This is a genomic window from Streptomyces sp. NPDC093018, assembly GCF_040684035.1.
Classification (GTDB): Bacteria; Actinomycetota; Actinomycetes; order Streptomycetales; family Streptomycetaceae; genus Streptomyces; species Streptomyces murinus.
In genome coordinates, this window is the sequence record NZ_JBFBFF010000011.1 from 220539 (window position 1) to 277353 (window position 56815).

The window sequence follows — 56815 nt, forward strand, 5'->3', positions numbered from 1 at the left end:
GTCGGCTTGATCATCCGGGCAGCATAGGCGCTTGCCCGGCGTGCTGCCCTCTCTCCCAAGAAGAGGTAGCACGCCGGGCCTGGTGTCCAGCTGTCGCGGCGCTACTTGTCCGAGCTCGGGTCCCTCCCCCGTGCGGACCTGGCCTCGAACCCCCCGCGCATTCCCCGACCGCTGGTTCCCCTCATCGCCGTTCAGCAGATATGAAGCGAGAGCGAGCCGGCCGAGGCGGTGCGAACGTCTCGGTCGTCATCCTCCAGCTGATCCTCGACGCGATCCAGCAGCGCCTCCCAGCTCACCGGATCAATCTCCTCCGGTGGCTGCCGAGTTGGTGCCCGGCATGCCTCCGCCGCCTGGCGGAGTACTTCGAATGTTGGATACATCCCGCGTGTTCCCTCCCGAGGTGCGTGTGTGGCCCTTGTCGTTTTCCGGGTCGCTAGGACCCAACCTGGGCTCACGGGAGGCGACGTGTGGGCCCCCTCCCGTGAGTCCGAGTAGCGGCACTAGCTCGTCACGTCGCCCAGTACCTCGTCGTAGATCGTTTCCTTGTAGGGCTCCAGGGCCTTGCACACGTCCTTGAACCGGCGGCCCACCGTATGCCGGTCGATCTTGAGGCAACGCGCGATCTCCGACTGGCTGAGGCCCTCGACGATCGCGAGCCTGCCGACCGGGTACAGCCGGTCCGTCAACTTCTCGGCGAGGAACCGGTCGATGGCCTTGAGGCGGACCTCCCGCGCGTGGTCACCCTCGTCCGCCTCGACCGGCACCTCGGGGAACTCGCGCACCGGGGACGAGAGATCACGGTCCCTGCCGCGCACCGCGTCCGCGATGACATCGCGCATGACCTTGCGCGCGAAGGCCCGTCCGCCGTCCCGCCGGTCCAGGGCGAAGTCCGGCCGCGACCAGGCGCGCACCAGCTGGAGCACGCAGCTCTGCACCAGGTCCTCCAGCATGTACTGCATGCGCGCCTGGCGCACCATGCCTTCGAGGAACGGCTTCAACCGCCCCAATTCCTCGATCTGTTCCGCCGTCAGCCGTCGGCGGGGCTTGGACTCCGGGGCGGGACCGGTGCCGGGTACGGAGTCCGGCGGGGTACTCGGTGGGTCGTTCGGCTCCGTCGGCCCTCGAACATCGGGGGCATTGCGCATAGGGACCAGTCCTTCCCGTCAGTCAGCCAACTCGTCACTGGCCTGCGGCAGTTCACCGCTTCATCCATCCATGCCGTGGGGCGGACCCGGTACGGTGCGTTTTCGGACCACGAGTTCGAGCGGCCGGGCGCTCAACTCAGTACCTGGAGAACGAAAGCCGCCACTCCGACGCCCACGAGCAGGGCGACCCCGAGGGCCGGGTCGAGGAAGGCCACGTAGGTGACCAGCCCCGCGATGACCAGGATCAACAGGGCGCGTTGAAGCTTCTGGACGGGGTCCATTCGGGCTGCTCCAAGGGGGAGTTACGACGCCGGTCCTGACCCGGCACGACCGGCCGACCGCCGGTCCACCAGAACAGGCCGCGCGGACGAAACCCCGAGGGAGCGCGGTGCACGGTGACCATCGTCACCTCGCGCGGCGCGCCTGGTGCACCACGCCTTCAGAGAAGGGGTCGTCCCCCACCGCTTCCATGTCTCATGAGGCACGGAAGAAGACCCGTGACCTGTGCTGATGCCCGTGTCCCGGGGCACGGGTCCGCGGCCGTGTCTTTCGTGCACGCCGAGCGCGGAGGAAAGGCGGCAGCATCCGCTGCCGCCGGATCCCCTCGTGCTGAGTCAGCAACTCTCCTCGACCGCAAGGTCGTCGGTGCTCAGGAGACAGTCGTCCGGGTCGATCCCCGTCTCCTCACGTCGCGGGAACGCGCAGTACATCGTCTTGCGCTCCGCGAAGCTCTCAGGCTCCACGCAGGAGCTCAACCGGACGAGCTGACTGTGTTCCCGGTCCGCCTACGCTCCTCTCTCAGTCAAGATCCTTTCCAGGCGGCGTCGCCGACCGTGTGCGGCAGTTCATCCGCCAAGCGTCATGCAGTGCCGGAGCAAGGGTTCCAGGCACAGCTGATGGTCCTCGCGGTCGAAGACCTGCAGGACGTCGAGGCAAGCGACGATCCACCGGGCCTCGTCCTCGTCCTCGATCCGTACCGCCACGGCGGTCACCGCGCTCTCCAGGTCGAACGGCTCCTCCCTGAACTCCTCGGCCAGGGCCCGGTATCCCGTCGCGAGCAGCGAGTGCGCGCGCACCCCCGTCGCCTCGACGAAAGCGCGTGCCTTGGAGCGATCGGTTCGCAGCCCTGCCAGGCGACGCAGCACCTCTTCGGGGTCGCGTAGTTCGCCGTGCAGGCGGTGCGCCTGGCCGACCAGCAGCGGCCAGCCGCTGGTCAGCTCGTGAAGCCGGTCCAGGCGGTCCTCCGTGTGGAACATCTCGACGCGCTGGGCCCAGCCGCGCAGACTGCGGCGGTCATGACGGCGCAGCACCACGGGGGCGGCCGAGGTGGGCTCGTTGCCGGTCAGCAGTGTGCGCCACAGGCCCAGTTGGCTGGGGTCGGTGACGATGACCACCGCACGCGTCACTCCCGGGGTGATGGGTAGCAGCGTCTCGGCCCAGTCGAGCGCCTGCCGGGGGGCCTCGGGGCGGGCATCCGGGTACCGGGCGAAGTCGCTGATGACGACGCGTCGTTCACGGGGCCGACCGCCCGTGAGCTCCTGCTTGTAGACACTGGGCTTGCCGACCGGCGGCAGCTTCCAGTCGGCGATGCGCCCGGTGACCGTCCGCAGCGTGTCGCCGACATCGGTGACACCGGTGGCCTGGGTGCCGAGGACGACCCTCGTCTGATTGCTCCGCTCGCCGAGCAGGTCGTCCAGCTGGGTGATGGTGAGCGGAGCGGGCCGGCCGTCGGGGAGTTCGGGACGGCCCTCCTGCACGATGCTCTCCTGGAGTTCGCAGTCCTGTTCGGCCCGAAGCAGGCGGGCGTCCACCTCGTGCGGGGTGCCGATCATGCGCAGGGCGTTCGGTCCGCGCAGATGCCAGCCCTGGCCGTCGTGGTTGGGGGCGAGGATGCCGAGACCCACCATCTCGGAGAGATAGGCGCGGAAGCCCTCGGTGTCGAGCTGTTCGAAGCCCTTGCGCCAGAACGTCTCGCACTCTTCGCGCAGTTCGGCGTCGCTGAGTCGTACCTCCAGGCCGTAGTGACGGGCGTGGTAGGCGAGGACATTGGCGATCACGTCGTATCGGTGGTCGAGGCTGAGGGTGTCCTTGAAGGCCGCCGAGATACCGTCCCTGAGTCCGGTGTCCGACTCCACGATCTCGATGTCGGCGACCTCCACGCGGTACGGCGGCCCCTCGACCCCGCGCCGGGACCGCTTGCGATGCATCAGCTCGACCAGCCGGTGCCCGAACATCTGGAGCAGGAACGGCTGGTAGGAGCAGTAGCCGAGCACTCGGTTGACGAGGTCCAGGTCCTGGAACGTGAAACCGAGGGCGCCCATCGGTTCGACCAACAGTTCAGCCGCGTACTGGGGGGCGAGCGGACCGATCACCTTCGGTGTCTGCGCCAGATGACCGAACGGGCCGTTGCTCGCCAGCTTGGAGAACCGTTGCACGGAGTGCAGACCGGCGAAGACCACCTTGGCGCGGTCCTTGGTGTCGGAGCCGAGGCCCTTGAGCTTCTTGGTCTGGTTGAAGCGGGGCGCGTCAGCCTCGAAGAACTGGTCACACTCGTCGAGCAGGATCAGCAGCCGGTGGCGGGAGTCCGCGTCGAGCCAGGCCCGAATGCCGGCGCGCACCCGATCCGACATGTCCTGCAACGACTTGCGGCCCTGCGGTCCGCCCAGAACGCGGACCGCGCTCAGCTCCCGGTCGAGGACACTCCACAGCGCCTCCGGTCCGAGCGAGCTGCCCTTGCCGATGTTCTCCTGGTCCAGGTTGATGTACACCGCTCGGTGGTAGCCGGGACGTTGCCGCTCGAATTCCTCCCCGGCATCACTGAGCAGAGCCGATTTGCCGAGACCCCGGCCGCCGAAGATGACCTGAGTGCCGTGCGGGTCGAGGATGCTCCTGCGTTCGGCGTCGCGGCCGTAGAACATCTCGCCGCCGATCCGGCCGCGCTTCTCCCTGATGTAGGGGTTGACGCCGGAGAACGGCAACAGTGTCTGGGTGGCGGTGCTGACCTGGCGGTTGCCCCGGGCCGCGAGGTAGGCGAGAGCGGCGTCGTCCACGACCAGCAGCGGCTGCAAACGGTCGGAGCCGACGGCGAGTTCGTTCCTGGCCTCGCGGTTCAGGGTTCCGAAGTAGACGACGAGGAGGCTGGCACCACTGGTGTCGCGCTGCGCCAGGCTCATGACGATCTTCGCGGACGGGCGGCCCCAGACCATCAGGACCCGGAGGGTGCTGCCCTGCTCCCTGATCTGGGAGCCGAACGCGGGTGCCTTGGCCCGGCCGTTGACCAGAACCTCGGTCGCCTCGACCCAGCGGTACTCCCGCCGGCGCGGCGACCTTTCGTCCACCTTGACGTGGCCGTCGTATCCCAGGAGTTTGAGGATCGGCGGCAGCTGACGTCGCACCGGGATGTTGTGCCGGTCCTTGGGTTCCGTGGCCCCCAACTCCCGCCAGATGTCCAGGACATCGGCGACCAGTGTCGCCTCGTCACTGGAAAGGGTTCCGTAGTCCAGCACGGGGACCACCGGGTGCTTGCCGCCGGACCGGACGATCTCCACCAGTTCACGGTCGATGCCCTGAGGCAGGCCGTCGGGCACGGCGGGGAAGAACTCAGTCAGATGGGACTCGCCGGGCTCGATCTCCGGGACGTCCTCACCGATCTCCAGGAAGTAGACGAGGTCGGCGGCGGTGGCCAGCCGGCCGGCGTCCAGGTGCCGCAGTGCCTGGGCGCGGTCCTTCGCGGTGAGATCCAGGGCATCGAGCCGGGCTCGGACCCGGTCGGCCGCTTGCTGCCGGAAGGCGGGCAGTTCCCTTCGTACGGTGTCCAGGGCACGCCGTACGTCCATCAGGTCATGCGCGTCGGCGCCGTCGAGCCGGTCAAGCGCGTCGGCAAGCAGCTCCTGCAGGCGCAGGTCCTGGTCGTCGGCGACGGCGGCGTCGGCCTGTGCCCGGTGCAGCTCGGCGACGAGTCCGCCATGGTCCGCGCGCAGCTGCGCGCGCCTGCGGGTCTCCCGTTCCGCGATCTCGGCGGCCGTCGGCGGGGCGAACTCCCCAGCGTGTACGGCGGGCAGCGCGCCGCGTCCGGCCAGCTCGACGATGTCGCGGGCCGCGGTGAAGGCGTCATGGGCGAGCCGCTCGGCGAGGGCCTCGGTCCAGCTCCGGTCGACCGCGGTGAGCAGCCGGTCGAGCGGCGGCCGCTCGGCACGGGTGTCGCAGACCTTCAACAGTTCTACGTCCAGCACGAGTTCGGGAGAGAGCGAGCCACCCACCCGGGCGGTCGTGGTGTCACCGGCCAACAAGGCGTACAGCTCCTCCATCGAGGCGCGTGCCGCCCACGCGGTCGCGGCGGCAATGGCTCCCGAGCACCGCGCCAACTGCTCCAGCCTGTCCAGGACCGCCTCCCTGCCGTCCAGCAGGGACTGACGCAGGGACGAGATCTCCTTGACCGCGCGGTTTCCGTCGGAGCGGTCGCCCCGCCGCATGCCGTCGACCGCCAGGCACCACTCCTTGACCAGGGCGACGACCCGTTCCACGGCGTGAACCAGGTCCTGGCGCCCGGAGCCCTGGAGCGGTTTGCCACTGGACGAGCGGTATTTGCGGTCCATGCGGTCGATCTCGTTGTTGATCTCGCCGAGTTTCGAAAGGCGTTCGGCCTGTTCGCGGGTCCTCGGTACGGCGTCGCGGTGGTCGTTAACCACGGTCATGAGCAGCGCTCCGAGCATCCCGTCCTCGGGGGCCAGCCAGCGCTTGGCGATCTCCGTCGCCCGCGCGAAACGCAGCCGCTGCGGCGCGAGCAGAGCAAGCCCCTGATCGCGCAGCTCCCGCAGCCGGGCCTCGGTCCCGGAGACGTCCGCGATGACGACCAAGGGCGAGGCAATCATCAAGGCGCCGCTGAGGGCACGGTCGGCAACGGCGGTCGCCGCCTCGCCGAGCCGGTCCGGCAGCCGGGGCACCAGCGCCTTGAGCTGGGCGCCCGCGAGGTGGTCGCCGGTGATCAAGGCCGTGCGCAACAGGGCGGGCAGAAGCAGGAGTTCGCTGCCCTCCATGTCGCGGCCCGCGTAACCGTCGTACTCCTGGAGCAGGTCAGCGATGAGCCGGGCGCTTCGGCTGTCGCCAGAGGTGAGCAGAGCGGCGGCACCGGCCAGGCGCAGCGCCGCCGCCTGCGGCTCCGGGTGACCGGCGGCGGTCGCGATGTGATGGGCCAGCCCGAAGCGCCGCTCCACGACCAGCCGCGCCAGGGCCTGCTCGGCGGCGGTTCCGTCGCAGTCGTCGTCGGCCAAGGCGTGGGGCACCTCCGGAGCCGAGGTGCGGTCGATGACCCCCGGGTCGCGGTCGGCGGGTGTCCGCTGCGCTTCGTCGGCGGCGGTGTGCGTGGCGGGGGTGACCGGTCGGACCGGGGCCTTTCTCTCCGGCGCCGGGAGAGGCGTGGTCGTTTCGGTGGCGTGGCCGGTGGTCTGCGCCGCCGGGGTCGCGTCGACCGGCACGGCCGGCTCGGTGGAGGCGCCGGGCGGTACTGTCCCCCCTTCGACGGTGGCCGTCTCGTCGGTCGGATCGGCGGTGACCGCCTCGGCGACCGGCCCGGTGGCGGCCGGCGTCGCACCGCCGAAGTCTTCGTCGGCCCCGGCGGAGCCGCCGGATGCGTCCTCGGGTTTCGGCAACGTCAGGTCGTGTGCCATGACCGCCGCCATGGCACAGGAGGGCAGTACCTCCACGACCTGCTCCAGGAGGGCCAGGATCTCGGCGGCGGCGTCCTCCTGCCGCTTCAGATCGATGAGCCGCGCCAAGGCGACGAGAGCAGCGCTCTCCTGCCGTTGGGTCTCCTCCCACACCGGGGTGTCCAGCAGGCGGCGGGCCGTCTCTCGTACGGCCTCGGCAGCGAGGGCCGCGGAGCTTCCGGAGCGGCATGCGACGTCCTGCAGTGCCCGCAGGGTGTCTCGTACCTCGCGGTCGCGTTCCCGTACAGCCCGGTGCTCATGAGCCGCACGGGTCATGTCCGCCAGGCGCTGAGGTACTCCCGCGATTCCCGCCGCCCGGAACACCGCGTCGACACTGTCGAAGAGGGCGCCGAGTGCCGTCAGCCGGGACAGGTCGTCATGCTGCGGAGGACGGCCGTCGGCGATCGCATCGGTCACGTTCGTCACGGCCTGCCGGGCTTGCGCGAGGGCCGGCTCCAACTGCCGACATGCCGTTTCGGGGTCCTTCGCCTCTTCGGTCCGTGCCGCCTCGGGCCGGGCCTCCTCGCGTGCCACCGGGTGTGCCTCGTTCGTGTCCCGCTGTTCTTCCCGTGTTCCGGGTGCGAAGCCGGGGTTCGCCGCCACGACGGACCGCGCCGCCGCTCTGACGGTGGCGAACCGTGCCGCCTCCTTTTCGTCGGCCGCCGCCGCGAACCAGTCCTGGTCGGCGGCCCAGGCAAGGACATGGGCGTCGGCTACGGACGCGTTGCACCAGGCGAACACCGTGGCCCGCACCAGCGTCGCGCCCCAGCGGGAAACGGGGTCGGGTACCGACCCGCCGTCCTTCACGAAGACGTACTTGCCCAACTGGCTCATCACGGAGTGCGTGAGATCCCTGACCCCGCATGTGCAGGTGTGCTGCCGTGCTTCGCGTCGCAGCCTGGTCAGCACATCCCGGCACAGGGCACCGCCTGCCTTTCGAGGCGCCGCCATGCGGATCCCCAGACTGCCCAGCAAATCCTGCCGTTTGGCCGAAGGCAGGGAATTGAAGGCAAGCTCCACCATGCCGACCGTGAGGTCGTTCAGGGAGGAGTTGGCCGGATGCTCCAAGGCGTTGAGTGCGTCGGCCAGGCCTTCGAGGTCTTGGTCCGACACGCTCCGTGGTGACAGAGGCGGCCCCGTGACGACGAGGTAGCGGTCGTGCATGTACGCGTACTTCCTTTCTGCGGCTGTTCGGGGAGATGGCTCGCTCGGCTGAGAAGAGCGTGGGCGAAAGAAGGTGTGAGAAGGCGGAGGGCGGATCAGCGGCCGCGGGTGTGCTCGGTGACGAAGGTGTAGCCCTCGGGCAGTTCCCAACCGTCCGCCTTGCCGAGCCTTCGGCAGTGTTCCCGGAAGGCCGCTCGCTGGGTCTGGCTGGGCGAACGTCCCGGGAGGAGGCGACGCAGATGGCCGGGGACGAACTGGAGCCCGAGCAGAACCGTGCCGCTGTCCGGTTCCGTACTGCCCCATGGCCGTATGACTCGGGGACGAGCCGGCCGGTAGGCGATGAGGTGGATCGTCGGCTCACCGGCACGGGCCGGGAAGCGCGGTTGACCCCAGGCGTCGCGGCTGCCGAGGTCCGGCTCCAACAGCCGTTCCTCGAGAAGTTGCACGACCGCCGACTCCAGGGCGGCGGCCTGCGACCGCCCCGGCCGGCGCCCGTAAGCCGCACTCGGGAGGGCCGCCCGGTCCAGCAAGGCGTGGCCGTCCAGAGTGAGCAGACCACAGCGACGTACGGTGCGCATGACGAGTTGCCGTGGCCCGAGCCCGGCGGCGGTGTCGTCGCGGCGGCCGCTGCCCGGAGCGTCCTCCCTGGTGAGCACACAGGGGTCGAAGCAGTGCCCGATCACCCGATCACCGACCAGATGCGGCTGCTCAAGCCGTGTCGTGGTCATGTGAATCGCCGTGCCGCCCCGAGTCCAGCGTAGTTCGAACATCAGACCGGGAAAGAAGTCGCCGGGCCAGCCGACTCCGGTCAACCGGCCGCTGTCGTCATCGAGTTCCGCGGTGACGTTCTGCACGGTCTCGTACTGCGCCGATCCCGCCTTCTCGTGGCGGAGTTGGAGCTGGACCGCGGTACGGCGGCCATATGATCGACGCAGCTCACACGAGACAGCCGGGTGCAGAGGAAGCAGTCCGCCGATGAGGTGGGCCAACCGCAGGGGCAACCGCCAGACGATCTTCTCCGCATCAGCACGCAGGAGTTCGACGGGGCCGATGACGGCGTCGTCGGCGAGGGGCAGGTCGACCGGAGCCAGTTCCACTTCGGGCTCCGGCTTCCCGCTCATTGTGGCTGCCCACCCCCGCCCGGCCGGAACCAGTGGATCCCCAGGGGCTTCATCGTCGCCGGGATGATGGGACCGCCATACGCCGCCGCCCTCGAAGGCATCGTCGAGCGTGATCCGGGATCCGTTGGCGAACATCCCCTGCTCGCTGTCCCGTTGCACGACGTCGGCGAGCGCCGTGTTCACCCGGCACACGGCCGTGGCGTATCCCACGCCCTTGAGTAGCTCTGTCGTGCCGGGGACGGCGCGGAGTCGGGGGCCGACCGCGGTGTACACGGTGACCGCAGAGGTGAGTCCGTAGCGCCGCCGAACCGGGACGGCCGCCTGTTCGATGGCCGCGGCAAGGGACTTGAGGTCGTCACCACCCAGTGGCCCGGTATCGCGCAGACCGGTCGAGAGAGAGGCGCGAGTCATGGCGTAATGGCGCCAAGTACGGAGCGAAGAACTGGATTTGAGGACACCGCTCACCGTGTCGAGGAGACCGAGCAGGCCTGTGCGCAGGGCATCCTCACGCGTACCGCCGACCAGTTCCGCGAGGGAGACGGGAACGAAGGGGCTGAGCAGCTGCGCCCGCGCCGCCGTCAGCAGATGGTCCGCGTAGACGCTCAGGTCGTCGCGCAGGGCAGTCGCCGCGGACGGGTAGCAGGCGTCGACCACGACGTGCCCGTCCGCGTTGATCCAGCGCTGGCGCATACGTAGGCGGTGGAGTTGGGCCGGCGACAGACTCAGAGCAGGTCCAAAGGCGTGGAAGTCGGGCACCAGGAGTTCCCTGCGTCGGGTTTCGGCACCACCGCCCGGCCTGCCTGGTCCCTCGGCGCCCGCGGGAGCCCCCGAAACCCATCCCGGGACATCACCTGAGGCACCCGTTTCCCGGTGTGCCCCCTCTTTGTAGACAATCTCGGCGTAGAGCGGCTCCGAACCGGTGGCGACACACACCATGGCGCCAACGGGGAGCGCGCGAGCGCGGCTCCCGAAGGCGATCACCGGGAAGTCGTCCAGGCACAGCGGGCTACCCCCATAGCCGTCGCCGCCGAGGTCGTAGCCAAAGTAGACGGCGTTGAAGGCGACAGCGGTATGCAGGGGCGTCGAGCGAGTCTCGGCGACCGCTTCGAGATAGCGCCGCAACCGGCTTCGGTCTCCGTCGGACACGGCTTTGTAGCCCCGCGTCATGGCAGTGGTCAAAAGGGCACGGTCGCCGTATGGATCAGGCGTGCCCGTTCCGTCGTGATCCGTCGATAACGCGTCCGGCCGTCCGCCGACTGCTGTTTGTTCCATACCGGTCCCCACCCATGGCACCCTCCGCCACAACCCAGGCCGTCACTGGCACCCGCGCCCGGCGTGCGGTAGTGCCCGCAGACTATGCCTGCGCATGGCATGCCGTAGGTCCTTTCATCACTTTGCGATGGATCGCTGTTGAGATGGCACCGGTAGCGTGCGGTCTCCGGCTCAGTCCGGCACCCGCGCTCGCGCGAGTACGCGGTCGAGGCAAACTCACCCAGGTCCCATGGGTAGGCTGCGGTCCCGTTCCGTCAGATCTGTCATGCCCATTTGAAAGGCCGCAGTTGAGCACACCACCGTCGTACCCCGACCCTCGGCAGATGCCGGGGCCTTATCAGCAGGCTCCGGGGCCGTATCAGCAGCCGCAGGCGCCGGGGGCGTACGCCCAGGCGCCAGGGGCGTACGCGCCCGCGCCGGGGCCCTATGCGCAGCCGGGGGCCGCGCAGTACGCGCCCGCGGCCGCTCCGGGGCCGTATCAGCAGGCCCCCGTCCCTGGGCCGTACCAGCAGCCGCAGGCTCAGGCGCAGCCGTACGGCGGTGGGATGCCGGTCGGTGGGGCGATGCAGGCATGCCAGCTGTGCGGGACCGGGCCCGCGGCGCAGGTCACGGTGCGGGGGCACCAGGGCATGCTGATCATCATGCGTTCCCTGCGCCGACGGGGGACGATGTGCCGTCCCTGTGCGCTGGCGACCTTCCGGGAGATGCAGGCCAACACCATGGTGCAGGGGTGGTGGGGGCCGATGTCGGTGGTCATCACGCCCATCACGCTGCTGATCAACCTCGGCGCCCTGTCCACGATCCGCCGTATTCCGGAGCCGGTCGTGGCCGGGCACCGGCCGCCGCTGAACCCGGGCAAGTCGGTGTTCAAGCGGCCGCAGGGCATCCTCGGGCTGGTCCCGCTGTGTCTGGTGCTCGGTGTGGTGCTGCTCGCCGTCGTCGGGATGGCGGCCGGGTAGAGCGACGGCAGTGGTGCGGTGCCCGCCGTGAAGGTCGGGCATGGCGACGGGCCGGTGCGTTGTGCACCGGCCCGTCCTCCGTAACGCTTCGGATGTCAGTGGCGCCTGGTACGACGCCTGCGGCCGAGGTAGACGGCTGTCGCGCCCGCGCCGAGCAGCAGGGCGACGAGGGAGAGGATCCTCCCCATGTCGGCCATGCCGGTGCTGGCGAGGGGGCCGCCGCCGCCCTGGTTCGTGCCGCCCGGGGCCGGGCCGGTGGACGGTTCGGCGGACGGCGGGGTCGAGGCCGGGGGTGTGGACGGGGGTGTGGTGGTCGGCGGGGGTGAGGTCGGCGGGGCCGCCTTGGGGATGTACACGCCCGCGTCGATGGTGTGGTCGACGCCGCCCGGCTTCGCGGGTGCGGTGACCGGCGCCCGGCCGCTGCACAGCTGCCCGGTGGTCGGCGGGGTCACATTGGAGTCGTGGGCCCGGTCGGCGCCGGCGCGCGGGAGGGTGAACCTCAGGTCGTCGGCGGCGGGTTGGCCCGGTACCCCGCTGGTGTCCGCCGTGCACACGTCGAACTGCACGGTGTACTTCGCGCCGGGCGTCAGCTGGTAGTCCGCGCCGACCCCGCCGAAGTAGTACTCACCGTCGGCATCGGTCTTGGTCGTGGCGACCTGCTTGCCGTCGGCGTCCAGCAGGTTGACCGTCGCGCCCGGCAGCAGCACCTGCCCGGCGTCCTGGATGCCGTTGTGGTCGCCGTCGTACCAGACCACGTTGCCGATCTGGATCGGCGCGTTCGCCGCGGCGTACGCGATGTCGCCGAGGCCGCCGGCCTTGCCGAAGCCGTTCTGGTTCGGGCCGATGAACTGGTAGGCGTTGGCGGCCGGGTCGTTGCCGGGACCGGCGCCGGTGGTGATGTCGTAGTAGCCGGTGCCGTCGGTGATGACGTTGCCGGTCGGGTCCATCTGGGTGCTGACGACCCACTGCTGCTGCGGGATGTAGGCGACCGAGCCCAGCGAGGACTCCTGGTGCGGGCCGGGCTGGGTCGCGGAGCCGCCGTTCGGGAAGAAGTCGCCCGGGAAGTACTCGACGACGCCCGGTGCCTCGGCGCCGTCGACTGCGGGAGCCGCGTGGTTGGGGCAGGCCCCGGTGCCTTCCCAGTCGTAGCCGCCGGTGGGCTTGGCGCAGGCCATGTTGATATCGCCGCCGGACATGCCGTTCTCGGGGTCGTCGTTCGACGGCCTCGGGTCGAGCCCGCCCCAGCTGACGATGTCCATGAACCGGTCGCGGAAGCCGAGGACCATCGAGCCGTCACGGGCGAAGGCCATGGAGGCCAGTTCCGGCTGCGGGTCGATCATCGTGTTGTTCACCTTGAAGCTGTCCCAGTCCTTCAGGCTGCCGTTCCACGGGTTCCAGAAGTGGGCCTGCGGGAAGGCGGCGTCGCCGCTGAGCACATTGCCGCGCTCGTCGGTCAGCGCGTGGGTCAGCACCGGGGTGAACCGCTTGCCGTCGTACGTATATACGACGGCCTTCAGATCGGCGCGCTTCTGTGTGCTCTCCGCGTCGCACACACCGCCGACGTACAGGGTGTTGTCGTGGGTGGTCAGTCCGAAGGGCCGCCAGTCGCCGGACGCCGCGCAGCCCGGGTCCGGGATCGGCACGGTCGCCCGGGGCGCCGAGGCGGACCCGTCGGTCGTGCCGGTCGCGTCGAAGCTCACCAGTGACCGGGTGCGCAGATTCACCGCGTACAGCGTCGCGCCGTCCTCGGACAGCGCAAGGCCGCCGATGCTCTCCTTGCCGGGCGCGTCGGTGAAGCCCGCGTCCTTGATCAGACGGGCGGTGTCGTGCGGGGTGACCGAGGCGCCCGGCACCTTCGCGAACAGCTTCGGGGCGCCCCCGCCGCCGGCCGGCACGGTGTAGATCGCATCGCCGCCGTCGGGCCCGTACTTGGTGTACCGCCGGGCGAACTCCGCCTGGAAGAGCCGCTGTCGGTCCTTGTCGTAGGCGAGCCCGAACGTGGTGCCCACCTGGTCCTGGGTGTCGAGTACGTCCGGACACGCCGTCTTGTCGGGGCAGTTGCCGCGGGCGCTCGTACCGAAGGCCACCAGGGCCCGGGTGTCCGTCCCGCTGCCGCCGTTCTGTACCGGCACGAAGTACCGGGAGTCCGGCAGGGCGTAGTCGGCCGCGTCCCAGACGCCGGTGATCACCGAGGCGTCCTTGCCGCCCGAGACGTCCACGAACGAGGTGAAGCTGTCGAAGTGGTTCGCCGCCGTGGAGGCCGGCGCCGCCCGCAGATAGCCGCTGTAGGGCGCGGGGACGGTGACGTCGACGCGGTACCGGCCGCCGGACAGCCCCTTGTCGGAGGGCTGGACGACGACCTTTCCGGTGGCATCCGTGACGCCGCTTGCATGGTGTCCGGCGGGGTCGGTGACGTCGACCTTCATGCCCCGTTGCGGGACGTCCATGGTCGTGTTGATGACGCCGGTGCCGAAGAAGTCCCGCAGTGTCTCGACGGTCAGTGTGCCGTCGGAGGTCGAGGCGCCGGCCTGCCCGGCGCTTGTCGCGATCGTACCGGTGGCGCCGCCCATCAATAACAGACTGGACAGCCCCACCCGCAGCAGCCTACGTAATGGCATCGCATTCCTTTGCGTTGTCTACGTCGTCGCCCGACTCGGCAAATTGACGGCAACCCCCGTTCGGAGCGTACAAGTTGACTGGACGTCATATGGTCGAAACGGGAAAAGCGAAGGCACGTCCGCGGCAGCTGTTAGCATCGCGCCGCGTGCGGACCAAGGGAATCGGGCAGGGAATCGGGCAGAGAATCGTGCGAGGTCTCCGGCGGGGTACGGCGGACGGGCGCCGCCGATGGGCGCGATCGGTCTGGGCCGCGGGCGCGCTCGCCCTCGTGGCCGCCGCGGGGACGACGTTCTTCCTCATCGGCGGCGACGTCGGCGACGGTATCGACGGCGGCGGTGACCCGGCCGCTCGGCGCGCACTGACGTCGGACGAGGCGAACCGGCTCGCCGTCACGCGCTTCCTCAACTACCAGGCGGGCGGCCGGGCGGTGACGATCACCGTGCCGAGTGCCGCGGGCGGGCTGGTCGTCACCGGGTCCGTCGACTACCGGGCCGGGATCGGGTACGGGGTGGTGCGCGGGGCCGGGCGCGACACGTCCAGCGACGGGCTGATCCAGTGGACGGCCGCCACCGTGCTCGTCCACCCCATGACCGACGTCCCGGCCACGGCACCGGCCTCGCCGCCCCCGTCCGGCTGGTACCGCCGCGCGCTCCAGAAGTCCGGCAGCTCACTGGACAGTTCGCTGGCCATCACGCTCGGGCTGGGCAGCGATCGGCCGGACAACGCGGAGTTGCTGCCGCAGAATGGCGCGGAGCTGGTCGGGAAGGGCACGGTGCGCGGTCATTCGGTGGAGATCATGACCGGACCGAACGCCCGTACGGCGCCCGGTAATTCATTCGCTCTAGAAACCAATACCGGCAATGCCGTGCGGTATTGGATCGGCGGCGACGGGACCATGTATCGGGTGCGGGCCGGTGTGGCTTCCGAGTCACAGCCGGTGGTCATCGATTTCGACAATCGGAAATACGTTCCCGTGCGGGCCGCGCCCGGGGTTACGCCGGTCAGGTAACAGCAGGTGGATCAGCGCGGTGGGCGAGGCCGACCCGTCACGTTCAGGAGGTCCGCACCCGCGCCCCCGTGGCGAGCAGGGACGTCGGCGGCAGCGGGATGCTCTCGATGTCCGGGAGCGCCGGAACAGCGGGCACCTCGGTGGCGCCGGTGGTCGTGGCGTTCGGGAACTGCGGCTGCGGGGCGGGCGCGGCGACCTCGGTGAACGGGATGCCTCGGGGCCCCGCCGGTGCTGACCAAGTGCCTGCTGGTGAAGGTGAGTTGACGGCAGCAGAACACGTCGCCGTCGCCGCGAGCCGCGCGGGCACGGTCGTACGAAGCGCGTTGCCGTCCAGACAGTTGCCCTTGCCGTGCGTGGCGGTGGGGAACGTCCAGCCGATGTCGATGCCGTTGGCGGCGAAGGTGTTGTCCGTGATCCGGTTGCCGTCGGGCGGTACGTCGGCGGTCGCGGTGATCACGAACCCGGCGTTGGTGTTGCCGGTGATCCGGTTGCGCAGGAACCGGTTGTCGCTGCCGCCGTCGACGCCGATGCCGATCCCCCAGCCCCCGTCGGCCTGTTCGGGGGTCCGGGCCTGCTGGTTGTCCGCGATCAGGTTCCCGGCGACGACCGCCCCGCGCTGCGGGAGGAGCTTCTCCTGGTGGTCGGAGTCGGTGGTCAGGCCGACGCGGTTGCCGACGAGGCGGTTGCCGACGACGTACATGTCGCCGCTCGCGTTGGTGCCCTCGTACCCGACCGCGTTGAGCTCGGCGATGTTGTCTCGCACCACGACACGGCACGGCTTGCACTGTCCGACATAGATCCCCGAGTCGGCGCCGCCCGAGGTGTAGGAGTGCTCGATGACGCCGTTCTGGGCGGAGAACGCGTAGATGCCGTACAGCCCGTTGCGGGTCGCGGTCACGTACGAGACCAGGAACGACTTCAGGAAGGTGACCGGCTCATCTCCCGTGTCGTAGCCGCCGTTTCGCCCCGGCAGCCCGGCGACCGCCGCCGCGGAACCGGTCACCAGCACCCCGTTCTGCGTGTTGTTCGCCACGGTCAGGTTCTCCACGGCCACCCCGGGTGCCGCCACGACGACACCGTTCGGCTGCCGCAGCCGCCCGTCGATGACGACCTTGTCCCGGGAGGCGCCGCGCAGGGTGACGCGGGGCGTCTTGATCCGCACCGACTCGTGGTAGACGCCGGGGGCGACCAGCACCAGGTCGCCGGGCCGGGCGAGGGACACCGCCGCCGAGATCGTCGGGGCGTCGGCGGGCACATGGATCGTCACCTGCGCGCCGTCCGGTCGCCGGCCCTTGCCCGCTCCGCCGTCACCACCGCCGCCCCCGTCGCCGCCACCGCAGCCGGCCACCAGTGCCAGGGCGCCGAGTACCGCCGCCGTCATCACGCGAAGAGCTGATCGAGGCATGATCCCAGTCTGGCACGATGGCGAATTCCGCACCGGAATAGGGAACTTGAGCCACATGGGCGTTTCGGCTGTGGCACCCTGCACCCCATGCACCGAGCCGATCACCGCCCGTCACGCCGCGCCTTCCTCGATGTCACCGGCGCCATGATGGCCGCCGGTCTCACCGGGTGCACGGCGGACTCGGCCGGATCGGGGCGGCACGGTGCTGCCGCGACGGCGGTCCCGGCTTCGAGTCCCGCTCCGGTTCCGGCGCCGGGCCCGCATCAGGCGGGGGTCACACTCCCCCAACCGGCCCAGGGCAACCTGCTGGTGGTGGTCGCCGATCTCGGTACGGCCGTGTCCGCCGGCCCCTTGCTGGCCGAACTCGGCGCGTCCATCGCTGCGTTGACGGCCGGGACCGACCCCCGGCTGCTGGGGTTGTCGCCGGGCGACCTCACCGTGACCGTCGGCGTGGGCCCCCGGCTGGTGCGCGCGGCCGGTGCCTCGCTGCCCGGCGCGGCCGACCTGCCGCGGTTCTCCCGCGAACGGATCGCCCCCGGGGCGCGCGGCGGTGACCTGCTGATCCAGATCTGCGCGAGCGACCCGCTGGTCGTCCCGGTCGCCGCCGCCGCGCTCCTGGACCGGGCCGGCGACCGCGTCCGTGAACGCTGGCGGCAGTCGGGGCGCCGCGGTACGAACGTGCCCGTCGGCGCGGAACTCGCCGCGCCGCGGAACCTGTTGGGCTTCATCGACGGCATCGTGGGCCCGCACACGGCCGCCGAACAGCGCCGCGACCTGTGGCTGACCGGGCCGCCCGCGGTCGCCGGGGGCACCCTGGCCGTCGTACGACGCATGGAGCTGGACCTGCCGCGGTTCGCCGCCCTGTCCGTCACCGAGCAGGAGGCGGTCTTCGGGCGGCGCCGGGCGAGCGGGGTTCCGCTCTCCGGCGGGGCCGTCGCCTCGGGCCCGGATCTCGGCGCCAAGACGCCCGACGGCCGCTATCTGGTCCCGGTGAACGCCCATGTGCGCAGGGCCCACGCCAGTGTGGTCGGCGCCGGACTCATGCTCCGCCGCTCCTACAGCATCGACGAGCCCGCCCCCGGCCTGCTGTTCATCAGCTTCCAGAACGATCTGCGGACGTTCACCGCCACGCTCACGCACATGGACGCCGCCGACGCGCTGCTGGACTTCACGACGACGACGGCCACCGGGACGTTCCTGATCCTGCCCGGCTTCGATCGCCAACGCCCGCTGGGGGCAGGGATGTTCGGCGCGCACGGGTGACGCCGGGGGCTGTGGTGCAGGGACTTCGACGTGAAGCGGTCACACCGGCGCGGGCCCGGAGCATGGCGCCGACGCCGGTGTGACCGTGGGTACGTGACGGGCCCCCATGCCCGCCACGCGGCTCAGAAGTCGTCCGCGCCGTTGCGGAGTTCGGGGGTCCAGTAGCCGGTGAGGGCCTTCGCCGGGTCGACGGCGATGCCCTCGCTGCCGGGCGCGGTGACGGCGATGACCGTCGGGTCGCCCGCGAGCATGACGGAGAACGCGGTCACGGGCTCGTTGTTCTCCTCGCGCCCGCCGTCCGACAGCTTGACCAGGGCGTACGCCGGGTCTCCGGCCGCGAGCACGACCGGCGCCTCCGGCTTGCTCTTGGCGACGGCCGGCACGTCCTGCTTGTGGCTCTCCAGGAACTGGATGTGCGGGAAGCCGGTCAACCGGCAGGAGTGGCGCGAGGTGTTCTTCGCCGTGAGCACGATGTGGGTGTACGGCGGGCCATCCTGCGTGGCGGCGGTGATGTGGACGTCCTTGGCGGCGCAGACCGGGGTGGAGGCGGACGCCTGCTCGCCGGAGGAGCTGGATCCGGACGAGCCGGACGAGCCGGAGGTCTTGGTGGAGCCGCCGCTGCCGCTGGAACCGGTCGAGCCCGAAGAGCTGCCCGTACCGGCCGAGTTGGCGGATCCCGGCGCAGCGGACGCGTCGGTCGCCTTGCCGCTCGGGGACTGCGCGCTCGCCGAAGAACCGGACGCGGGAGCCGAGTTGGCGTCGCCGTCGCCCTGACAGGCGGTGAGGGACAGGACGAGGGCCGTGCCCGCGGCGGCGAGCAGGGCGGTGCGGTGGAGCGTGTTCATGGAGATTCCCCCGATGAGTGGTGAAGGACCGAGGCGCGCCGGCCCCGGCCGAGATCGTGCCGTTCGTGTTCTGTGTTCCGCGGTCCGCGGTCCGTGGTCCGCGGTCCGTGGTCCGTGGTTCGCGGTCCATGGTTCGCGGTCCATGGTTCGCGGTCCATGGTTCGCGGTCCATGGTTCGCGGTCCGTATTCCGTGTTCCGCGGTTCTCCTCGCCCTGGCCCGGCCGCTAGTCAGGCGGCAGGATGCGCGCGAGGTCGTACGGCGGGAGCGCGAAGCGGGGCGACGGGGTGTCCGCGAACTCGCCGGAACCGGCGTGCGCGCGGTCCGTGCGACACGGCGGTCCGTGCCTTGCGTCGAGTTCACCACCCCTGGTCCCCGCGTCCCATGCGGTTCCACCGGCAGAACTGTCGTCCGCCATACTTCTGCCGGGGGCTCGCATCCGGACGGGCCGGACGGTCAGGGGACTTCGACGGTGCGCGACGGCACGCCTCTCACGGGAGACTTCGGGCAGCGGCTGCGCCAGCTGCGGACCCGCGCCGGGCTGAGCCAGGAGGCGCTGTCGCACGCCGCCGGGGTGAGCGTCCGGGCGCTGGCCGACATGGAGCGCGGGCGTACCCGGGGGCCGCAGCGCCGTACGGTCCAGGTTCTCGCCGAGGCCCTGGGCCTGGACGACGCCGAGGCGGCCGACCTGGAGAAGTCCGCCGCCGTGGGCCGTCCGCGCCCGCGCACCGACACCGGACCGGCCGCCACCGGCACCCTGGCGCTGCCTCGCGACATCAAGGACTTCACCGCCCGCGGCCCGGCCCTCGCCGGGCTGCTGGAGCTGGCGCGGGACACCGATCCCGACCGGCCGGGGGTCACCGTGGTCTCGGGCCAACCCGGCCTGGGGAAAACCGCGTTCGCGGTGCACGCCGCGCACCGCCTCGCCCCGCACTTCCCGGACGGGCAGTTCGCGCTTGACCTGCACGGCATGGATCCCGAGCCGACCACACCCCGGGACGCGCTCGCCCGGCTGCTGGGCGCGCTGGGCATCGCCGACGCCGCGATACCGGCCGGCACCGACGACCGCGCGGGCCTGTGGCGATCCATGACCGGCGACCGGCGGATGCTCCTGCTGCTGGACAACGCCGTCGACGAGTCCCAGGTCGCCCCGCTGCTGCCCGGCGCCGGACCGGCGCTGACCATCGTCACCAGCCGGCACTCCCTGGCGGGTCTGGAATCCGTCCACCGCACCGATCTGGCCCTGCTGCGGCGCGAGGAGGCGGTCGAACTCCTGACCCGCATCATCGGCCCTGAGCGGGTGCGGGCGGAGGCCCAGGCCGCGCGCGATCTCGCCGACCTGTGCGGCCAGCTGCCGCTGGCCGTGCGGATCGCCGGGCAGCGGCTCCTCAGCCGCCCGCACGAACGCCTGAGCAAGCTCGTCGCCCGTCTCGCGGCCGAGGGCCGCCGCCTGGACGGCCTCCAGGCCGGAAGCCTGCGGGTGCGTGCCGCGTTCGCCCTCTCGTACCGCCAACTGTCCACGGACGCACGGACGTTCCTGCGCCGTGCCGCGCTGGCCGCCGGGGCGGACTTCAGCCCCGAGACCGGCGCGCTGCTGGCCGGGCTGTCCTACGACGACGCCGTGGCCTGCGCCGAGGAACTGACCGACGCCGGGCTGCTGCAGAGCGATGCCACCGCCGAGCGGTACCGCTTCCACGACCTGCTCCGGCTCTACGCGGCCGAACAGGTCGCGATCGAGGACGGCCCCGAGATCCGCGACGCCGCCCTCGACCGGACCACCCGGTGGATGCTGCGCCGGGCCACCGCCGCCGCGCTGCACTTCGACGTGGAGCACGAGGGGAGCCCTCCGAATGATGCGCACGACGGCGACCCCGACCCGGACGGAGCCCCCGCCGGCCGGGAGGAGGCGCGGGCCTGGCTGGAGGCCGAGCGCGCCCAGTGGCTGGCAGCGCTGCGCCGGGCCCATGAGACCGGCCGTCATCAGCAGGTCCTGGACACGGCGCAGGCGATGCACTGGTTCTCCGACATCAACCAGCACTGGGAGCAGTGGGTGGAGGTGTTCCAGCGCTCCGCCGACTCCGCGCGCCTACTGGGCAGCAGACGGGACGAGGCGATCCACCTCAACTACCTCGCCTGGTCCTACAACATGTGCGTGCACGACCCCCACAACGCGCTGACCTCCGCCGACGCGGCGCTCGTGGCGGCCCGCGACTGCGGGGACGGACTTCAGGAGGGCTGGGCGCTCGGCTACGGCGCGGGCGCGCTGCACCGGCAGGGCCTGGTACCGCAGGCGCAGGCGCGGCTGCGGGCGGGGGCCGACTGCCTGGCCTCGCAGAAGTCCGCGCAGGCCCGGCTGGCCGAGCTGACGATCCTCAACTCCCTGGGCACCCTGCTCCGTCAGGCCGGTCAGCCGGTGGAGGCACTGGAGACCCATCGCCGCAGCGAGCGGATCTGCCGCGCGGGGATCCCGGGCCGTACGGACGAGCTGATCGCGCTGTACCACGCGGTCGCCCGCCAGCAGATCGGCAACGACCTGGCCGCCCTGGAACGCTGGTCCGAGGCCGAACCCCCGCTCCGCCAGGCCCTCACCGCCTTCGAGACCGCCCAGATGCCCGCCTGGGCCGGACCTGCCCGCCTCGATCTGGGCCATGTCCTCAGCGCGCTGGGCCATCCGGAGGCCCGGGCGACCCTCCTCGCCGCGCGCGACGACCTCACCGCTCTCCGCAGCCCGCGCCAGGCCGAGGCCGCCGCCGCGCTGTCGGCTCTGGACGAGGCCACGGCCACGATGTGAGGCACGGCCGGTCGGCGGAACCGCTAAGGGTGCCCAATTCTTGGGCGGCGACCGCTCGTTGTGGCGGGCGGCTTCGTCGCGACGGCCGACCGTGAGGTCATCCAAACGTTTGATCCAATGGTAAGAAGTTCATTAAGGTCATGCTCCAACCCCCGTTTCAGTGCTCACTCGGACGGAGTGACGGCGGAGGGCCCCGCCCACCGCCGTGCTGGCAGGCGGCTGAAGGAGCAAGGAGTGCGCCCCTGTGGCCTCCCATCGACGACCCAGGCAGCCCAGCCGAACGCGTGTCACCGTACTGACCACCGCGGCAGCCGCGGCCGTGGCCCTGAGCGCGCAGGCCGCCAACGCCGCACCGAGCCAGAAGCCCGGCAAGGACGAGGTGAAGGCGAAGGTCGACAAACTCTACGAGCAGGCCGAGCAGGCGACCGAGAAGTACAACGGGGCCAAGGAGAAGCAGCAGAAGCTCCAGAAGGAGATCTCCGCGATCCAGGACGGCGTCGCGCGCGGCCAGCAGGAGCTGAACAAGCTGCGTGACGGCCTGGGCTCGATGGCCAGCGCGCAGTACCGCTCCGGTGGCCTCGATGCCTCGGTCCAGCTCTTCCTGTCCTCCGACCCGGACGACTTCCTGGACAAGGCCTCGACGCTCGACCAGTTGAGCGGTCAGCAGGTCTCCGCCCTGAAGAAGATCCAGGCGAAGCAGCGCACCCTCGCCCAGCAGCGCGCCGAGGCCACCGAGAAGCTCAAGGACCTCGCCAGTACCCGCACCGAGCTGGGCCACAAGAAGCAGGAGATGCAGGGCAAGCTCGCGGAGGCGCAGAAGCTCCTCAACACCCTGACCGCCAAGGAGAAGTCGGCCCTCGCCGACGAACAGCACCGGGCCAGCCGCTCCGCCACCGAACGGGTGCAGCTCGGCAACGAGAACTCCGCCTCGGGCCGGGCCGCCGCCGCTTTCGCCGCCGCCCAGACCCAGCTCGGCAAGCCGTACTTCCGCGGCGCCACCGGCACCGCCTCCTACGACTGCTCGGGCCTGACCTCCTGGGCCTACGCACAGGCGAGCGTCCACATACCGCGCACCTCCGAGGAACAGGCGGGCATCGGCACCCGCCTCACCCGAAGCCAGCTCCAGGTCGGCGACCTGGTCTTCTTCTTCAACGACCTCCACCACGTCGGCCTCTACGCCGGCAACGGCCAGATCCTCCACGCCCCGCGCACGGGCACGGTCGTGCGCTACGAGTCGATGGACACCATCGGCGGGCCGTTCATGTTCGGGGTGCGGGTCTGACCCGCCGTACGTGATCAGCCCGCCCGCAACCGGGATCCCGGGCGGGCGGCCCGGCGGTCGGGGCGGCAGCGCCTCGGCCGCTCCGGTCCGGCCGCCACCCGAGGCCGTAATCTGGAGCGTATGTCAGCCATCCGTCTTCTCGTGCTGGGCGCCGTGCGCCGACATGGGCGAGCCCACGGCTACCAGGTGCGCAACGACCTGGAGTACTGGGGCGCCCACGAGTGGTCCAACGCCAAGCCCGGCTCGATCTACCACGCCCTGAAGCAGATGGAGAAGCAGGGACTGCTGCACGCGCACGAGATCGCCCCCTCTACGGCCGGCGGTCCGCCCCGGACCGAGTACGAGATGACGGCGAGGGGCACGGAGGAGTACTTCCGGCTGTTGCGCGAGTCGTTGACCGCGCACGACCAGAAGCCGGATGTGCTCGCCGCCGCGCTCGGGTTCATCGTCGACCTGGACCGCGCCGAGGCGCTGGAACTGCTGCGGGACCGGGTGCGCGCCATCCGGGACTGGCGCAAGGCCGTGACCGAGTACTACACGCCGCAGGACGGCCCGGACCAGCTCGGGCACATCGGCGAGATCATGAACCTCTGGGTGCACTCGGCGGACGCGGGTGCGGAGTGGACCGACGGGCTGATCCGGCGCGTAGAGGGCGGGGCGTACACCTTCGCGGGTGAGGGCGAGCCGTTCGCCGGGGTGCACGCGGTGCTCGCGGAAGGCGAGCGGAATCCGTACGCGACCGGGGAACGGCACCCGGAGGACGAGCACTGAGCCCCCCATCGGCGGGACGGCGCCGCCCTCCCCCCGCGTAGTCAAGTTTGACTAATCACCGGAACGGGCTTTTACTTGTCCCGGCGAGCAGTAGTCAAGCTTGACTACACGAGCGGAGGGAACGCATGACCGACGCGATTGACGTCGAGGGCGTACGGAAGCGATACCGGGACAAAGCCGCTCTGGACGGACTGGACCTGCGGGTGGGACGCGGCACCGTGCACGCTCTCCTCGGCCCCAACGGCGCGGGCAAGACGACGACGGTCCGCGTACTGACCACGCTGCTGCGGCCGGACTCGGGCCGCGCGATGGTCGCGGGGTACGACGTGTCGACGCAGGCCGACCGGGTGCGGGCCCGCATCGGACTGCTCGGCCAGCACGCCGCGCTGGACGAGGAGCTGGGCGGTCGGCAGAACCTGGAGATGTTCGGCCGGCTCCACCACCTCGGCGCTCGCCGGGCCCGCACCCGCACCGACGAATTGCTGGCGCGGTTCGGCCTGTCGGACACCGGGGACAAGCAGGTCAAGCGGTTCAGCGGCGGCATGCGGCGGCGGCTCGACCTCGCCGCCTCGCTGATCGTCGAGCCGGAGGTGCTCTTCCTCGACGAGCCGACCACCGGGCTCGACCCGCGCAGCCGGGCCGAGGTCTGGGACTCGGTGCGCTCGCTGGTCGGCGGGGGCACCACAGTGCTGCTGACCACCCAGTACCTGGAGGAGGCCGACCAACTCGCCGACCAGATCTCGGTGGTCGACCAGGGCCGGGTCATCGCCGACGGCACCGCCGACGAGCTGAAGGCCCGTACCGGTGGCGACCGCATCGATGTCGTCCTGCGGGACGCGTCCCACCTGGCCGGCGCGGTCGCGCTGATGCCATTCGCCGCCGACGACGTCACGGTGGACGCCGACCGCCGGCGGTTCAGCGCGCCCGTGACCGACCGGATGAGCACGCTCACCCAGGTGGTGCGGGCGCTGGAGTCGGCGGGCATCGAGGCGGAGGACATCGCGGTGCGCAGGCCCACCCTGGACGAGGTGTTCCTGCGCCTGACAGGGCGGTCCGAGGAGGCCCAGGCAGCGGACGGGACCCGGACCAAGGAGGCGGTATGAGCACGGTGAGCACCACGAACACGGTGCGCGAGGGCGGCGGCGGTCTCGCCTTCGCGCTGAGCGACTCCTGGACCATGACCCGGCGGGAACTCGCCCACTGGGGCCGGCAGCCGGTGCAGGTGGCGGTCGGCGTGGTCTTCCCCGTGATGATCCTGCTGATGTTCGGCTTTCTGATCGGCGGTGGCCGTGACGTCGGCGGTGACTACATCGACTATCTGGTGCCCGGCATTCTCGCGCTGACCATGGCCTTCGGCCTGGAGAGCACGGTGATCGCGGTCACCCAGGACCTCAACAAGGGCGTGATCGACCGGTTCCGGTCCATGCCGATGGCGAACGGCGCCGTGCTGGTGGGCCGGTCGGCGGCGGACATGCTGCAGTCTGCGGTGAGCCTGGCCGTGATGATCGGTGTCGGGTACGCGATCGGCTGGCGGGCGCACACGACGGCGGGCGGCTTCCTCGGCGCCGTGGGTCTCCTGCTGCTGTTCCGGTTCGCGATGCTGTGGATCGGCATCTACCTGGCTCTGGTGGCCGGGAAACCGGAGCTGGTGCAGGCCGTGCAGATCCTGGTCTGGCCGGTGGGCTTCCTGTCCAACGCCATCGCGACGCCCACGTCCATGCCGGACTGGCTGGGCACGGTGGTGCAGTGGAACCCCATGTCCCAGACCGCGACGGCGGCGCGGGACCTGTTCGGCAGCGTCGGAGGCGCGTCCGGGCACACCCTGGCCGCCGTGCTCTGGCCGGTGGCGCTGTTCGCCGTCTTCTTCCCGCTGGCCCTGCGCCGGTTCGCCAGGCTCAGCCACTGAGACCCCGTCGTCCCGCTCCACCCCCTGGATCCCGCCGGGCACCGGCCCTTCACCGGCCCTGGCGGTGAACGCCGGTGGCCGCGTCCCTCTCCCCGTCAGCGGACGCGGCCACCGTCGCGTCCGCGGTCGCGCGCCCGGCGCTCCTGCCATCGGCGGACGGGAGTCGAGTGAGGCTCCAGCCTCGTGGGTGAGGCTCGGTGTCCGAGGACGCAACCGAGGCTCAGGACTGTGAGGAATCCGATGACAAGGGTCGTGATTACCGGCATGGGGGTGGTCGCCCCTGGTGGTGTGGGCGCCAAGGCGTTCTGGGAGCTGCTCACGGCAGGCCGTACGGCCACCCGGGACATCTCCCTGTTCGACGCGGCACCGTTCCGCTCCCGTATCGCCGCCGAGGCCGACTTCGACCCGGCCGAGCACGGGTTCGACCCCGCGTTCGAACGGCTCGACCGGGCGGCCCAGTTCGCCCTTGTCGCGGCCCGCGAGGCCCTCGCGGACAGCGGGGTCGAGGAGGCGTTGGATCCCTCGCGCACCGGGGTGAGCCTCGGCAGCGCGGTCGGCTGCACCACCGGACTGGACACCGAGTACGCGGTCGTCAGCGACTGCGGACGGGACTGGACCGTCGACCACACCAGGGCCGTGGGCCATCTCTTCGACTACTTCGTGCCCAGCTCGCTGGCGGCCGAGGTGGCGCGGGCCACCGGCGCCCAGGGTCCGGTGTCACTGGTGTCCAACGGCTGCACCTCCGGTCTGGACGCGATCGGTTACGCCGCCGAGCTGATCCGCGAAGGCAGCGCCGACGTCATGCTGGCAGGCGCCACCGACGCGCCGATCTCCCCCATCACGGTCGCCTGCTTCGACGCCATCAAGGCGACCAGCCCGCGCAACGACGATCCGGCGACCGCTTCCCGGCCCTTCGACCGGACCCGCAACGGCTTCGTACTGGGCGAGGGTTCGGCGGTCCTGATACTGGAGGAGTTCGAACGGGCGCGCCGCCGGGGCGCGCCGATGTACGCCGAGATCTCGGGCTTCGCCAGCCGCAGCAACGCGTACCACATGACCGGCCTGCGTGCCGACGGCCGCGAGATGGCCGAGGCCATCCGGGCGGCGCTCGACGAGGCACGGCTCGACCGGACCGCCGTCGACTACGTCAACGCGCACGGCTCGGGCACCCGGCAGAACGACCGGCACGAGACGGCCGCCTTCAAGCGCAGCCTCGGGAGCCACGCCTACGACGTCCCGGTCAGCTCCATCAAGTCGATGATCGGCCACTCGCTGGGCGCGATCGGCTCGCTGGAGGTTGCCGCAAGTGCCCTGGCCATCACCCACAACACGGTGCCGCCGACGGCCAATCTGTGTGATCCCGACCCGGAGTGCGATCTGGACTACACCCCGAACATCGCCCGCGAGCGCCGCACCGACACCGTGCTCAGCGTCGGCAGTGGCTTCGGCGGCTTCCAGAGCGCCATCGTCCTGACCCGCCCGCGGCTCGCGGAGGCGGCGTGAGGACGGCCCCGCCGGTGTCCGCGCCCCCGCGGCCGCCCGCCGCCCGCACGGGGACCGCCGTCGTGACCGGGATCGGGGTCGCTGCGCCCAACGGCTTCGGCGCGGCGGCCTGGTGGGCGGCCGTGCTGCGCGGAGAGAACGGCATCGGCCCCGTCACCCTGTTCGACGCCTCGGGCTATCCGGTGCGCCTGGCCGGCGAGGTGCCGGGCTTTGTCGCCGCCGACCATGTGTCCAGCCGGCTGTTGCCGCAGACCGACCGGGTGACCCGGCTGTCCCTGGCCGTCGCGCGGGAGGCTCTCGACGACGCGGGGGTGGACCCGGCTCGACTGCCCGACTACAGCGCCGGAGTGGTCACCGCCAGTTCCGCGGGCGGGTTCGAGTTCGGGCAACGCGAGTTGCAGGCGCTGTGGAGCCGGGGCGGCCGTCATGTCAGCGCCTACCAGTCCTTCGCCTGGTTCTACGCCGTCAACACAGGACAGATCTCCATCCGGCACGGTCTGCGGGGCGCGAGCAGTGCCCTCGTATCCGAGCAGGCGGGGGGCCTGGACGCGGTCGCACAAGCCCGACGGCAGATCCGGCGGGGCACCCGGCTGGTGATCACCGGGGGTGTCGACTCGGCCCTGTGCCCCTGGGGGTGGGCCGCCCATTTGGCGGGCGGCGGGCTGAGCACCGCGGACGACCCGGATCTGGCGTTCCTTCCGTTCGACGCCGGAGCCCGCGGTCATGTGGTGGGCGAGGGCGGGGCGCTGTTCGTGCTGGAGGAGGCGCGGGCGGCCCGGGAGCGTGGCGCCGCGGTCTACGGCTCGATCGCGGGCAGCGCGGCGACCTTCGACGCCGGGGGCTCCCCGCGCCTGGCCGAGGCGGCCAGGCTCGCGCTGGCCGACGCCGGGGTGACACCGGGAGATGTCGATGTGGTCTTCGCCGACGCGGCGGGCGACCGCGCCGCGGACCGGGCGGAGGCCTCCGCCATCGCGGGCCTGTTCGGCCGCTTCAGGGTGCCGGTCACCGCACCCAAGTCCATGACGGGCCGACTACTGGCGGGCGGAGCCTCGCTGGACCTGGCTGCGGCGCTGTTCGCGCTGCGTGAGCAGGTCATCCCGCCGACCACAGGCACGGAGCGCCCCGCGGACGACTGCCCCGTCGATCTGGTGACCGGCGCCCCACGCCGTGGGCTCCGCCTGCGCAACGCCCTGGTCCTGGCCCGGGGCCGGGGCGGCTTCAACGCCGCGACCGTGGTCCGCCGCGCGGACTGAACCGACTTACCCGATGAGCGTGCCCGGCACGCGGAGAGACAGTGTGATGAAGCATCTGGAACTGAGCGAACTGACCGCCTTGCTGCGCGAGTGCGCCGGTGAGGAGGAGGGCGTCGACCTGGACGGCGACGTGCTGGACATTCCCTTCGTCGACCTCGGCTACGACTCGCTGGCCATGCTCCAGACCACCGGGCGCATCGAGCGTGACTACGAGGTGGCGCTCGACGAGATCCTCGACGCCGCCGGTACGCCGCGCGCCTATCTGGACGCCGTGAACCGGGCCCTGGCGGCCCGAGAGGCGGTCTGACCGTGGCGAGGAGTCGTACACCGCACGGCGCGGCCCATGGGGAAGGGACACGATGAGCACTCCGAGCCGCCGGCGCTTCGTCGCCGGCACGTTCACCGCCGGGGCCGCAGGGCTCCTCGGCGCGGGGATCAGCACCGCCCCGGCCGCGGCCGCCGGGCCGGACCCGCGCCCCGGACCGGCCGACTCCGCCGACATCACCCCGGGCGACCCCCGCTACGAGGTACTCGCCACGCGCGGCCGCAACAAGCGGTTCACCGCGCGTCCGGCGGCCTTCCGTGTGGCCACGAGCACGCGTGAGGTGGTCCGTGCCGTCGGCGAGGCGGCCCGGTCCGGCCGACGGGTCGCGGTGCGCAGCGGCGGCCACTGCTACGAGAACTTCGTGGGCGACCCGGCCGTACGGCTGGTGATCGACCTCGGCGAGATGAACGCCGTCGCGTACGACCCGCGGATGCGTGCCGTCATGATCGAGTCCGGTGCTCGGCTGATGGACGTGTACCGCAGGCTGTACGACACCTGGGGCGTCACCCTGCCCGGCGGTGCCAGCGCCACCGTCGGCATCGGCGGGCACGTGGCGGGCGGCGGGTACGGGGCGCTGTCCCGGCGCTTCGGTCTCGCCGCGGACCATGTGTACGCCGTCGAGGTCGTCGTCGCCGACGCAGCGGGCCGGGCCCGTGCCGTGATCGCCACCCGCGAGGCCGGGGACCCGCACCGCGACCTGTGGTGGGCCCACACGGGCGGTGGCGGCGGCAACTTCGGCGTGGTCACCCGCTACTGGTTCCGCTCCCCCGGCGCCACCGGCGACGACCCCGCCCGGCTGCTCCCGCGCCCGCCCGCCGACATCCTGACCAGCGCGGTGATCTTCCCGCGCGAGGGCATGGACCGGGCGGCCATGCGGCGGCTGGTCGGTAACTTCGGCCGCTGGCACGAGCGCAACAGCCATGCCGGGTCCCCGTACACCGGGTTGTACGGCGGACTGGTGCTGCTGAGCCGGCTGCGGGAGAACGACCCCGGCCAGAGCGCCATCAGCTTCACCCATCTCGACGCCGCCCTGCCGGACGCCGAGCGGCTGGTGGAGCGGTACGTGGCGGCCGTGACGGAGGGCGTCGGCGTGACGCCGTACACCCAGGGGGTCACCCGGGTCCCCTGGTTCACCGCGACCACGGAACTCGCCGAGTCCCAGGACATGGAGAAGGGGCGGCAGAAGATCAAGTCCGCCTATCTGCGCCGCGCCCTGTCCGACCGGCAGATCGACGCCCTGTTCACCCACCTCGACAGCGCCGACCACAGCAGCCAGGCGGCCAGCGTCTCGTTCCAGTCGTACGGCGGCCGGATCAATGCCGTGCCGTCGGCGGCGACCGCCACCGCGCACCGGGACGCGGTGGTGAACGTCATCTTCATGAACACCTGGCAGGACCCCGAGGCCGACACCGAGAACATCGGCTGGCTGCGGCGCATGTACCGGGACGTGTTCGCCACGACGGGTGGTGTACCGGTGCCGGGGCGGGACGGCGCCGACGGGTGCTACATCAACTACCCGGACCTCGACATGGCCGATCCCGAGTGGAACACCTCGGGCGTGCCCTGGCACCGGTTGTACTACAAGGACAACTACGCGCGGCTCCGGCGGATCAAGGCCGTATGGGACCCGCGGCAGGTGTTCGGGCACGACCTGGGTGTACGACCCGGGTGACCGGGTCGGCGGCTCGGCGGGGAGGGGCGGCGCGATGTGCGCCGCCCCTCCCCGGGCTGTCCGGACGCTCAGGACGGCACGCGTTCCAGGTGCGCGGTGTACAGCTCCGGGTCGCTGTGGCTCAGGGCGCGGAGCACGGCGCGATGTGCGGCGAACTCGGGCTGCCGCAGGGCCTGCTGGAAGGAGCGCGTGTCCTCCCAGTCGGCCACGTTGACGTAGTGGCCGGGGCGGTCCAGGTGGCGCAGAAGGCGGTGGCGGACGAAGCCGGGCTGGGCGGCGAAGAACGCCGAGGTGCCGTCGAAGGCATGCTCGAACTCCTCGACGGATCCGGTGACTTCGAACCGGTTGATTAGTGTGATCACGGAGAGTTCCTTTCTGGAAGAGGCCGGAAGGCACAGCCACCGTCACAGACGGCACTCGAATGGCCGTGGAACACGGCTGGGCCGCGCGGCCAGGAGCGGAAGACGGGACCGCGGCGACGCGGAAGACCGGAACAGCGACATCAGGAATGTGGAAAGCGGGACCCATGGTGTGGATTGCGCGTGAGCACGCCGGACGGCTGGCGCGGTACGCGGTTGCCTTCGAGCCGGGTGACCCGGCCCGTACCGGGCGAATGGCCTTCTGGGACCCGGAGGGCGGGGATCCGCCCACCCTCCCCGGCGCCGTCCCGGCGGCGACCGGGCTTGTCACGGCACGGGGACGGCACCCGGTCCCCGTGCTGTGGCTGTCCGTCGCCGACGCGCTGCCGGTCCTGGCCCTGGCCCGGCGCGAGTACGGCGGCGACGGGGTGCACCGCGCGGCGGCCTTCTGGGGCGCCGCCACCGCGCTGGCGCTCCATCTGGCCGCCCGCGAACGGCTCCTCCCCGGCGTGTCGGACGGCGGTCACGACGCCTGGCGGGCCGGCCCGCTCGACCCCGCGGACATGCTGCGGCTGCGCGAACTGTCGGCCGCCGCCCCGCCGGAGGCCCTCGCGGTGCCCGCGCCCGGAACCGCGCTGCCGCCCCCGGCGGACCGGGTGCTGCGCGCCTTCGTGGACGCCGTCGCCGACACGCTGCCGCGCACCGCGGCCGCCGAGGCGGCCACCGGCCGGGCCGCATTCGCCGCCACCGCACCCCAGCACGTGCCGCAACTGCGGTCCTGGGCGGAGGAGATCGCGGTCGGTGTGGACTCCGGCGTGCGGGTCTCGCTCTCCGTACGGCTGGCCGAAGGCGCGGACGGCGCGCCGGTCGGCGAGGTCGTCCCCCTGGTGTCCGACCTCGCCGACCCGACCGTGGAACTCACCGCCGCCGACCTGTTCGACGGCGCCCCGCACGCGCTGGGACCGGTCGCCCAGGCCGACACCGTCCGCGCCGTGCGCCGCGCGGCCACCGTGTGGGATCCGCTTGCCCGGCTGCTGCCGGTGCCACGCCGACTCGACCTCACCGACGAGGAGTTCGGCCAGTTACTGGGCGGTGCGGCGGCCCGGCTGCGCGCGCACGGCGTCGACGTGCGCTGGCCTGACGAGGCACAGCGGCGGCTGACCGCGCGGGCCGCGGTGGGCGCGGACCGCACGCCGCCCGCCGACATGCGCTCCTTCCTCGGCGGAGACGGCACCGTCGACCTGCGCTGGCAGCTCTGTCTCGACGGCGAGTCGCTCACCGAGGCGGAGACGGAGGCCGTCGCCGCGGCGGGACGGCCGGTCGTACGGGTGCGCGGCGAGTGGACGTTCGTCGGTCCCGAACTCGCGCGCAAAGCCCGGAACCGGGTGCTGCCCTCGCTCACCGCCGTGGAGACGCTCGCGGTCGCCCTCACCGGGTACGCGGAGATCGACGGAGAGCAGGTGGCCGTCACCGACGGGCCCTGGCTGCGCGCCCTGCGCACGCTGCTGGCCGACTCCACCGGCGAGGAGCGCGTCGAGCAGCCGGCCGCGCTCGCGGCGACCCTGCGCGCGTACCAGTCGCGAGGACTGGCCTGGCTGGCGCGGATGACCTCGCTCGGTCTCGGCGGCTGCCTCGCCGATGACATGGGCCTCGGCAAGACGGTCCAGCTCATCGCGCTCCACCTGCTGCGCCAGGAGCACGCGGGCAGCCGGGGCCCCACGCTCGTGGTGTGCCCGGCGTCGCTGCTCGGCAACTGGGAGCGGGAGATCCGCAGGTTCGCCCCCGGCACCGCCGTGCGCCGCTTCCACGGCGCCGGCCGCGGCGTCGAGGGCGTGGCCGACGGCTTCGTGCTGACCACCTACGGCACGATGCGCCTGGACGCCGAGCGGCTCGGCGGGCACCGCTGGGGGATGGTCGTCGCCGACGAGGCCCAGCACGTGAAGAACGCGTCGTCGGCCACGGCCAGGGCGTTGCGGCTGATCCCCGCGCACGCACGGATCGCGCTCACCGGCACCCCCGTGGAGAACGGGCTCTCCGAGCTGTGGGCCCTCCTCGACTGGACCACACCCGGTCTGCTCGGCACCCAGGGCCGCTTCCGCCGCCGCTGGATCGCCCCGATCGAGGCCGAGCGGTCGGCCGCGGGCGCCGGGCAGGGTCCCGGCGCCACCGCCGAGCGGCTCGCCGATCTCGTCCGGCCGTTCGTGCTGCGCCGGCGCAAGTCCGACCCGGGCGTGGCACCCGAACTGCCGCCCAAGACCGAGACGGATCACCCGGTGCCGCTGACCACCGAGCAGACCGCCCTCTACGAGGAGCAGGTGCGCGCCACGATGGCCGAGATCCGATCGACCGAAGGAATCGCCCGCAGCGGTCTGGTCCTCAAGCTGCTCACCGGTCTCAAGCAGATCTGCAACCATCCCGCGCAGTTCCTCAAGGAGGAGGAGCCGAAGCTGGCCGGCCGCTCCGGCAAACTGGCCCTGCTGGACGAACTGCTGGACACGATCCTGGCGGAGGACGGCGCGGCGCTGGTCTTCACCCAGTACGTCGCGATGGCGCGGCTGCTGGAGCGGCATCTACGGGACCGGGGCATCACGGCCCAACTGCTGCACGGCGGGACGCCGTTGCCCCGGAGAGAGGAGATGGTCCGCCGCTTCCAGGACGGCGAGGTGCCGGTCTTCCTGCTGTCGCTGAAGGCGGCCGGCACGGGCCTCAATCTGACCCGGGCCGACCATGTCGTGCACTACGACCGCTGGTGGAACCCGGCCGTCGAGGCCCAGGCGACCGACCGGGCCCATCGCATCGGCCAGACGCGACCGGTGCAGGTGCACCGGATGATCGCGGAGGGCACGGTCGAGGACCGTATCGCGGCGCTGATGGAGACCAAGCGGGAGCTGGCCGACGCGGTCGTCGGCAGTGGCGAGCAGGCACTGGGCCGGCTCGGGAACGACGAGTTGGCGAACCTGGTGACGCTGAGGAGCGCGGGATGAGCGGCGGACACGACGACCGGGCCCGCGGTTTCGCCGCCTTCCCGCCCCGCAAGGGCGGCCGGGTCCGCGGCCAGTCCTGGTGGAGCCGGGCCTGGACGGACTCGGTGGAGGACGGCTGGCCCGAGGAGGAGCCGCTGAAGAAGGGGCGGACCGTCGCCCGCTCCGGCCGCCTCGGCCCCCTCACGGTCGGCCCGGGTCGCGTCGCGGCCCAGGTGTACGACGGCGCGGACGAACCGTACACGGTGGCCCTCGGGCTTCCGGAACTGGACGACGAGCAGTGGGAGGCGCTCTGGGAACGTACCGCGGACCGGCCGGTGGAGACCGAGGCGCTGCTCGCGGGGGAACTGCCCCCGGATCTCCTGGAGGCGGCGGAGGACGCCCGGCTGGGGCTGCTTCCAGGGTACGGCGAGCTGGACCCGGACTGCGGCTGCGACGAGCCGGACCACCCGTGCGCGCACGCGATCGCGCTCGCCTACCAGTTCTCCTGGCTGCTCGACGAGGAACCGCACCTGCTATTGCTGGTGCGCGGCCGGGAGTGGCCGACGGCGCTGGAGGAGCTGAAGTCCGTCCTCCTCCTGCGGGCCATGACCGAGGAGGCCGAGGGACCCGACGACGAGGACGAAGAGGACATCGGCGAGGGCGGCGCCGTCGGCCCGAAGGACGCGGAACCGGCGGACGGTCCGGCCGTCGCGGTGCCGCCGCCCGCCGCGGCGTACCTCGCCCCGGGCGGCCCCCTCCCGGCGCTCCCGCCCTTGCCCGAACCGCCGGAGGCCGGCACCGAGCCGGTCAGCGGCATCGAGGCGGATCCGCTGGAGCGGCTGGTCACCGACGCGGCGGTACGCGCCAGGGAACTCCTCGCGTACATCCTGGGCGCGGGCGACGAGCCGCCCCGGCCGCTCGACCGGTGGCAGGACACCGTACGGATCGCCGCCACCCACCCCGATCCCCGGGTGCCCGCGCGGCTGCGGGAGTCCTGCGACCGGCCGGACGAGCTGGACCGGGCGGCCGAGGCATGGCGGTGGGGCGGAGCGGCCGGGCTGACGGTGTTCGAGGAGGCCTGGCAGCCGGAAGGGCCCGATCTCACCCGGGCACGCACGGCGCTCTCGACGGGCTGGGAGGACGAGGACCTGCCCGAACTCGTCGTCCGTGACAACCGCTGGACACTGCCGGAGCGGGGATTGCAGCTGCGCTACGGGCGCGACGCCCGCTGGTACCCGTACCGGAAGCGGTCCGGCACCTGGTGGCCCGCCGGGCCCCCCAGGCACGACCCCGCCCTGACGCTCGCCGAACTCCTCGACGGCTGACCGCCGTCCGACCCGCCGACGGCGGCCGGCCCGCTCCCCGCCCGGGGACGCGGACCGGCCGCCGTCTTGCGTGCGCCCGTCCGCCGTCGTCCGCCGTCTTCCGTGCGCCCGTCCGACGAGCCAGGCTCCATCGAGCCTCCAGGTGCCGAAACCACCATGGGGATCAGCGCGTCCGCCGGATCACGGCGGAGCGCGGACCGGAAGGAGGCATCGTGGAGAGGACCACCATCGCGGGGCCGCGACCGCTCGTAGAAGACTTCGTGGACCAGGCCCGGCGGACACCGCAGGCGACCGCCTTGGTCTGGCGGGGGCACTCGGTCGGCTACGGGGCACTGCTCGCCCGCGCGGAGCGCGAACGGGACCGGATCGCCGCGCTGCCGGGCGACGACCCGGTAGCCCTGCCCGCGCACAAGTCGCCCCGGACCGTCGCCCTGGTCCTGGCCTGTCTGCTGGCCCGACGCCCGTTGCTGCTGCCGTCACCGGACCTGGGCGCGGACGTCATGCAACGGCTCTACGAACAGGCAGGGGCGGGCCATGTGCTCGCTCCGGGCCGGACGCCTGCGCCCCGCCCCTCCCGGGGCCCGGACCTCACCGGGACCGCGCTGCTGCTCACCACCTCCGGATCCACGGGAGTGCCCAAGATCGTGCCGCTGTCCGGTGCCGCGCTGGACCGCTTCGCGGTCTGGGCGGGCGACGCCTTCGGCATCGGTCCCGGTACGACCGTGCTCAACTACGCGCCGCTGAACTTCGACGTGTGCCTGCTGGATGTGTGGACGACCCTCGCCCGCGGTGGCCGGGTCGTCCTGGTCGAAGCCGACCGCGCCACCGACGGCCGCCGCCTCCTCGACCTCATCGAACGGGAGCGGCCCGAGGTGGTCCAGTCGGTGCCCATGTTCTACCGGCTGCTGACCGACGCCGCCCGCGCCGGGGGCCGTACCCTCCCGTCCGTCCGGCACGCGGTCTTCACCGGGGACACGATGCCCTTCCCAGTGCTGGCCGCGCTGCCGGAACTCCTGCCCCGCGCCCGCCTGTACAACGTCTACGGCTGCACCGAGACCAACGACAGCTTCCTGTACGAACTGCGCGACACCCCGGACCCGGATCGCCCACTGCCGCTCGGGCGGCCGCTGCCCGGTGTGGGGGCCCTGCTCGTCGACGAGCGGGGCCGGGTGCTGGACGGGCCGGGCACCGGGGAGCTGTATGTCTCCACTCCTTTCCAGAGTGACGGCTACCTCGACACCGCCGCGTCCGGCGCGTTCGTCCGGCACCCCCAAGAAGCGGATGGCCGACGCTGGTTCCGCAGCGGCGACCTGGTGCGCCGTTCGGCCGAGGGGACGCTCACCCTGGTCGGCCGCGTCGACTTCCAGGTCAAGGTCCGCGGCGTCCGCGTCAACCCGCAGGAGGTCGAGAACCGGCTGCTGGCACACCCGGACATCACCGAGGCCGCCGTGCTGGCGGTGCCCGACCCGGTGGCCGGGCGGACGCTGCGCGCCGTGGCCCGCCGCGAACCCGGCGCCGGGGTCAACAGCCTGTCCCTGCGCGGGTATCTGGCGCGCGGACTGCCCCGGGCCGCGATTCCCACGGCCTTGCTGACCACCGACCAGCCGCTGCCCCGGACCTCCACCGGCAAGGTCGACCGGGAGCGCGCCGTACGAGTCCACTTCACGAAGGAGAGCTGACATGCCTTACGCCCAGGCCATCAAGGAGTTCGTGGTCGAGGAGTTCCTGCCGGACGTACCCCCGGCGGAACTGGACGCCGATTACGACCTGCTGGCGAACGGGGTGATCGACAGTCTGGGGCTGCTGAAGGTGATCGCCTGGATCGAGGACCGCTACGGGATCGACACCGATACGGTCGAGCTGAGGCCGGAGTCCTTCCACACGGTGGCGGCCATCGACGCGTTCATCACCCACGCGTCGCCCCGGCCGACGAAGAGCGTGTAGCCGTGCACGAAGCCGTCACCACGCTGATCCGGCAGGAGCGGCCCGTGGAGGTACCGGTCTGGCGCTCGTTCTGGGAGCGGCTGCGGGAGGGCGGGCTGCGGCGGGGCGAGTCGGTGGCCCTGCTCGCCTCGCTGGCCACCCGGCTTCCCGACCGCATCACCCTGACCGGCTTCCTGGACTCGCTGGCCGAGAACCAGCCGGCCGGTGTGCCCGAGGACATCGGCGCCGCGGTCAACATCGTCGGGACCGGCGGGGGCCCACGCACCTTCAACATCTCGACGGCCGCCGCGGTGGTCGCCGCCGCGATCGGCGTCCGGGTCGTGAAGACCGGCTCGCGCGCCTACACCGGCGCTCTCGGCTCGGTCGACCTGCTGGAGCGTCTCGGGATTCCGCTGACCACGTCGTACGAGGAGACCCACGCCTCCCTGGAGACGCACGGCATCGCCTTCACCGGCGCCTTCGTCTACCCGGCCGAACTCGGCCTGCTGACCCGCAGCGTGCTGCCGCTGGACATCAGGCAGCTCGGCGGTTTCGTCAACGCGCTCGGCCCCTTCCTGGCCCGGCTGCCGGCCCGGGCGCAGCTCACCGGCGTCGCCGACCGGCGGCTGGTGACCGGGCTTCGGCATGCCGCCGGGTATCTGGCACGGGGCGGCACCCGCTCGGTGTGGCTGTGCGTCAACGGGGCGGGGGCCGACGAGTTGCTGAGCTTTTTGCCGAACCGGGTGTACACCCGCGAGGGCGCACTGGAGGACGAGTTCGTGCTCGATCCGGCCCGGCTCGGGCTGCGTCCCGGCTCGATCGACGAACTGCGGCCGCCGGACGGCGATCCGGTGGCCTGCTTCCGGGAGGTGCTGTCCGGGCGGGGCACCCCGGTGGCGGAGGAGACCGTGGCCCTGAACGCCGCCGCGCTGGCGGTGGCCGGGCAGGTCACCGGCGACTGGAATGCCGCGCTGGAGGCGGCCCGCGCGGCGATCCGGGACGGCCGAGTCCTGGACCTGCTGTCCCGGCTCCGGTCGGGGGCGGCCGTTCATGCCTGAGTTCTTCGCCCACCGCCGGCCCGGCCGGCCGGGACTCGCGGTGTTCCTCCATGCCGGTGACCCGCCCCTGGACACCCTGCCCGACCTCATGGCCATGCTCGACGAGAACGAGGTCGACTGCCTCGAACTGGCCGTGCCGTTTCCCGGCTCGGCCACCGACGGGCCCGTCGTCCGGGCCTCCGCCGATCGGGCCCTGGCCGACGGGGCAACCCTGCGGAGCGTGCTGAACACCGTGGCGTCGGCGCGGCCGGGGCTGCGCCGACTGCGGATCGCGCTGCTCGCCGACTGGAGCCACACCGTCCGGGGCACCGCCCCCGCCGACTTCGCCGCCGCCGTCCGTGACGCCGGCTGCGACGGGCTGCTGCTGCACGGGCTACCGCCCCGGCTGCGCGCGGCCCACTACGAGGCCGTGCGCCGGGCGGGGCTGCCGCTCGTCACGACCTGCTACGCCGTCTCCGGCCCCGGCACCTTGGCCGAGGCGGCGGACCTCGCCTCCGCGTATCTGTACCTGGTCGCCCACTACGGCCGCAGCGGCACCACCGCGGCCCTGGACCGGGACCGGCTCGGACAGGTCCTCACCACCCTGCGTGCCACCGCGTCCGCGCCGGTGGCCGTCGGTTTCGGGATCAGAACGGCCGACGACATCACCCGCGTGGCAGCGCTCGGCGCCGACGCCGCCGTGGTCGGCAGCGCCGGGGTGGCCCGCATCGAACAGGCCCGCGTGCTGGGGCGCGATCCCGTCGTGGAGCTGTGCTCCTTCGTACGGGGACTGCGCGCCCCGGTCCGCACTCTCACCGGCCAACCGGAAGAAAGGAACGACACCCATGATCGTCCGTAACCTCGAAGAGACCACCGGCGTCGACTGGGGCAACGGCCTGAGCCGCCGTTTCCTCACCCTGAGCGATGGCGTCGGGTACACCGTCACCGACACGACGGTCCGCGCGGGCACCAAGTCCCGGCTGGAATACCGCAACCATGTGGAGAGCTGCTACTGCATAGCGGGCACCGGCGAGGTGATCGACGCCGAGGGCACTGTCCACCCGATCACCCCCGGCACGCTGTACTCGCTGGACCGGCACGACGCGCACTGGCTCGTGGCACACCCTGCGGAGGACCTGCGCCTGGTCTGCGTGTTCACCCCCGCGCTGCGCGGGGACGAACGCCATGACCTCGACTCGTCCGGCTACTCCCACTACTGATGATCGAGTGGACTGCGGACCAGCGGGCACTGCGCGAGGGCATCGCACCCTGGCTGGAGAAGCTCAACGCCGGTCACATCGCACGCGACGCCGATGCCTCGTTCTCGTACGAGAACTGGCGGACGCTGGCCGCGACCGGCATCCTCGGGCTGCCCTTCGCCGAGCGGTGGGGCGGCCTCGGGCAGTCGCTGCTGACCACGATGTATGTGCTGGAGGGGCTCGGCGAGGGCTGCCGGGACGCCGGGCTGAGCTTCTCGGTCTGCACCCACATGGTGAGCACCGGGGTGCCGCTGCAGCGCTTCGGCTCGCAGGTCCTCAAGGAGCGCTACCTGCCGCCGATCTGCTCCGGCGAGCAGATCGGCGCCCACGCCATCAGCGAGCCGGACAGCGGTTCGGACGCCCTGGCCATGCGGACCAGAGCGGTCCGGGACGGCGAGCACTACGTGCTGAACGGCAGCAAGACCTTCGTCAGCAACGGGCCGGTCGCCGACCTGTTCACGGTGTACGCCCGTACCGGCGACGGGACCGGCCCGCTCGGTGTGACCGCGTTCCTGGTGGAGCGCGGCACACCGGGGCTGCGGGTCGGCACGCCCGTCGCCAAACTGGGGCTGCGCACCTCGCCCCTGGGCGAGCTGTTCCTCGACGACTGCCGGGTGCCCGCGTCCCACGTCATCGGGCCGCCGGGCGGCGGATTCCTGGTACTCGACCATGTGATGCGCCGGGAGATCCTGTGCTCCTTCATCGTCAACGCGGGCGAGATGCGCCACCGCGTCACGCGATGTGTCGGCTACGCACGGTCCCGCGAGCAGTTCGGCCGGCCCATCGGAACCAACCAGGCCGTCTCCCACCGGATCGTGGACATGGAGATCGGGGTGGAGACCGCCCGGCACTGGCTGTACGGCACCGCGCAACGGCTGGCGGCCGGCGCGAACGTGACCCGGGACATCGCCATGGCCAAGCTCGTCACCAGCGAGGCGAACGTCGCCTCCGCCCTGGCGGCCGTGCAGATCTTCGGCGGCAACGGCTACATGGCCGAGTACGGCGTCGAGGCCGAGCTGCGCAACGCGGTCGGGTCCACCCTCTACTCGGGTACCTCCGAGATCCAGCGCAACCGCATCGCGGCCCTGCTCGGCCTGTGACCGGCCGCCCGGGCCTTTTGACCCATGAATTCGGAGAGATCCCACCGTGACGACCCAACACTGCGAGGACGAGGGCACGTTGTGCGCCACCGCCTTCCTCGACCATGACGCGGCCGAGGTCCGCGACTTCGTGGCCGACGCGCTGCCCACGTCGGCCACCACCCCGCGCGCCCGGGCGGTCGCGCTCTACCACGCGGTGCGCGACCGTGTCCGCTACGAGGTGTACGGGGCGGACCTGTCCCGTACCGGGCTGCGGGCCAGTTCGGTGGCGCGGACCGGCTCCGGCATGTGCCTGCACAAGTCGGTGCTCTACACGGCCGGTCTGCGCTCGCTCGGCATCCCGGCCCGGCTGGTCCTCGCCGATGTACGCAACCACCTGGCCTCCGAGCGGCTCAAGCGGTTGATCGGCGGTGATGTCTTCCATATGCACTGTCTGGTCTCGGTCCGGCTGGACGGCCGATGGGTGCGGGCGACCCCAGTGTTCAACAAGGCGCTGTGCCGGCTGTACGGGCTGGCGCCGCTGGACTTCGACGGCACCGCCGACAGCCTGCACCACCCCTTCGACCTCCGGGGCCGTCGGCACATGGAATTCCTCCGCTTCCACGGCGAGTTCGACGACCTTCCCTACCAGCGGGTCGTCGAGGAGCTGAGGGCCGCCCATCCGCGGCTGATGAGCGCGGACGGCGCCGGGTTCACGGAGGGCTCGCTGGTCGGGGAGGCCGTCCCGCTGACGGCCGAGCGGTGATCGCCAAGTTCTGCGGGGCCACGACGGAGGCCGAGATCGCGGAGATGGCGGCGGCCGGGGCTGATCTCGTCGGCCTGTGGCACGGTGTGCCCGGCGGCCGGGCGGAGCTGTCCGCCGCCCGGCTCACCGACCTGGCCTCGCTGGCCCTCGCGGGCGGTGGGCTCAGGCCGATGCTGGTCACGTTCTCCTCCGACACCCGGGCGCTGCTCGCGGCAGTGACGGCGGCCCGGGTGCCGGGCGTGCAGTTGCACGGCTTCCAGCCTCCGGGCACGGTGGGCGCGCTGCGCCGGGACGGACCGCCGGGACTGGAGATCGTCAAGGTGCTCCATCTGCGTGACGGTGTGTGTCTGGAGGAGCGGCTGACCGGGGCGTACGAACGGGCCGGTGCCGACTGCTTCCTGCTGGACACGGCCACCGCGGACGGCCGGGTCGGCAGCACCGCCGAGCCGCTCGCGGACGCGGCGGTGGTCGCGCTCGCCGACCGGACGGGCCTGCCGTTCCTGCTGGCGGGCGGTCTGCGCGCGGACAACGCGGGCGACTTCGCGCAGACCCGTACGCATCCACGCTTCCTCGGTATCGATGTCGACTCGGCGGCACGCGACGGCAACGGGCCGCTGCGGGCCGACCGCGCGCGGGCCGTCGTCCACGCTTGGAGAACCGTATGAGCGCCCCCTTCACCGACGCGCTGACGGCCGCCGCCCGGCCGCTTGTCATGGAGGTCAAACTGCGGGACGCCGACGGTCGCGATCTGCTGGGCGGCCGGGATGTGGCCGAGACGGTGGAACGTTTCGAGGCCGCGGGCGCGCCCTGTCTCTCGGTGGTCACCGGGCGCTGGTTCGGCGGCACCGAGGACCTGCTGCGCGAAGTCGCCGCCCGCACCTCGCTGCCGCTGCTGCGCAAGGACTTCGTCACCAGCGGGCGTCAGTTGGAGCGGACCCGTGACCTGGGAGCCTCCGCGGTCCTGCTGACCGCGCGAGTGCTGCCCGCCGCGGTGCTGGGCCGGCTGACCGATCGTGCCCTGGATCTGGGGCTGACCCCCTTCGTGGAGGTCGCCGACGCGGCGGAGGCGGCGATGGTGACGCGCGGGACGCAATGCGTGGTCGCGGTCAACAACAAGGACATCGCCACCCGTGAGCGCTGTCCGGGCGATCCGGACCGCGGCCGGGCACTGCTGCCGGCGTTACTCGGCACCGGCACCCCGTACCCGGTGAGCGCGAGCGGCATCGCCGGCCCGGCGATGGCGGCCCGTCTCCTGGACGAGGGCTTCGCCGGGCTGCTCATCGGCACGGAACTGCTGCGGGCCCCCGACCTGGCGGCCTGGTGCGCCGAGTTCGACGCCGCGTTGGGCACCCGGAGGTGCCCGCGCTGACCGCTCGTCAGCCGCGTCCGCCCGCGGGCCGGGCGCGGCTTCCGCGCGCCGTGCGCCCCCAGGGCTTGTAGACCGAGACCACGGCGGCGACGGTGAGCAGGGCGAACAGCAACGGCGCGCTCCACAACAGGAAGCCGGCCACCGCGCCCGGCCGCGGCGGACCGCCGCCCGCCGCGGCCGTCCGCTCGCTGGCGGTCAGGACGGCCGGGTGGATCACGAACCAGGCGAAGACCGTCATGAACAGCGTGATGGCCCACTTGACGACGATCCACCAGTGCAGCAGCAGGCCCCACTTGGTGCCGCAGGAGAGCAGGATCCCGGTGATCGCGGCGGTGAGGCTGAAGGCCGTCACGCTGGTGTCGTCGAAGACACGCATCGCGTAGTAGACGCCCTTGGCGACGGCGGCGTCCTGCGTGGTGAACCCGATGACGGCCAGCACCGCCATGGACAGCGAGAGCCCGACCCAGCCGACCGAGGTGACGACATGGACGGCCAGGGTCAGCTTCCGGGCTCTGCGGCCGAGTTCGAACCTTTTCCTCGCGGGGTGCCGCCGGGGGGCACCGGGCCGTGGGGTCGCTGTGGGGGTGGAAGCGGACAAACCTGCGCCTCGCCTTCTTCCTGGTCCGGGCGTGCGCCAACCCGGACACCAAACTCTTTACACTGTAAGAAGAATCCTTGGTAGCGTACAGGATTACCATTCCGATGTGAGGTCAGGAACCGGCGGGACGAGCGGAAAAGGCCGGATGGATCCGGCGCGCACCATGGCTCTGCTCTGGCGCTCGGAAAGGGATCCCGCCCGCCCGGCCCGCGGTCCCCGCCAAGGCCTGACGGTCGACCGCATCGTGCGGACCGCGATCACCGTCGCCGACTCCGAGGGACTGGCCGCCCTGTCGATGCGCAAGGTCGCCGAGCCGCTCGGCGTCACCGCGATGTCGCTCTACACCTACGTGCCGGGCCGTGCCGAGCTGGTCAACTGCATGCTCGACGAGGTACTCGGCGAAGCGCCCTCGCTGGAGGGCGCCGACGGCTGGCGGCAGGCCCTTGAGCACTACGCGCGGGGCCGTATGGACATCGCCCGCCGCCACCCCTGGGTGCCGCCCCTCGCCTCCTCCCGGATGCTCATGGGCCCCCACGAGACCGCTCTGTGGGACGGCGTGCTCGGGGCCCTGTCCGAAGTGGGCCTGCCGGAGCGGGAGATGCTCGCGGTGGTCCATCTGCTCAACGGCTACGTCCGCGGCGCGGCCCAGCAGTCCGCGGACGCCGAGCACGACGCACGGCGCTCCGGGCTCAGCTACGACGAGTGGTACGAGCAGACCGGACCGCTGCTGGAGAAGACGATCTCTGCCGACCGCTTCCCCGCGCTCACCGGTGTCTGGCGGTCCGGGGTCTTCGAGGAGCCCGGCGAGGGGCTCGGGCCCGACCGGGGCTTCGAGTTCGGACTCCAGCGGGTACTGGACGGCATCGAGCAACGCATCGAAGGCCACCGCGCGGGCTGACCACCCCGCGACCGCCTCGCCGGACGCCTCCGCACCCTACGGGGCGCCCGCTCTGACGACTCCGGCCCGGCTCCGGCCTCAGCCCCGGCCTAGGCCTCAGCCCCGGCCTCGGCCTCGGCCTCGGCCCCATGCTCCAGTGAGTCTCAGGGGGCCCTCCAGCCGAGTTTCCCACCCTGGTTGCGCACGAGACGAAGCAGCCTCGCAGCGCCGAGGCCGACAGGGCGGAGCAGGCGTGACAGTTCTGGTGACAGGAGCGACAGGGTCCGTGGGCCGATTGGTGACCGGTCAGCTGCTCGCCGCGGGCATGCGAGTGCGGGCGCTGACCCGCGACCCGGACACGGCCGCACTGCCCGAAGGAGCCGAGATACAAAAGGGCGACCTGCTGCAGCCGGACACCCTGCGGGCCGCGCTGCACGGCGTGGAGCGCCTCTACCTCTTCCCGGTCCCCGAGACCGCCCGCGCGGTCGTCGCGGCCGCCGAGGAGGCCGGCGTGCGCCGGATCGTCGTCCTTTCCTCGTCCTCCGTGCTGGACACCTCGGGCGACCACCACAGCGGGGAGCACCATCGCGCCGTGGAGCGCGCCGTCGAAGACTCCGGCGTCGAGTGGACCTTCGTACGCCCCGACGAGTTCGCGTCGAACGTCCTGTGGAAGTGGGCCGAATCCATCCGCACCGAGGGCGTGGCGCGCGCTCCCTACGGCGCCGCCCAACGGGTACCGGTGCACGAGGCCGACGTGGCCGCCGTGGCCGCGACCGCGCTGTTGGAGGGCGGGCATGCGGGGCGCGCATACCTGCTGACCGGGCCGGAGGCGATCACCCAGACCGATCAGGTGCGGGCGATCGCCGAGGCCGTCGGCCGCCCGGTCGCGTTCGAGGAGATCACGCCGGACCAGGCGCGGAAGGCCATGGCGGCGGCCATGCCCGCGCCGGTCGTGGAGATGGTGCTGCGATATCTCGCCGACGCCGTCACGCACCCGCCGGTCCCGGTGGACACCGTCGAGCGCGTCACCGGCCGCCCGGGCAGGACGTTCGCCCGGTGGGCGGCCGACCACGCCGCCGACTTCGCCCCTCGGGACGAGGGGCGGGTGGCATGACGACCCGTGTCCCCGAGCCCGTGCCGCCGACTGCGGCAGCGGAGAACACCAACGTGTTCGTCCGGATGACCGGCAGCGGCGATCCCGAGCGGCACATCGTCCTCGGCGAGGGCGCCCGCCCCACCGCGGGCCGCGGCAACGTCGTCGTCCGGGTCGAGGCCGCGGGCGTCTCCTACGCGGAGGTGCAGATGCTCGGGCATCTGCACCCCTTTCCCCCGGCCTTCCCCTTCGTCCCCGGCTACGACCTGGTCGGACGCGTCGTCGAGACCGGCCCGGACGTCACCGACAGGCGGGTCGGCGATCGTGTCGCCGCCATGCCCCGCCACGGTGCCTGGACGCGGTACCTGGAGGCGCCGGCCCGAACGCTCGTCGCCGTCCCGGAGGAACTGGACGCAGCCGCCGCCGTGGCCCTGATCACCAACGGGGTGACCGCCTGGCAGATGCTGCACCGGCTGGCCCGGGTACGGCCCGGCGACACCGTACTGGTGCACGGCGCCGCAGGCGGCGTCGGAAGCCTTCTCACCCAGCTCGCCGTGCACCACGGACTGCGCGTCCTCGGCACCGCCTCGCCGGGCAAGCACGACGCGGTCCGCGCGCTGGGCGCGGAGCCCCTGGACTACCGCACGCCCGGACTCGCCGACATCGTCCGGGAGCGGACCCCCGGAGGTGTCCGGGCCGTCTTCGACCACATCGGCGGGCGGGGTCTGGACGAGAGCTGGGCCATGCTCGCCACCGGCGGGACCCTGGTCTCCTACGACTCCTCCGTCGCCGGATACAAGCCCGGCCAGTGGTTCCGCCCCCATGTCCCGGCCCTCGGGCGCACCGCGGGCCGCTGGGTCGCCCGGCGTCTCGGGCTCACGCGCGGCCGACGCATGTCCATGTACTACGTCAAACCCGGCGACGCCTTCGGCACCGATCTCGGCACACTCTTCCGGCTGGCCGCCGAAGGTGTGCTTCGGCCGGAGATCGCGGCCCGCCACCCCCTGGACGCGGCCGCGCTCGCGGTGCGCGCCCTGCTGGACGGCCGCACCGTCGGCAAGCACGTCCTGCTGCCCTGAACCGCCGGTCGAACCCCGGCGCCACTCCCCTGTTCGGAAGGAATCCGACATGCCCACCACGATGACCGAGAAGTCCGCCCAGGAACGCAACAAGGAGCTCGCCCTGTCTATGGTCGCGAGCTGGAACCGCTGGGAGCTCCAGGGCATCATCAAGCACTGGGCCCCGGACATCCAGCACTTCTCCGAGGACCGCCCGGTGTCCTCGCAGGCCATGGTCCGGGCGATGGAGGGCGGCCTCGCCGCCTTCCCCGATCTGCACCTGGACGTCAGGAGCATCGTCGCCGAGGGGGACCGCGTCTGCCTGCGGATCACCGTGACGGCCGGCCACGGGGGCGAGTTCCTCGGCAAGGCCCCCAGCGGCACCAAAGTGACCTGGTACATGCTGGAGGAGCTCCGCTTCAATGACGCGGGCCAGGTGATCGAGCACTACGACGTCTTCAACTACCTGCCCATGCTCAAGAAGCTGGGCCTGGTCGGGGCAGACGTACTGTGAGCCGGACCGTGCGGACCGCCGTACCGCACATGACCGAGGTCGGCGACGGGGTGCACGCCTATGTGCAGCCCGACGGCGGCTGGTGCGTCAACAACGCCGGACTCGTGGTCGGCGACGGCGGCGAGAGCCTGCTGGTGGACACCGCGGCGACCGAGCTGCGTGCCCGGCTGCTGCGCACCGAGGTGCTGCGGCGCTCGGGCGCCCCGCCGCGCACCGTGGTGAACACCCACTTCCACGGCGACCACACCTTCGGCAACTCGCACTTCCCCGAGGCGCTGATCATCGCCCACGAGCACACCCGCACCGAGATGGCCGCGGCCGGGCTGCACCTCACCGGACTGTGGCCCGATGTGCGCTGGGGCGAACTGAAACTGACTTTGCCCCAGCTCACCTACCGGGACGCGCTGACCGTGCACGTCGGCGGGGTGCGTGTCGACCTGATCCACCTGGGGCCGGCCCACACTGCGGCCGACACGGCCGTCTGGCTGCCCGACCGGCGCGTCCTGTTCACCGGCGACCTGGTGATGTCCGGCATCACACCGTTCTGTCTGATGGGGTCGGTGTCCGGGTCGCTGCGGGCCATGGAACGACTGCGTGCCCTGGGCGCCGAGACGGTCGTCCCGGGCCACGGCCCGGTCGGCGGCCCCGAGCTGATCGACGCGAATGAGGCGTACTTCCACTGGCTCCACGAGCAGGCCCGGCGGGGCGTCGCCGACGGCCTGCCCCCGCTCCAGCTCGCCCATGAGACCGGTCCCGGACCGTTCGACGGCCTGCTCGACTCCGAGCGGCTGGTGCCGAATCTGCACCGGGCCTATGCGGAGGTGCGCGGTGCGGCGCCCGGCAGCCCCCTCGACGTCGGCGCGCTCTTCAAGGAGATGTCCGTGTTCCACGGCGGGCTCCCCGACTGCCACGCGTGATCCGCCGGGAGCCCGTGCCGCCCGTGCGCCGGCGTCTCCGCACAACAACGTTGCCCCGGACAGGCGGTGAGCCCGTCCGGGGCAACGCCGTCGCTCCTCGCTAACCGATCTCGATGCCCTTGAGATACGACGCGAAGTCCGTCAGCCCCGGGTGCTCGGCGCGCAGCGCGGGAATGTCCGCCCGGTAGCCGTACCGCTGAAACCACTCGAACATCAGGGCGATCTCCGGGGCGTTGGGGATGTAGGGGCTGGCCGCGACGCTGTCCAGCGGGAGTTCCTCGAAGCGGGCCGGCCGACCCGTGCGCGCGGCGATCGCCTGCGCCACCTCCGTCGCCGTCAGCTCGTCCCCGGCCAGCTCCACGGAACGGCCCAGGTACCGCCGCGGCCGCTCGAACGCCTCCGCGGCGAAGTGCGCGATGTCCGCGACGGCGACGAACTGCACCGGGGTGCGGGGCTTCAGGGCGAGCCGCACCACCAGCGTGCCGTCCTCCCGCTGCACACCGTTGGCGGCGAAGTTGTCCATGAAGAACGCCGGGCGCAGCACGGTGTGCGGCACCCCGAGTTCGGCGAGGTACCGCTCGATGCCCCGCTTGGAGTCGAAGTGGGGTACGCCGCTGTGCCGTTCGGCGCCGCCGACCGAGCTGTAGACCAGGTGGGCGACGCCGGTGGCCAGAGCCGCCCTGGCCACGGCACGCCCTTGGCGGACCTCGCCGCCGAGCCCGGCCGGCGTCATGAAGGTCTGCACGGAGAAGACTCCGTGCACGCCGTTCATCGCGGCCCGCAGCGACGCCTCGTCGTCCAGGTCGCCGCGGGTCAGCGTCACGCCGAGCGCCGCGAGTCTCCTGGCCGCCGATGAGTCCGGGTCCCGCACCAGGGCCACCGTGTCCCAGCCGCGGCGCACGAGTTCACGGGCCACGGCGCCGCCCTGGAGACCGGTGGCCCCGGTGACCAGGACCGGCCCGGCCGCCCCCGTGTTCCCCTCCATGGCCACCGCGGCCTCGTGCGCTCCGGTGGCCCGCGCGTCCTCGTTCCTACGGCTCATTCGGCGCTCCCCTCCGCTCGGTCCGGCGCGAACAGCGCCGCGTTCTCCACCGCCCACCGCCGGTACGGGCGTGGCTCACGCCCCGTGAGGTCGCGCACCGCCGTCGTCGGCTTCGCCCAGGGCACCTCCGGGCTGCGCAGCGCGGCGACATTGGTCGCCGCGGCCGTGCGGTCGCCGGTGATCCCGGCGAAGACGTCCACCACCTCGTCGGCGGGCGCCACCGAGAAGTCCAACGTCCGGCCCAACACGTCGCCGAGGATCCGCGTCTGCTCGCGCGACGTGAGCGTCTGCGGGCCGGTGAGCAGGTACGACCGGCCTTCGTGCCCGTCCTGGGTGAGCGCCGCGACCGCGGTCGACGCGATGTCGTACTCGTCGACGGGCGCCCCCGGGTTGTTCCCGATCCAGCAGCGCACCGCGCCTCGCTCACGCACCGTCCGCGACCACCAGGATGTGTTGGCGTGGAAGGGTCCGGGGCGCAGGAAGGTCCAGGCCGCGCCGGAGCGCAGGACCGCCTCCTCTGCTGCCCGGTGTTCGTCCGCGATGCCGTGCGGGAGTGGATGCCGGACGCTCGCCGACGACAACAGCACGATCCGGCCCGTGCCCGCCCTCCGGGCGGCCCGCGCGATGTTGGCCGCCTCGGCCGGTACATCGCCGACGAGTACCGCCAGCACCGCCGAGACACCGGTGAACGCGTCGTCGAGCGAGACGGGGTCGGCCGGGCTGCCCGCGACCACGTCGGCTCCGCCGGGCAGTCCGGCCGTCTCGGGCCTGCGGCTCAACGCGCGGACACCGTGGCCGAGTCCGAGGAGCTGCCGGACCGCCTCGCGGCCGACCTTGCCGGTGGCTCCGGTGATCAGGATCATCGGTCAGGCCCTCCAACCGTCGGGCTCGGGCCACGGTGAACCGAGCTGCCGGTAGGTGCCCTGGTAGTCGGGCCAGTCGCGGTGGTCGCGGATCCGGCCGTCGACGAACCGGATCAGATGGATCTGCTCGCCCGAGAAGACCCGCCCGGTCGGGGCCATCCCCACGAGATCGCCGACATGCCGTCCGTAAAGCACCAGATGGGCGCGGACCCAGTCGCCGCGCTCCTCGAGCCGCACCTCTTCGAGGCGGGCTTCCTCGGAGAATGTCATCCGCAGCCATTTGACGGCCATCGCGAAGGACTCGGGTCCCCGCAGATCCATGTGTTCCAGCGTCGCCGGGTTCAGGTATTCCGGGTGTATGTATTCCGCGACATCCTCGACGAACCCCGTGTTGTACGCCTTTATCATTCGCCGTACGACATCTATCCGACCGCTCATCCCATCCCTTTCGCAGTGCTGCTCCTCTCCTTTAATCCTGGGCCAGCACACGGCCACGGGCAAGGCCCGAGGTTTCTCTGACGCACTTATTCCAGAGAACTTCGAGGGACTGTCAAGCAGCGCTCCACGAAAAATCCGGGGATTTTATCGTCCGAACCCCGACGATAAAACTCGGACCTTTTCGTCCGCAGGAGATCGGAGTGAACGAGTGACGATGGACACCGCCGCTTACAAAGCGAAAGTCACCGACGCCTTCAACGGCGCCGCGGCCATCTACGACCGGATGGGCGTGGAGTTCTTCACGCCCATGGGCCGTCGGCTCGTCGAACGGGCGGCGCCGCGGCCCGGCGAACGGGTGCTCGACATCGGGTGCGGTCTCGGCGCGACGCTGCTGCCCGCCGCCCGGCTGATCGGCCCGGCCGGCCACGCCCTCGGGATCGACATCGCCCCCGCGATGATCCAGGAGGCCCGGCGCGAGGCCGGGCGGCAGGGCATCGAAAACGTCGAGGTGCGGGTGATGGACGGCGAGCACCCCGACCTGCCGCCCGGTTCGTTCGACCTGATTCTCGGCAGCTACAGCGTGATCTTCCTGCCGGACGCGCGGACCGCGCTCGCCCGTTTCGCCCGGCTGCTGGCCCCCGGTGGCCGGATCGCCTTCACCAGTCCGGTGTTCACCCGGGACACCTTCCCCTTCCTGCCGCCGATGTTCACCGAGCTGATTCCGCTGGAGCTGCTCCGGCATCTGCCCGAGTCCTGGCACCCGGAACAGTTGCACCGGCAGTTGCACTCCTGGCTGGAGCACCCCGCCGACCTGACGGCGGCCCTGGGAGGAACCGGGTTCACCGACGTGGAGATCGTCGACGAGCCGGTGCAGATGACCGCGGTCTCCGGCGCGGCATGGGTCGACTGGTCACACACCCAGGGCATGCGGCTGCTGTGGCAGCACCTGCCCGAGAAGGAGGCCGCGGCGCTGCGGACCCGCCTCATCACCGCGTTGGACGCCCTGAGCGACAGCGACAGCGACAGCACGGTGCGGATCGAGGTGCCGGTGCGGTACGTCAGGGCGACGGTCGCCCACTGACCGAAGCACAGACGAGAGCGGAGGACCGGGCACACCCCGGTCCTCCGCTCTCCTCTCTGCCGGGCCGCCCCGGCTCCCCTCAGACCACCGAGAGCGCGCCGTCCACGGCCAGCACGGCGCCGTTGACGTACCCGGCCTCTGGACCGGTCAGCCGTACGATCCACCAGGCGATGTCCTCCGGGCGGCCCACCCGGCCCGCCGGAATACGCCCGGCCATCTGTGCCAGGAACGCCTCGTACGCCTCGGGAGGCATCCCCGCCCGCACACCGACACCGGTGTCGACCACGCCGGGAGCGACGCCCACGCAGCGGATGCCCCGTGGCGCGAGCTCCACCGCCCAGGTCCGGGTGAGGAAGTCGAGGCCCGCCTTGGCCACACCGTACACAGAGTTCTCCGGCCAGGCCCGGCGGCCGAGCGAGCCCGCCGAGCTGACGTTCACGACCGTGCCCCCGGTGGCCTCCAGCGCGTCCAGCGCCTGCTGGGTCAGGAACAGCGGGCCGATCAGATTTGTGCCCAACTGCGCCTCGACGCAGTCCCGGTCCAGGCCGTCCAGCGGCGCGAACCCGGTGACGGCCGCGTTGTTGACCAGGACGTCGATCCGGCCGAATTCCCGCAGAGCCGTCGCGACGATCTCCTCGGCCGCCTCGGGAGCCCGCACATCGGCGGTGAGGCAGCGGATCCCGTCGTACCCGTCGGCCGTCGCCCGGAGCGTCTCCGCCGAGCGGCCGACGATCAGCACGCGCGCCCCGTCCTCGTGGAACGCGCGCGCCGTGGCGCGGCCGATCCCGGTACCACCGCCGGTGACGACGACGGCCCGGCCCCCGCCGCCCGTCACACGGTCACTGTTCGCCATGGATGGAAGTCCTTTCCGGCGCCGGGCCGTCGGCCCGGGACAGGGAGATGACGCCGGGCCTCAGAAGCAGACCGCGGTGTTGACGCCGCGGATGACGGCCTGCTCCGCCTCCTTGCTGAAGTCCTCGCCGAGGGTGATCGACAGCTGGACCCGGATCCCCAGGTCCCGGGTGGTCGCCGCGAACGTGGCGTACCCGGGGATACCGGCGCCGTGCCCCCACAGATCGAGGTCGTCGTCGTTCTTGAGTTTCATCAGCCCGAGGCCGTACCCGATGCCCATGGGCAGATCCTTGATCATCTCGGCAGGCAGCGGAGTGGTCATCTCCGCGAACTCCGCGTCGGCGAGCAGTTCCCCGCCGAACAGAGCGACCAGGAACCGGTCCAGGTCTGCCGTGGTCGAGATGATCTCGCCCGCGCAGCCGGCCTCCGAGGGGTTCATCAGGGTGACGTCCTCGGTCCGGCCGGCGATCCGCATATAGCCGTGGGCATGCGGCCCGGGGATCTCCGGCGCATCGCCCGGCAGCGTCGTCTCCCGCAGCCCGAGCGGCTCCAGGACCCGTTCGCGGATCTCGTCACGGTACGAGCGGCCGGTCACCTTCTGGATGAGCAGACCGATGACGAAATAGTTCGTGTTGCAGTAGGCGAACTCCTTCCCCGGCTCGAACTCCAGCGGCTTGCCGGCCGCGACGGCGATCAGGTCCTCGGGCTCGTAGTGCTTGTAGCGGTCGCGCAGGAAGCGGTCGCCCGGCTTCTGGAACGAGTCGGCGTAGTTGTACAGGCCGCTGGTGTGTTGGAGCAGATTGCGGACGGTGATCCGCTCACCCTGCGGCAGCAGCCCGGGGAGGTAGCTCTCCACGGTGCGGTCGAGCTCGATCCGGCCCTCGGTGACCAGTTGCAGCACCACCACGGAGACGAACGGCTTGGTGATGCAGGAGATCCGGAACCGGCCGTCCTCCGGCACCGGCCGGCCGGTGCCCAGTTCGGCGACGCCGGAGGTGACGACGAATGTGTGTTCCCCCCTGGTGACACGGAACTGGACTCCTGCGGCGCCCAGTTCGACGAGACGGTCGGCCGCCTGCTGGACCGCCTTCTTGTGGGCCAAGACCTCCGGAGCAGCGATGGTCGTCTGCGGCATGTCGGCACACCCCAATGTCGGTTGGTTGCTTTCTGGGTGAAGCCTGGCCACCCACGCTGGAGGGCCGAACGCGAGCCGCTCGAGCCCCGCTCAGGCGAGGTCGTCACGGGTCACCAGGCGGGCGGCGACCTGGAGTCCACCGGCCACTCGGACCAGCACGTCGTCACAGACACACACCCGATGCACCTGGGACGCGCCGCCGACCGGGGACGCGTACACGATGGCGTACGAGCGCACATGGACCGTGCCGTCCGGCTGCTCCGCGACGTCGAACATGCCGATGACGTGACGGTGTCGGATGCCGCTCGCCGCCAGCTGCGCCGCGGTGCGTCCGGTGGCCGCGGCCAGGGCGGCCCGTCCGGCCACGGGCTCGGGCAGCGTGGGCACCTCGAAGGTGGCGTCCTCGGTGAAGGTGGCGGCCCACCGCTCGCACTCGCCGAGGTCCAGCAACTGCATCTGGTGGGCGTAGAACTGCTGCACCTGCGCGTAAAGGGCGCCGAACGCCTCCGCGTGCTGTGACCGGACGGCGGCTCGGGCGGTCGTCGGCTGCGTGGTCATGGACTTCTCCGTTCCCTCGTGGTCCCGCTTTTCCGCCACGGTCCGGGACCCGGATCGAGCGGGCTTCGAAGACGCCTGGAGTACCGGTTCTCAAGTGATCTTCTTGTCGGCTTCAAGCGGATCGGGACACGGTCGGAACCACGATCGCCGCTCGGAAGGTAGACGGATGACGACAGTGACAAAGCCGGTGGCCCTGGTCACCGGGGGCACCAGTGGCATCGGGCTCGCCGTGGCCCGGGACCTGGGGCGCCGGGGAAACCGTGTCTTCCTCTGCGCCCGCGACGGGGACAAGGTCGAGCAGACCGTCGAGGAACTGCGCGGGGAGGGCCTGGACGCGGCGGGCACGCGGGCCGACGTGCGCTCGGCCGACTCGGTGGCGACCCTGGTCCGCGCCGTGGTCGACACCTTCGGCCCGGTCAGCATCCTGGTCAACAACGCGGGACGCAGCGGGGGCGGACCGACCGCCGCCCTCACGGACGAACTCTGGTACGACGTCATCGACACCAATCTGAACAGCGTCTTCCTGGTGACCCGCGCCGTGCTGACCATCGGCGGTCTGGCGGACACCGGTCACGGCAGAATCGTCAACATCGCCTCGACCGCGGGGAAGCAGGGCGTGCTGCTCGGCGCCCCCTATTCCGCGTCGAAGCACGGGGTCGTCGGCTTCACCAAGGCGCTGGGCAAGGAGCTGGCCCCGGCCGGCATCACCGTCAACGCCGTCTGCCCCGGCTATGTGGAGACCCCCATGGCCGAGCGGGTGCGCCAGGGCTACGCGGCCGCCTGGGGCACGACGCAGGACGACGTACGGGAACGCTTCGAGGCGAAGATCCCGCTGGGACGCTACTCGACCACCGAGGAAGTGGCGGGCCTCGTCGGCTATCTGACCACCGAACACGCCGCCTCCATCACGGCGCAGGCGATCAACGTCTGCGGCGGCCTGGGCAATTTCTGAGCCGAAAGGGGCTGTCGAATGTCTGCCGAGCAAGTGCACCGCACGCGGCACGAGATCGAAGTGGCCGCGCCCGCGGACGTGGTCTACGGAATCATCTCCGACGCGGTCGCCTGGCCGCTGTACTTCCCGCCGAACGTACACGTGCAGCGGCTGGAGTCCGACGGGCGGCGGGAACGGCTGCGCATGTGGGCCACGGCCAACGACCGGATCACATCCTGGACCTCACGCCGGGAACTCGACCCGGAGGCACGGCGGATCGAGTTCCGGCAGGAGCGGTCCGCGGCGCCGGTGACCTCCATGGGCGGCACGTGGATCGTCGAGCCGTGCGACGCGCAGCGGTCAAGGCTGGCGCTGCTGCACGACTTCACCGTGCGGGACGACGCCGCGGACGATGTGACGTGGGTGGAGCGGGCTACGGACACCAACAGCCGTGCGGAGCTGGGGAGCCTGAAGGAGCTCGCCGAGCGCTGGACACGGCTGAGCGGCCAAGTCCTCTCCTTTGAGGACTCCGTCCGGGTCGACGGTCCCGCCGAGAAGGTCTACGAGTTCCTCTACCGGGTGCGGGACTGGCCCGACCTCGTCCCCCATGTGTCCCGGCTGGAGGTGACGGAGGACGAGCCGGGAGTCCAGACGATGTCGATGGACACCCGCACCGCGGACGGCTCCGCGCACACCACCACATCGGTGCGCGTCTGCTTCCCGGACGCCGGACGCATCGTCTACAAGCAGACGTCGACACCCGCGCTGATGTCGGCCCACACCGGCGAGTGGCGGGTCGTCGCCGACGCCTCGGGCGTGACGGTCACCTCCCGCCATGACGTGATCCTGCGAGAGGAGAACATCCGGCGGGTGCTCGGCGAGAACGCCGGCGTCGCCGATGCGCACCGGTATCTACGCGAGGCGCTCGGCCGCAACAGCACCGTGACGCTCAACCTCGCAAAGGCATATGCCGAGAAATAAGCCGAGGGTTCGACGAGGAGCGAGATTTCCGAAATAAAGACGGGCTAAGAGTTCCGGGCAGGCGGCATGGCCAGTTTTGACCAGAGCAAAGCCCGATCGGGGAAAAATCAAGTGTCGAGGGTGCGGGTGGACTACTGTGAAACAATGATGAGTTCTTGACTCATCTTTGACTCGGCGTGACAGCGCGGAGAGACGGGGAGCAGTTGTGGAGATCCAACTTCTAGGCCCCTTCGGGGCGACCATACGACGAGAGTCCATCGTTCCGACAGCGGGGAAGCCCAGGCAGGTTCTGGCCCTTCTGGCTCTGCATCCGGGCAGGGTTTTACCTGTGTCGACGCTCATGGAAGAGATCTGGGGTACAAAACCGCCTGCGAGCGCCCTGACCACGCTCCAGACCTACATACTCCAGCTCCGTCGGCGCCTGGCCACCGCCATGGATCCGGGTGCGTCGGGCACGGCGAAGGACGTGCTCGCGACCCGGCACGGCGGCTATGTCCTCCAGATCGAACCGGCATGCACCGATGTGCATCAGTACGAGCGGCTGACAGCCTCTGCCCAGAGCGCCTTCGAGCAGAACCGGGACGAACAGGCTTCCGCGACCTTCTCCAAGGCGCTGTCACTGTGGCAGGGCCCGGCGCTCGTCGACGTGCCGCTCGGGCCGGTCCTGGAGATCGAGGTCATGCGCCTGGAGGAGTCCCGGCTGGTCACGACGGAGCGCCGGATAGACGCCGATCTCCGGCTGGGCAAGCACGCCAGGCTGATCGCGGAGCTGTTCGAACTGATCTCCCGTCACCCGCAGCACGAGGGCCTGCACTCCCAGGCGATGGTCGCCCTCTACCGCTCCGGCCGCCAGGCGTCCGCCCTGGGCGTCTACCGCGATCTGCGCACCCGGCTGGTCGAGGAACTGGGTGTGGAGCCCTCACCCCAGCTGCAACGCCTCCACCAGGCCATCCTCACCGTCGACAGTCGCCTCGACGTCCTCACCGGCGAACGCCAGTGCTCCACCTTCGATTTGTACGCGGCCTGACCACCCCTCCGGTTCCGGCTCCGCCGCCCTCAACTGAACGGCGGAGCCGACCGGGACAAGGGGCCTGCCCGCATGGCCGTTGCCCTGGTGGCCACTGACGATCACCGCTTCGCCTGTACCTGACCTGGCAGGAGTTCGCGTAGGGCGTGGCGCGCTGTGACGGCTGACGTGGTGAAGTCGATATCCGCCGGGCTGGTGAGCGCCATGGTGACCAGTCTCGGCAGGCCCAGCTCGTCCTTCATCCCGGCCGGGGGCTCATGGCCCTGCCCTAAAGGGTGTTGCACAAGGCCGTGAGCTGGGCATCTCCTTGGTATGGCCGCGGTGTTACGTGCTGAACGAATGTGGGTGGAGACGTTCACGGGGCTGCGGATGACGCAGTTTTCGGGTCTGTTGAAGGTGGTGCGGGAGCGGGGCGGCAACGGCACGTTGCGGGGCCGGCCGTGGTCGTTGCCGCTCGCCGAGCGGGTGCTGATGGTCGCGGTGTACTACCGCACCAATCTGACCATGCGGCAGCTGGGCCCGCTGTTCGGCGTCTCCTCCTCCACCGTCTGCCGTGTGATCCGGCGGCTGGGACCGCTGCTCGCGCTCGAGCCGCTCTCCCGCTCCACTGACGCCCCGGACCGGATGTGGATCGTGGACGGCACCCTTATCCCGGTCCGCGACCGCGGCGTGGGTGCCTCCTCGCGGAACTACCGGTTCTCGGCGAACGTGCAGGTCATCGTCGATGCGGAGACCCGCCTCGTGGTGGCGGCCGCCCGGCC

50 protein-coding genes are annotated in these 56815 nt (G+C 71.6%); 33 read left to right on the plus strand and 17 right to left on the minus strand.

Translation table 11 applies throughout. The annotated features are described in order from the left end of the window. Window positions 1–500: 500 nt before the first annotated feature. The 5 genes from AB0N90_RS24540 to AB0N90_RS24560 all read right to left on the minus strand — a co-directional run bounded on the left by AB0N90_RS24540 (window position 501) and on the right by AB0N90_RS24560 (window position 10314). Window positions 501–1145, minus strand: a complete 645-nt coding sequence (locus AB0N90_RS24540; RefSeq protein WP_361677914.1) for a sigma-70 family RNA polymerase sigma factor — start codon at window positions 1143–1145, stop codon at window positions 501–503. A 131-nt stretch (window positions 1146–1276) separates the two neighbouring features. Further along, entirely contained in the window at window positions 1277–1426 is a 150-nt protein-coding gene (locus AB0N90_RS24545; protein WP_365199919.1) for a hypothetical protein, read from the minus strand. 333 nt (window positions 1427–1759) lie between these two features. Then, window positions 1760–1888, minus strand: coding sequence for a hypothetical protein (locus AB0N90_RS24550; protein ID WP_361677908.1), 129 nt, complete (start codon window positions 1886–1888; stop codon window positions 1760–1762). 102 nt (window positions 1889–1990) lie between these two features. Next, window positions 1991–7963: a hypothetical protein gene (locus AB0N90_RS24555; RefSeq protein ID WP_365199920.1), complete on the minus strand. Its 5973-nt coding sequence runs from the start codon at window positions 7961–7963 to the stop codon at window positions 1991–1993. Window positions 7964–8109: 146 nt separating this feature from the next. Next, the gene (locus AB0N90_RS24560) at window positions 8110–10314 is read right to left on the minus strand and encodes a hypothetical protein (RefSeq protein WP_365199923.1); all 2205 of its coding nucleotides are present in this window, start codon (window positions 10312–10314) and stop codon (window positions 8110–8112) included. 416 nt (window positions 10315–10730) lie between these two features. Between AB0N90_RS24560 and AB0N90_RS24565 the strand changes: the two genes are divergently transcribed. Continuing rightward, window positions 10731–11366 (plus strand): hypothetical protein, encoded by a 636-nt coding sequence (locus AB0N90_RS24565; RefSeq protein WP_365199926.1) that lies wholly within the window; start codon window positions 10731–10733, stop codon window positions 11364–11366. A 95-nt stretch (window positions 11367–11461) separates the two neighbouring features. Here the strand turns inward: AB0N90_RS24565 and AB0N90_RS24570 are convergent, their stop codons facing one another. Further along, window positions 11462–13984, minus strand: a complete 2523-nt coding sequence (locus AB0N90_RS24570) for an SdrD B-like domain-containing protein (RefSeq protein ID WP_365199929.1) — start codon at window positions 13982–13984, stop codon at window positions 11462–11464. A gap of 323 nt (window positions 13985–14307) precedes the next feature. On the opposite strand from AB0N90_RS24570, the gene AB0N90_RS24575 reads away from it, so the two are divergent. After that, window positions 14308–14994, plus strand: a complete 687-nt coding sequence (locus AB0N90_RS24575) for a hypothetical protein (RefSeq protein WP_365200035.1) — start codon at window positions 14308–14310, stop codon at window positions 14992–14994. A 43-nt stretch (window positions 14995–15037) separates the two neighbouring features. Here the strand turns inward: AB0N90_RS24575 and AB0N90_RS24580 are convergent, their stop codons facing one another. Next, window positions 15038–16399, minus strand: coding sequence for a NosD domain-containing protein (locus AB0N90_RS24580; protein ID WP_365199932.1), 1362 nt, complete (start codon window positions 16397–16399; stop codon window positions 15038–15040). A gap of 87 nt (window positions 16400–16486) precedes the next feature. Here AB0N90_RS24580 and AB0N90_RS24585 point away from each other — a divergent pair, with 87 nt between their 5' ends. Next, window positions 16487–17662, plus strand: a complete 1176-nt coding sequence (locus AB0N90_RS24585; RefSeq protein ID WP_365199934.1) for a Dyp-type peroxidase — start codon at window positions 16487–16489, stop codon at window positions 17660–17662. 122 nt (window positions 17663–17784) lie between these two features. Here the strand turns inward: AB0N90_RS24585 and AB0N90_RS24590 are convergent, their stop codons facing one another. Next, window positions 17785–18507: a DUF4232 domain-containing protein gene (locus tag AB0N90_RS24590; RefSeq protein ID WP_365199936.1), complete on the minus strand. Its 723-nt coding sequence runs from the start codon at window positions 18505–18507 to the stop codon at window positions 17785–17787. A gap of 471 nt (window positions 18508–18978) precedes the next feature. On the opposite strand from AB0N90_RS24590, the gene AB0N90_RS24595 reads away from it, so the two are divergent. The 9 genes from AB0N90_RS24595 (at window position 18979) to AB0N90_RS24635 (ending at window position 30009) form a co-directional block, all read left to right on the plus strand. Next, complete coding sequence (locus AB0N90_RS24595) at window positions 18979–21297, plus strand: helix-turn-helix domain-containing protein (RefSeq protein ID WP_365199938.1); 2319 nt, start codon at window positions 18979–18981, stop codon at window positions 21295–21297. A gap of 244 nt (window positions 21298–21541) precedes the next feature. Continuing rightward, window positions 21542–22579 carry an NlpC/P60 family protein gene (locus AB0N90_RS24600; protein ID WP_361677878.1) on the plus strand — a complete coding sequence of 346 codons (1038 nt, stop codon included), beginning with the start codon at window positions 21542–21544 and terminating at the stop codon, window positions 22577–22579. A 120-nt stretch (window positions 22580–22699) separates the two neighbouring features. Then, complete coding sequence (locus AB0N90_RS24605) at window positions 22700–23350, plus strand: PadR family transcriptional regulator (protein WP_365199940.1); 651 nt, start codon at window positions 22700–22702, stop codon at window positions 23348–23350. 125 nt (window positions 23351–23475) lie between these two features. Further along, on the plus strand, window positions 23476–24453 hold the full coding sequence (locus AB0N90_RS24610; protein WP_365199943.1) for an ATP-binding cassette domain-containing protein: 978 nt from the start codon (window positions 23476–23478) through the stop codon (window positions 24451–24453). Further along, window positions 24450–25256: an ABC transporter permease gene (locus tag AB0N90_RS24615; RefSeq protein ID WP_365199946.1), complete on the plus strand. Its 807-nt coding sequence runs from the start codon at window positions 24450–24452 to the stop codon at window positions 25254–25256. The genes AB0N90_RS24610 and AB0N90_RS24615 overlap by 4 nt, the downstream gene beginning before the upstream one ends. A gap of 240 nt (window positions 25257–25496) precedes the next feature. Next, window positions 25497–26759, plus strand: a complete 1263-nt coding sequence (locus tag AB0N90_RS24620) for a beta-ketoacyl-[acyl-carrier-protein] synthase family protein (protein WP_365199948.1) — start codon at window positions 25497–25499, stop codon at window positions 26757–26759. Window positions 26760–26773: 14 nt separating this feature from the next. Continuing rightward, the gene (locus tag AB0N90_RS24625) at window positions 26774–28012 is read left to right on the plus strand and encodes a beta-ketoacyl synthase N-terminal-like domain-containing protein (RefSeq protein WP_365200037.1); all 1239 of its coding nucleotides are present in this window, start codon (window positions 26774–26776) and stop codon (window positions 28010–28012) included. A gap of 46 nt (window positions 28013–28058) precedes the next feature. Then, window positions 28059–28319, plus strand: a complete 261-nt coding sequence (locus AB0N90_RS24630) for an acyl carrier protein (RefSeq protein WP_365199949.1) — start codon at window positions 28059–28061, stop codon at window positions 28317–28319. Between the two features lie 52 nt (window positions 28320–28371). Then, a complete protein-coding gene (locus tag AB0N90_RS24635) occupies window positions 28372–30009 on the plus strand; it encodes an FAD-binding protein (protein WP_365199951.1) in 1638 nt (545 codons plus the stop codon). 68 nt (window positions 30010–30077) lie between these two features. Here AB0N90_RS24635 and AB0N90_RS24640 read toward each other — a convergent pair whose 3' ends face one another. Beyond that, on the minus strand, window positions 30078–30371 hold the full coding sequence (locus tag AB0N90_RS24640; RefSeq protein WP_365199953.1) for an antibiotic biosynthesis monooxygenase family protein: 294 nt from the start codon (window positions 30369–30371) through the stop codon (window positions 30078–30080). A 164-nt stretch (window positions 30372–30535) separates the two neighbouring features. Here AB0N90_RS24640 and AB0N90_RS24645 point away from each other — a divergent pair, with 164 nt between their 5' ends. From AB0N90_RS24645 to AB0N90_RS24695, 11 genes are all read left to right on the plus strand, one after another. Beyond that, on the plus strand, window positions 30536–33352 hold the full coding sequence (locus AB0N90_RS24645) for a DEAD/DEAH box helicase (RefSeq protein ID WP_365199955.1): 2817 nt from the start codon (window positions 30536–30538) through the stop codon (window positions 33350–33352). Continuing rightward, window positions 33349–34656, plus strand: coding sequence for a hypothetical protein (locus tag AB0N90_RS24650; protein ID WP_365199957.1), 1308 nt, complete (start codon window positions 33349–33351; stop codon window positions 34654–34656). The genes AB0N90_RS24645 and AB0N90_RS24650 overlap by 4 nt, the downstream gene beginning before the upstream one ends. A gap of 212 nt (window positions 34657–34868) precedes the next feature. Further along, window positions 34869–36335, plus strand: coding sequence for an AMP-binding protein (locus tag AB0N90_RS24655; RefSeq protein ID WP_365199960.1), 1467 nt, complete (start codon window positions 34869–34871; stop codon window positions 36333–36335). Between the two features lies 1 nt (window position 36336). Then, the gene (locus AB0N90_RS24660) at window positions 36337–36600 is read left to right on the plus strand and encodes an acyl carrier protein (RefSeq protein ID WP_365199962.1); all 264 of its coding nucleotides are present in this window, start codon (window positions 36337–36339) and stop codon (window positions 36598–36600) included. Between the two features lie 2 nt (window positions 36601–36602). Beyond that, complete coding sequence (locus AB0N90_RS24665) at window positions 36603–37637, plus strand: hypothetical protein (RefSeq protein WP_365199965.1); 1035 nt, start codon at window positions 36603–36605, stop codon at window positions 37635–37637. Further along, complete coding sequence (gene trpA, locus AB0N90_RS24670; RefSeq protein ID WP_365199967.1) at window positions 37630–38475, plus strand: tryptophan synthase subunit alpha; 846 nt, start codon at window positions 37630–37632, stop codon at window positions 38473–38475. The genes AB0N90_RS24665 and trpA overlap by 8 nt, the downstream gene beginning before the upstream one ends. Beyond that, window positions 38462–38836 carry an ectoine synthase gene (locus AB0N90_RS24675; protein WP_365199969.1) on the plus strand — a complete coding sequence of 125 codons (375 nt, stop codon included), beginning with the start codon at window positions 38462–38464 and terminating at the stop codon, window positions 38834–38836. The genes trpA and AB0N90_RS24675 overlap by 14 nt, the downstream gene beginning before the upstream one ends. Continuing rightward, window positions 38836–39975 carry an acyl-CoA dehydrogenase family protein gene (locus tag AB0N90_RS24680; RefSeq protein ID WP_365199971.1) on the plus strand — a complete coding sequence of 380 codons (1140 nt, stop codon included), beginning with the start codon at window positions 38836–38838 and terminating at the stop codon, window positions 39973–39975. Before AB0N90_RS24675 ends, AB0N90_RS24680 begins: the two co-directional genes overlap by 1 nt. Window positions 39976–40021: 46 nt before the next feature. Then, entirely contained in the window at window positions 40022–40720 is a 699-nt protein-coding gene (locus AB0N90_RS24685; RefSeq protein ID WP_365199973.1) for a transglutaminase-like domain-containing protein, read from the plus strand. Continuing rightward, entirely contained in the window at window positions 40717–41385 is a 669-nt protein-coding gene (locus tag AB0N90_RS24690) for an N-(5'-phosphoribosyl)anthranilate isomerase (RefSeq protein ID WP_365199974.1), read from the plus strand. Before AB0N90_RS24685 ends, AB0N90_RS24690 begins: the two co-directional genes overlap by 4 nt. After that, window positions 41382–42089, plus strand: a complete 708-nt coding sequence (locus tag AB0N90_RS24695) for an indole-3-glycerol-phosphate synthase (RefSeq protein WP_365199975.1) — start codon at window positions 41382–41384, stop codon at window positions 42087–42089. Before AB0N90_RS24690 ends, AB0N90_RS24695 begins: the two co-directional genes overlap by 4 nt. A 7-nt stretch (window positions 42090–42096) precedes the next feature. Here the strand turns inward: AB0N90_RS24695 and AB0N90_RS24700 are convergent, their stop codons facing one another. Further along, complete coding sequence (locus AB0N90_RS24700) at window positions 42097–42687, minus strand: DUF2269 domain-containing protein (protein WP_365199978.1); 591 nt, start codon at window positions 42685–42687, stop codon at window positions 42097–42099. Between the two features lie 163 nt (window positions 42688–42850). On the opposite strand from AB0N90_RS24700, the gene AB0N90_RS24705 reads away from it, so the two are divergent. The 5 genes from AB0N90_RS24705 (at window position 42851) to AB0N90_RS24725 (ending at window position 47146) form a co-directional block, all read left to right on the plus strand. Next, window positions 42851–43585, plus strand: a complete 735-nt coding sequence (locus tag AB0N90_RS24705) for a TetR/AcrR family transcriptional regulator C-terminal domain-containing protein (protein ID WP_365199981.1) — start codon at window positions 42851–42853, stop codon at window positions 43583–43585. Between the two features lie 244 nt (window positions 43586–43829). Further along, on the plus strand, window positions 43830–44678 hold the full coding sequence (locus AB0N90_RS24710; protein WP_365200040.1) for an NAD(P)H-binding protein: 849 nt from the start codon (window positions 43830–43832) through the stop codon (window positions 44676–44678). Further along, the gene (locus AB0N90_RS24715) at window positions 44675–45736 is read left to right on the plus strand and encodes a zinc-binding dehydrogenase (RefSeq protein WP_365199984.1); all 1062 of its coding nucleotides are present in this window, start codon (window positions 44675–44677) and stop codon (window positions 45734–45736) included. Before AB0N90_RS24710 ends, AB0N90_RS24715 begins: the two co-directional genes overlap by 4 nt. A gap of 49 nt (window positions 45737–45785) precedes the next feature. Beyond that, the gene (locus AB0N90_RS24720; protein WP_365199987.1) at window positions 45786–46229 is read left to right on the plus strand and encodes an ester cyclase; all 444 of its coding nucleotides are present in this window, start codon (window positions 45786–45788) and stop codon (window positions 46227–46229) included. An 8-nt stretch (window positions 46230–46237) separates the two neighbouring features. After that, the gene (locus tag AB0N90_RS24725; RefSeq protein ID WP_365199990.1) at window positions 46238–47146 is read left to right on the plus strand and encodes an MBL fold metallo-hydrolase; all 909 of its coding nucleotides are present in this window, start codon (window positions 46238–46240) and stop codon (window positions 47144–47146) included. A gap of 100 nt (window positions 47147–47246) precedes the next feature. On the opposite strand, the gene AB0N90_RS24730 is transcribed toward AB0N90_RS24725, so the two are convergent. Genes AB0N90_RS24730 through AB0N90_RS24740 form a run of 3 tightly spaced genes read right to left on the minus strand, consistent with a single transcriptional unit; the run spans window position 47247 to window position 49489 of the window. Beyond that, window positions 47247–48188 carry an NmrA/HSCARG family protein gene (locus tag AB0N90_RS24730; protein ID WP_365199993.1) on the minus strand — a complete coding sequence of 314 codons (942 nt, stop codon included), beginning with the start codon at window positions 48186–48188 and terminating at the stop codon, window positions 47247–47249. Further along, complete coding sequence (locus AB0N90_RS24735; RefSeq protein ID WP_365199996.1) at window positions 48185–49051, minus strand: NAD(P)H-binding protein; 867 nt, start codon at window positions 49049–49051, stop codon at window positions 48185–48187. The genes AB0N90_RS24730 and AB0N90_RS24735 overlap by 4 nt, the downstream gene beginning before the upstream one ends. A gap of 3 nt (window positions 49052–49054) precedes the next feature. Continuing rightward, complete coding sequence (locus AB0N90_RS24740; RefSeq protein ID WP_365200042.1) at window positions 49055–49489, minus strand: ester cyclase; 435 nt, start codon at window positions 49487–49489, stop codon at window positions 49055–49057. A 214-nt stretch (window positions 49490–49703) separates the two neighbouring features. Here AB0N90_RS24740 and AB0N90_RS24745 point away from each other — a divergent pair, with 214 nt between their 5' ends. Next, a complete protein-coding gene (locus AB0N90_RS24745) occupies window positions 49704–50570 on the plus strand; it encodes a methyltransferase domain-containing protein (RefSeq protein ID WP_365199998.1) in 867 nt (288 codons plus the stop codon). A gap of 79 nt (window positions 50571–50649) precedes the next feature. On the opposite strand, the gene AB0N90_RS24750 is transcribed toward AB0N90_RS24745, so the two are convergent. The 3 genes from AB0N90_RS24750 to AB0N90_RS24760 form a co-directional block, all read right to left on the minus strand. Beyond that, complete coding sequence (locus AB0N90_RS24750) at window positions 50650–51423, minus strand: SDR family oxidoreductase (RefSeq protein WP_365200000.1); 774 nt, start codon at window positions 51421–51423, stop codon at window positions 50650–50652. Window positions 51424–51483: 60 nt separating this feature from the next. After that, window positions 51484–52557 (minus strand): serine hydrolase domain-containing protein, encoded by a 1074-nt coding sequence (locus AB0N90_RS24755; protein WP_365200002.1) that lies wholly within the window; start codon window positions 52555–52557, stop codon window positions 51484–51486. 90 nt (window positions 52558–52647) lie between these two features. Continuing rightward, window positions 52648–53115: a nuclear transport factor 2 family protein gene (locus AB0N90_RS24760; protein WP_365200003.1), complete on the minus strand. Its 468-nt coding sequence runs from the start codon at window positions 53113–53115 to the stop codon at window positions 52648–52650. A gap of 166 nt (window positions 53116–53281) precedes the next feature. On the opposite strand from AB0N90_RS24760, the gene AB0N90_RS24765 reads away from it, so the two are divergent. The 3 genes from AB0N90_RS24765 to AB0N90_RS24775 all read left to right on the plus strand — a co-directional run bounded on the left by AB0N90_RS24765 (window position 53282) and on the right by AB0N90_RS24775 (window position 56054). After that, a complete protein-coding gene (locus AB0N90_RS24765) occupies window positions 53282–54067 on the plus strand; it encodes an SDR family NAD(P)-dependent oxidoreductase (protein ID WP_365200006.1) in 786 nt (261 codons plus the stop codon). Between the two features lie 18 nt (window positions 54068–54085). Beyond that, window positions 54086–55027, plus strand: coding sequence for an aromatase/cyclase (locus AB0N90_RS24770; protein ID WP_365200008.1), 942 nt, complete (start codon window positions 54086–54088; stop codon window positions 55025–55027). Window positions 55028–55232: 205 nt separating this feature from the next. Further along, complete coding sequence (locus AB0N90_RS24775) at window positions 55233–56054, plus strand: AfsR/SARP family transcriptional regulator (RefSeq protein ID WP_365200010.1); 822 nt, start codon at window positions 55233–55235, stop codon at window positions 56052–56054. A gap of 101 nt (window positions 56055–56155) precedes the next feature. On the opposite strand, the gene AB0N90_RS24780 is transcribed toward AB0N90_RS24775, so the two are convergent. After that, on the minus strand, window positions 56156–56296 hold the full coding sequence (locus AB0N90_RS24780; RefSeq protein ID WP_365200012.1) for a hypothetical protein: 141 nt from the start codon (window positions 56294–56296) through the stop codon (window positions 56156–56158). A 70-nt stretch (window positions 56297–56366) separates the two neighbouring features. Here AB0N90_RS24780 and AB0N90_RS24785 point away from each other — a divergent pair. Continuing rightward, the coding region (locus tag AB0N90_RS24785; protein ID WP_365200015.1) for a transposase family protein at window positions 56367–56815 on the plus strand (449 nt) is incomplete at its 3' end.

Bases quoted from the DNA above. Each gene is read 5' to 3' on its own strand.
- AB0N90_RS24650 (WP_365199957.1), top strand. From the start codon at position 33,349: ATGAGCGGCGGACACGACGACCGGGCCCGCGGTTTCGCCGCCTTCCCG.
- AB0N90_RS24750 (WP_365200000.1), bottom strand. From the start codon at position 51,423: ATGGCGAACAGTGACCGTGTGACGGGCGGCGGGGGCCGGGCCGTCGTC.
- AB0N90_RS24720 (WP_365199987.1), top strand. From the start codon at position 45,786: ATGCCCACCACGATGACCGAGAAGTCCGCCCAGGAACGCAACAAGGAG.
- AB0N90_RS24580 (WP_365199932.1), bottom strand. From the start codon at position 16,399: ATGCCTCGATCAGCTCTTCGCGTGATGACGGCGGCGGTACTCGGCGCC.
- AB0N90_RS24645 (WP_365199955.1), top strand. From the start codon at position 30,536: ATGGTGTGGATTGCGCGTGAGCACGCCGGACGGCTGGCGCGGTACGCG.
- AB0N90_RS24610 (WP_365199943.1), top strand. From the start codon at position 23,476: ATGACCGACGCGATTGACGTCGAGGGCGTACGGAAGCGATACCGGGAC.
- AB0N90_RS24570 (WP_365199929.1), bottom strand. From the start codon at position 13,984: ATGCCATTACGTAGGCTGCTGCGGGTGGGGCTGTCCAGTCTGTTATTG.
- AB0N90_RS24585 (WP_365199934.1), top strand. From the start codon at position 16,487: ATGCACCGAGCCGATCACCGCCCGTCACGCCGCGCCTTCCTCGATGTC.
- AB0N90_RS24675 (WP_365199969.1), top strand. From the start codon at position 38,462: ATGATCGTCCGTAACCTCGAAGAGACCACCGGCGTCGACTGGGGCAAC.
- AB0N90_RS24745 (WP_365199998.1), top strand. From the start codon at position 49,704: ATGGACACCGCCGCTTACAAAGCGAAAGTCACCGACGCCTTCAACGGC.
- AB0N90_RS24680 (WP_365199971.1), top strand. From the start codon at position 38,836: ATGATCGAGTGGACTGCGGACCAGCGGGCACTGCGCGAGGGCATCGCA.
- AB0N90_RS24545 (WP_365199919.1), bottom strand. From the start codon at position 1,426: ATGGACCCCGTCCAGAAGCTTCAACGCGCCCTGTTGATCCTGGTCATC.
- AB0N90_RS24740 (WP_365200042.1), bottom strand. From the start codon at position 49,489: ATGAGCGGTCGGATAGATGTCGTACGGCGAATGATAAAGGCGTACAAC.
- AB0N90_RS24760 (WP_365200003.1), bottom strand. From the start codon at position 53,115: ATGACCACGCAGCCGACGACCGCCCGAGCCGCCGTCCGGTCACAGCAC.
- AB0N90_RS24755 (WP_365200002.1), bottom strand. From the start codon at position 52,557: ATGCCGCAGACGACCATCGCTGCTCCGGAGGTCTTGGCCCACAAGAAG.
- AB0N90_RS24590 (WP_365199936.1), bottom strand. From the start codon at position 18,507: ATGAACACGCTCCACCGCACCGCCCTGCTCGCCGCCGCGGGCACGGCC.
- AB0N90_RS24630 (WP_365199949.1), top strand. From the start codon at position 28,059: ATGAAGCATCTGGAACTGAGCGAACTGACCGCCTTGCTGCGCGAGTGC.
- AB0N90_RS24765 (WP_365200006.1), top strand. From the start codon at position 53,282: ATGACGACAGTGACAAAGCCGGTGGCCCTGGTCACCGGGGGCACCAGT.
- AB0N90_RS24605 (WP_365199940.1), top strand. From the start codon at position 22,700: ATGTCAGCCATCCGTCTTCTCGTGCTGGGCGCCGTGCGCCGACATGGG.
- AB0N90_RS24615 (WP_365199946.1), top strand. From the start codon at position 24,450: ATGAGCACGGTGAGCACCACGAACACGGTGCGCGAGGGCGGCGGCGGT.
- AB0N90_RS24695 (WP_365199975.1), top strand. From the start codon at position 41,382: ATGAGCGCCCCCTTCACCGACGCGCTGACGGCCGCCGCCCGGCCGCTT.
- AB0N90_RS24735 (WP_365199996.1), bottom strand. From the start codon at position 49,051: ATGATCCTGATCACCGGAGCCACCGGCAAGGTCGGCCGCGAGGCGGTC.
- AB0N90_RS24620 (WP_365199948.1), top strand. From the start codon at position 25,497: ATGACAAGGGTCGTGATTACCGGCATGGGGGTGGTCGCCCCTGGTGGT.
- AB0N90_RS24715 (WP_365199984.1), top strand. From the start codon at position 44,675: ATGACGACCCGTGTCCCCGAGCCCGTGCCGCCGACTGCGGCAGCGGAG.
- AB0N90_RS24635 (WP_365199951.1), top strand. From the start codon at position 28,372: ATGAGCACTCCGAGCCGCCGGCGCTTCGTCGCCGGCACGTTCACCGCC.
- AB0N90_RS24565 (WP_365199926.1), top strand. From the start codon at position 10,731: ATGCCGGGGCCTTATCAGCAGGCTCCGGGGCCGTATCAGCAGCCGCAG.
- AB0N90_RS24730 (WP_365199993.1), bottom strand. From the start codon at position 48,188: ATGAGCCGTAGGAACGAGGACGCGCGGGCCACCGGAGCGCACGAGGCC.
- AB0N90_RS24770 (WP_365200008.1), top strand. From the start codon at position 54,086: ATGTCTGCCGAGCAAGTGCACCGCACGCGGCACGAGATCGAAGTGGCC.
- AB0N90_RS24705 (WP_365199981.1), top strand. From the start codon at position 42,851: ATGGCTCTGCTCTGGCGCTCGGAAAGGGATCCCGCCCGCCCGGCCCGC.
- AB0N90_RS24780 (WP_365200012.1), bottom strand. From the start codon at position 56,296: ATGAAGGACGAGCTGGGCCTGCCGAGACTGGTCACCATGGCGCTCACC.
- AB0N90_RS24660 (WP_365199962.1), top strand. From the start codon at position 36,337: ATGCCTTACGCCCAGGCCATCAAGGAGTTCGTGGTCGAGGAGTTCCTG.
- trpA (WP_365199967.1), top strand. From the start codon at position 37,630: ATGCCTGAGTTCTTCGCCCACCGCCGGCCCGGCCGGCCGGGACTCGCG.
- AB0N90_RS24540 (WP_361677914.1), bottom strand. From the start codon at position 1,145: ATGCGCAATGCCCCCGATGTTCGAGGGCCGACGGAGCCGAACGACCCA.